General features: G+C 72.4%; 48 protein-coding genes (1 of these 48 running past the window's edge). 25 read left to right on the top strand and 23 right to left on the bottom strand.

Going from position 1 to position 57137, the window contains the following annotated elements; translation table 11 throughout:
* Positions 1-1312 carry the 3' portion of a glycosyltransferase gene (locus ACWGPF_RS06185; RefSeq protein WP_452331987.1) on the top strand. It extends 275 nt beyond the left edge of the window, so 1312 of the gene's 1587 nt are visible here — the last part of the coding sequence; its start codon lies off the left edge, out of view; its stop codon occupies positions 1310-1312.
* A gap of 3 nt (positions 1313-1315) precedes the next feature.
* On the opposite strand, the gene ACWGPF_RS06180 is transcribed toward ACWGPF_RS06185, so the two are convergent.
* Genes ACWGPF_RS06180 through rfbA form a run of 3 tightly spaced genes read right to left on the bottom strand, consistent with a single transcriptional unit; the run spans position 1316 to position 4603 of the window.
* Positions 1316-2710 carry a sugar nucleotide-binding protein gene (locus tag ACWGPF_RS06180; protein WP_452332011.1) on the bottom strand — a complete coding sequence of 465 codons (1395 nt, stop codon included), beginning with the start codon at positions 2708-2710 and terminating at the stop codon, positions 1316-1318.
* Between the two features lie 20 nt (positions 2711-2730).
* On the bottom strand, positions 2731-3729 hold the full coding sequence (gene rfbB, locus ACWGPF_RS06175; protein ID WP_452331986.1) for a dTDP-glucose 4,6-dehydratase: 999 nt from the start codon (positions 3727-3729) through the stop codon (positions 2731-2733).
* A gap of 4 nt (positions 3730-3733) precedes the next feature.
* Complete coding sequence (rfbA, locus tag ACWGPF_RS06170; protein WP_452331985.1) at positions 3734-4603, bottom strand: glucose-1-phosphate thymidylyltransferase RfbA; 870 nt, start codon at positions 4601-4603, stop codon at positions 3734-3736.
* Positions 4604-4759: 156 nt separating this feature from the next.
* On the opposite strand from rfbA, the gene ACWGPF_RS06165 reads away from it, so the two are divergent.
* A complete protein-coding gene (locus ACWGPF_RS06165; RefSeq protein ID WP_452331984.1) occupies positions 4760-6085 on the top strand; it encodes an MFS transporter in 1326 nt (441 codons plus the stop codon).
* Positions 6086-6162: 77 nt separating this feature from the next.
* Complete coding sequence (locus ACWGPF_RS06160) at positions 6163-8343, top strand: hypothetical protein (RefSeq protein ID WP_452331983.1); 2181 nt, start codon at positions 6163-6165, stop codon at positions 8341-8343.
* A gap of 49 nt (positions 8344-8392) precedes the next feature.
* On the opposite strand, the gene ACWGPF_RS06155 is transcribed toward ACWGPF_RS06160, so the two are convergent.
* Genes ACWGPF_RS06155 through ACWGPF_RS06145 form a run of 3 tightly spaced genes read right to left on the bottom strand, consistent with a single transcriptional unit; the run spans position 8393 to position 10676 of the window.
* The gene (locus tag ACWGPF_RS06155; RefSeq protein ID WP_452331982.1) at positions 8393-9361 is read right to left on the bottom strand and encodes a glycosyltransferase family 2 protein; all 969 of its coding nucleotides are present in this window, start codon (positions 9359-9361) and stop codon (positions 8393-8395) included.
* Entirely contained in the window at positions 9358-10191 is an 834-nt protein-coding gene (locus tag ACWGPF_RS06150) for a glycosyltransferase family 2 protein (protein ID WP_452331981.1), read from the bottom strand. Before ACWGPF_RS06150 ends, ACWGPF_RS06155 begins: the two co-directional genes overlap by 4 nt.
* The gene (locus ACWGPF_RS06145; RefSeq protein WP_452331980.1) at positions 10188-10676 is read right to left on the bottom strand and encodes a GtrA family protein; all 489 of its coding nucleotides are present in this window, start codon (positions 10674-10676) and stop codon (positions 10188-10190) included. Before ACWGPF_RS06145 ends, ACWGPF_RS06150 begins: the two co-directional genes overlap by 4 nt.
* A gap of 79 nt (positions 10677-10755) precedes the next feature.
* On the opposite strand from ACWGPF_RS06145, the gene glf reads away from it, so the two are divergent.
* From glf to ACWGPF_RS06120, 5 genes are all read left to right on the top strand, one after another.
* The gene (glf, locus tag ACWGPF_RS06140; RefSeq protein WP_452331979.1) at positions 10756-11895 is read left to right on the top strand and encodes a UDP-galactopyranose mutase; all 1140 of its coding nucleotides are present in this window, start codon (positions 10756-10758) and stop codon (positions 11893-11895) included.
* Between the two features lie 28 nt (positions 11896-11923).
* On the top strand, positions 11924-13939 hold the full coding sequence (locus ACWGPF_RS06135) for a DUF6541 family protein (RefSeq protein WP_452331978.1): 2016 nt from the start codon (positions 11924-11926) through the stop codon (positions 13937-13939).
* Positions 13940-13970: 31 nt separating this feature from the next.
* Entirely contained in the window at positions 13971-14762 is a 792-nt protein-coding gene (locus ACWGPF_RS06130) for an ABC transporter permease (protein WP_452331977.1), read from the top strand.
* A complete protein-coding gene (locus ACWGPF_RS06125; protein WP_452331976.1) occupies positions 14762-15505 on the top strand; it encodes an ABC transporter ATP-binding protein in 744 nt (247 codons plus the stop codon). Before ACWGPF_RS06130 ends, ACWGPF_RS06125 begins: the two co-directional genes overlap by 1 nt.
* 78 nt (positions 15506-15583) lie before the next feature.
* The gene (locus ACWGPF_RS06120) at positions 15584-16729 is read left to right on the top strand and encodes a glycosyltransferase (protein WP_452332010.1); all 1146 of its coding nucleotides are present in this window, start codon (positions 15584-15586) and stop codon (positions 16727-16729) included.
* A 3-nt stretch (positions 16730-16732) separates the two neighbouring features.
* On the opposite strand, the gene ACWGPF_RS06115 is transcribed toward ACWGPF_RS06120, so the two are convergent.
* Genes ACWGPF_RS06115 through ACWGPF_RS06095 form a run of 5 tightly spaced genes read right to left on the bottom strand, consistent with a single transcriptional unit; the run spans position 16733 to position 22883 of the window.
* Positions 16733-17182, bottom strand: a complete 450-nt coding sequence (locus ACWGPF_RS06115) for an acyltransferase (RefSeq protein ID WP_452331975.1) — start codon at positions 17180-17182, stop codon at positions 16733-16735.
* 4 nt (positions 17183-17186) lie between these two features.
* Positions 17187-18191, bottom strand: coding sequence for a glycosyltransferase family 2 protein (locus tag ACWGPF_RS06110; protein WP_452331974.1), 1005 nt, complete (start codon positions 18189-18191; stop codon positions 17187-17189).
* Positions 18188-20098: a glycosyltransferase gene (locus ACWGPF_RS06105; protein WP_452331973.1), complete on the bottom strand. Its 1911-nt coding sequence runs from the start codon at positions 20096-20098 to the stop codon at positions 18188-18190. Before ACWGPF_RS06105 ends, ACWGPF_RS06110 begins: the two co-directional genes overlap by 4 nt.
* Positions 20099-20154: 56 nt before the next feature.
* The gene (locus tag ACWGPF_RS06100) at positions 20155-21471 is read right to left on the bottom strand and encodes an O-antigen ligase family protein (protein WP_452331972.1); all 1317 of its coding nucleotides are present in this window, start codon (positions 21469-21471) and stop codon (positions 20155-20157) included.
* Positions 21468-22883, bottom strand: coding sequence for an O-antigen ligase family protein (locus ACWGPF_RS06095; protein ID WP_452331971.1), 1416 nt, complete (start codon positions 22881-22883; stop codon positions 21468-21470). The genes ACWGPF_RS06100 and ACWGPF_RS06095 overlap by 4 nt, the downstream gene beginning before the upstream one ends.
* A 51-nt stretch (positions 22884-22934) precedes the next feature.
* Between ACWGPF_RS06095 and manA the strand changes: the two genes are divergently transcribed.
* From manA to ACWGPF_RS06075, 4 genes are all read left to right on the top strand, one after another.
* On the top strand, positions 22935-24083 hold the full coding sequence (gene manA / locus ACWGPF_RS06090) for a mannose-6-phosphate isomerase, class I (RefSeq protein ID WP_452331970.1): 1149 nt from the start codon (positions 22935-22937) through the stop codon (positions 24081-24083).
* 149 nt (positions 24084-24232) lie between these two features.
* A complete protein-coding gene (locus tag ACWGPF_RS06085) occupies positions 24233-24553 on the top strand; it encodes a WhiB family transcriptional regulator (protein ID WP_345436810.1) in 321 nt (106 codons plus the stop codon).
* A gap of 65 nt (positions 24554-24618) precedes the next feature.
* Complete coding sequence (locus ACWGPF_RS06080; RefSeq protein WP_452331969.1) at positions 24619-27432, top strand: glycosyltransferase family 2 protein; 2814 nt, start codon at positions 24619-24621, stop codon at positions 27430-27432.
* Complete coding sequence (locus tag ACWGPF_RS06075; RefSeq protein WP_452331968.1) at positions 27429-28805, top strand: DUF5719 family protein; 1377 nt, start codon at positions 27429-27431, stop codon at positions 28803-28805. The genes ACWGPF_RS06080 and ACWGPF_RS06075 overlap by 4 nt, the downstream gene beginning before the upstream one ends.
* Positions 28806-28809: 4 nt before the next feature.
* Here ACWGPF_RS06075 and ACWGPF_RS06070 read toward each other — a convergent pair whose 3' ends face one another.
* A complete protein-coding gene (locus ACWGPF_RS06070; RefSeq protein ID WP_452331967.1) occupies positions 28810-29265 on the bottom strand; it encodes a hypothetical protein in 456 nt (151 codons plus the stop codon).
* Positions 29266-29336: 71 nt separating this feature from the next.
* Here ACWGPF_RS06070 and ACWGPF_RS06065 point away from each other — a divergent pair, with 71 nt between their 5' ends.
* Positions 29337-29543 carry a DUF3499 family protein gene (locus ACWGPF_RS06065; protein WP_345436802.1) on the top strand — a complete coding sequence of 69 codons (207 nt, stop codon included), beginning with the start codon at positions 29337-29339 and terminating at the stop codon, positions 29541-29543.
* A gap of 35 nt (positions 29544-29578) precedes the next feature.
* Here ACWGPF_RS06065 and ACWGPF_RS06060 read toward each other — a convergent pair whose 3' ends face one another.
* Positions 29579-30574, bottom strand: a complete 996-nt coding sequence (locus ACWGPF_RS06060) for a stage II sporulation protein M (protein WP_452332009.1) — start codon at positions 30572-30574, stop codon at positions 29579-29581.
* Positions 30575-30590: 16 nt separating this feature from the next.
* Between ACWGPF_RS06060 and ACWGPF_RS06055 the strand changes: the two genes are divergently transcribed.
* Complete coding sequence (locus tag ACWGPF_RS06055; RefSeq protein WP_452331966.1) at positions 30591-31412, top strand: RDD family protein; 822 nt, start codon at positions 30591-30593, stop codon at positions 31410-31412.
* 24 nt (positions 31413-31436) lie between these two features.
* Here ACWGPF_RS06055 and ACWGPF_RS06050 read toward each other — a convergent pair whose 3' ends face one another.
* A complete protein-coding gene (locus ACWGPF_RS06050) occupies positions 31437-32192 on the bottom strand; it encodes an aquaporin (RefSeq protein WP_452331965.1) in 756 nt (251 codons plus the stop codon).
* A 139-nt stretch (positions 32193-32331) separates the two neighbouring features.
* On the opposite strand from ACWGPF_RS06050, the gene ACWGPF_RS06045 reads away from it, so the two are divergent.
* Together ACWGPF_RS06045 and katG are read left to right on the top strand one after the other, a co-directional pair.
* Positions 32332-32799: a Fur family transcriptional regulator gene (locus ACWGPF_RS06045; protein WP_452331964.1), complete on the top strand. Its 468-nt coding sequence runs from the start codon at positions 32332-32334 to the stop codon at positions 32797-32799.
* A gap of 10 nt (positions 32800-32809) precedes the next feature.
* A complete protein-coding gene (gene katG, locus ACWGPF_RS06040) occupies positions 32810-35065 on the top strand; it encodes a catalase/peroxidase HPI (protein WP_452331963.1) in 2256 nt (751 codons plus the stop codon).
* A gap of 470 nt (positions 35066-35535) precedes the next feature.
* Here the strand turns inward: katG and ACWGPF_RS06035 are convergent, their stop codons facing one another.
* The 5 genes from ACWGPF_RS06035 to ACWGPF_RS06015 are packed head-to-tail and all read right to left on the bottom strand — an operon-like array spanning position 35536 to position 41155.
* Positions 35536-36846 carry a DUF58 domain-containing protein gene (locus tag ACWGPF_RS06035; protein WP_452331962.1) on the bottom strand — a complete coding sequence of 437 codons (1311 nt, stop codon included), beginning with the start codon at positions 36844-36846 and terminating at the stop codon, positions 35536-35538.
* Between the two features lie 10 nt (positions 36847-36856).
* On the bottom strand, positions 36857-37780 hold the full coding sequence (locus ACWGPF_RS06030; RefSeq protein WP_345436942.1) for an AAA family ATPase: 924 nt from the start codon (positions 37778-37780) through the stop codon (positions 36857-36859).
* A 41-nt stretch (positions 37781-37821) separates the two neighbouring features.
* Positions 37822-38979 carry a DUF4350 domain-containing protein gene (locus tag ACWGPF_RS06025; protein WP_452331961.1) on the bottom strand — a complete coding sequence of 386 codons (1158 nt, stop codon included), beginning with the start codon at positions 38977-38979 and terminating at the stop codon, positions 37822-37824.
* Positions 38976-39635 carry a DUF4129 domain-containing protein gene (locus ACWGPF_RS06020; protein ID WP_452331960.1) on the bottom strand — a complete coding sequence of 220 codons (660 nt, stop codon included), beginning with the start codon at positions 39633-39635 and terminating at the stop codon, positions 38976-38978. Before ACWGPF_RS06020 ends, ACWGPF_RS06025 begins: the two co-directional genes overlap by 4 nt.
* Positions 39632-41155 carry a glycerophosphoryl diester phosphodiesterase membrane domain-containing protein gene (locus tag ACWGPF_RS06015; RefSeq protein ID WP_452331959.1) on the bottom strand — a complete coding sequence of 508 codons (1524 nt, stop codon included), beginning with the start codon at positions 41153-41155 and terminating at the stop codon, positions 39632-39634. The genes ACWGPF_RS06020 and ACWGPF_RS06015 overlap by 4 nt, the downstream gene beginning before the upstream one ends.
* A 183-nt stretch (positions 41156-41338) precedes the next feature.
* Between ACWGPF_RS06015 and mtrA the strand changes: the two genes are divergently transcribed.
* From mtrA to hpf, 5 genes are all read left to right on the top strand, one after another.
* A complete protein-coding gene (gene mtrA / locus ACWGPF_RS06010) occupies positions 41339-42019 on the top strand; it encodes an MtrAB system response regulator MtrA (RefSeq protein WP_345436781.1) in 681 nt (226 codons plus the stop codon).
* Positions 42020-42027: 8 nt separating this feature from the next.
* Positions 42028-43701: an MtrAB system histidine kinase MtrB gene (gene mtrB / locus ACWGPF_RS06005; RefSeq protein ID WP_452331958.1), complete on the top strand. Its 1674-nt coding sequence runs from the start codon at positions 42028-42030 to the stop codon at positions 43699-43701.
* Positions 43698-45470 carry a GerMN domain-containing protein gene (locus ACWGPF_RS06000; RefSeq protein ID WP_452331957.1) on the top strand — a complete coding sequence of 591 codons (1773 nt, stop codon included), beginning with the start codon at positions 43698-43700 and terminating at the stop codon, positions 45468-45470. Before mtrB ends, ACWGPF_RS06000 begins: the two co-directional genes overlap by 4 nt.
* An 88-nt stretch (positions 45471-45558) precedes the next feature.
* A complete protein-coding gene (locus tag ACWGPF_RS05995) occupies positions 45559-46251 on the top strand; it encodes a ComF family protein (RefSeq protein ID WP_452331956.1) in 693 nt (230 codons plus the stop codon).
* Between the two features lie 89 nt (positions 46252-46340).
* Positions 46341-47009 (top strand): ribosome hibernation-promoting factor, HPF/YfiA family, encoded by a 669-nt coding sequence (gene hpf / locus ACWGPF_RS05990; RefSeq protein WP_452331955.1) that lies wholly within the window; start codon positions 46341-46343, stop codon positions 47007-47009.
* Between the two features lie 58 nt (positions 47010-47067).
* Here hpf and ACWGPF_RS05985 read toward each other — a convergent pair whose 3' ends face one another.
* Together ACWGPF_RS05985 and ACWGPF_RS05980 are read right to left on the bottom strand one after the other, a co-directional pair.
* A complete protein-coding gene (locus ACWGPF_RS05985; protein ID WP_452331954.1) occupies positions 47068-48411 on the bottom strand; it encodes a hypothetical protein in 1344 nt (447 codons plus the stop codon).
* A 75-nt stretch (positions 48412-48486) separates the two neighbouring features.
* Complete coding sequence (locus ACWGPF_RS05980; RefSeq protein ID WP_452331953.1) at positions 48487-49065, bottom strand: PadR family transcriptional regulator; 579 nt, start codon at positions 49063-49065, stop codon at positions 48487-48489.
* 154 nt (positions 49066-49219) lie between these two features.
* Here ACWGPF_RS05980 and ACWGPF_RS05975 point away from each other — a divergent pair, with 154 nt between their 5' ends.
* Entirely contained in the window at positions 49220-50155 is a 936-nt protein-coding gene (locus ACWGPF_RS05975) for a phosphodiesterase (protein WP_452331952.1), read from the top strand.
* Between the two features lie 2 nt (positions 50156-50157).
* On the opposite strand, the gene ACWGPF_RS05970 is transcribed toward ACWGPF_RS05975, so the two are convergent.
* Both ACWGPF_RS05970 and ACWGPF_RS05965 read right to left on the bottom strand, forming a co-directional pair.
* Entirely contained in the window at positions 50158-51681 is a 1524-nt protein-coding gene (locus ACWGPF_RS05970; RefSeq protein ID WP_452331951.1) for a stealth family protein, read from the bottom strand.
* 164 nt (positions 51682-51845) lie between these two features.
* Positions 51846-52823 carry an epimerase gene (locus tag ACWGPF_RS05965; protein ID WP_452331950.1) on the bottom strand — a complete coding sequence of 326 codons (978 nt, stop codon included), beginning with the start codon at positions 52821-52823 and terminating at the stop codon, positions 51846-51848.
* 136 nt (positions 52824-52959) lie between these two features.
* On the opposite strand from ACWGPF_RS05965, the gene ACWGPF_RS05960 reads away from it, so the two are divergent.
* The 3 genes from ACWGPF_RS05960 to secA all read left to right on the top strand — a co-directional run bounded on the left by ACWGPF_RS05960 (position 52960) and on the right by secA (position 57097).
* Positions 52960-53709 carry a hypothetical protein gene (locus ACWGPF_RS05960; protein WP_452331949.1) on the top strand — a complete coding sequence of 250 codons (750 nt, stop codon included), beginning with the start codon at positions 52960-52962 and terminating at the stop codon, positions 53707-53709.
* A complete protein-coding gene (locus ACWGPF_RS05955; RefSeq protein WP_452331948.1) occupies positions 53709-54221 on the top strand; it encodes a hypothetical protein in 513 nt (170 codons plus the stop codon). The genes ACWGPF_RS05960 and ACWGPF_RS05955 overlap by 1 nt, the downstream gene beginning before the upstream one ends.
* A 101-nt stretch (positions 54222-54322) precedes the next feature.
* Positions 54323-57097 (top strand): preprotein translocase subunit SecA, encoded by a 2775-nt coding sequence (secA, locus tag ACWGPF_RS05950; protein WP_452331947.1) that lies wholly within the window; start codon positions 54323-54325, stop codon positions 57095-57097.
* The last annotated feature ends 40 nt before the right edge of the window (positions 57098-57137 follow it).

Raw genomic sequence — 57137 nt, 5'->3', positions numbered from 1 at the left:
TGCGTATCAGGCTCTCGTCGAGAGCCTGATACGCACGGGTTCGGATGTGGCGCTCTTCGGCGGCGAGACGCGCTCCGGCACCAGCGTCCGCGCTGACCCGACCCTGATCGCCCGGAGAGGGTGCGGGCTGGCCGTCTTCGACACCTCCTTCCTGCGCGCCGCCCCGCGGCCTCCCCGCGAGGAGGATGATCTGCCGGGGACGACGCGCGTGCTGCTCGCAGCCGACCGCATCGACGTCGTCGGCGGGCAGCACCGCTGCCGTGCGCGCCGGCTGGCGCTCGTCGACTACCTGGTCGCGGAGCGCGCATGCGCCACGCTCGTCGGGGATCGCCGTGCGCCCGCGCTCGCGCTGGCCTATGGCGGCTTCGTCCGCGAGCACGAGGCCTTCGCGCGGGTCGCGCACTTCGCTGAGGACGGCGTCGACGACGACGACGTCCGCGCCGCGCTGCGCGCGCTGCTCGACGTGCTCCCTGCGGGGCCGGCGCACGCGGACCCGCTTCGCGCGCTCGTCATCGATCTGGTGGCGCGCGGGAGGACGGCCGCCGCCCGACCCCTCGCGCGCTGGTTGCGCGGGGGTGCCGATGATCCCGCCGCGCAGGTGCGCGACTGGGTGTGGGCGCTCACGTCCATGGCGGACGCGGAGCTGCTCTGGCCCCACGTGCGCGTCGCCCTCGTTCCCGCGGTCGCGGCGGCGCTGCGTGCGGGGGTGCCGGTCGACGATGCGCGGGGCTGGCGCGCGCTCGTCGAGGAGGCCCGCCGCGTGCTCGCCCCCGACGCGCTCGTCCTCGTGCCGGAAGCCTCGACGCACCCCGCCCTCGCTGCGAGGGCACTGGCCGCACGGGCGCTCGTCGCCGGCCGCGTGCGGCGCGTCGTGCGCAACGGGCGCGTGGTGGAGGTGGAGGGCCGCAGCGCCGTCGGCGGGGACCGTGCGATGCCGATCCTGCATGCCGGGGCAGGGGCCGACGACGTGGCCGCCGCTGCGGTCGACTGGGTGCCGGCACCCGACGGCGGCTGGCGGTGGACGGCCCGCTACCCGCTGCGGTCCCTTCCGCTCGAGCGCATGCTCGCCCCCGCGCTCTCGGTCTCGCTGGAGGGTTTCGCGGTCGCCGTCGACGGGGCGGACGGCGAACTGCCTCCCGTCCGCAACCGCGACGCGCTGCTGTGCGATCGTGTCGCCGGTGCCGTCGTGCTGCGCCGTCGCTCGCACTGGCTGCTGCGCGCGGTGCACCGCAGGATCGACGCGGCGAGGACGCGGGCGGCATCGGCCCGCAGGGTGATCACCGATCAGTGGGACCGGCTGCTGGTTCGCTGACCGTCAGCGCGCGAGGTAGTCGCGGAGGCGGGTATCGGCGTCGGCGGGGGTGTAGCCGGCGGCTTCGATCTTGGTGAGGTCGAGGACGCTGTTGCGCGGTCGCGGGGCGATGGGGCCGGCGGATCCTGCGTAGTAGGTCTCGGTGGTGACGGGTGTGACGCGTGCGGGGTCGTGGCCGGTGAGCTCGTAGACGCGGGTGGCGATCTGGGCCCAGGTGCGGGGTTCTCCTGCGCCGGTGAGGTTGTAGGTGCCGAAGGGTGCGCGGGTGGCGAGGAGGTGGCGGATGCCGGCGGCGATGTCGCTCGTGAAGGTGAGGCGTCCGGTCTGGTCGTCGACGACGGTGGGATCGATGCCGCGTTCGGCGAGGGACGCCATGGTGGTGACGAAGTTGCGGCCGTCGCCGATGACCCAGCTGGTGCGGATGATGTAGTGGCGGGGGACGGTGTGCACGATGGCGTCGCCTGCCGCCTTCGTCTGCCCGTAGACGCCGAGGGGGGCGAAGGGGGCGTCCTCGGTGTAGGGGGTGTCGGCGGTGCCGTCGAAGACGTAGTCGCTCGAGACGTGGACGAGGGTGATGCCGTGGGCCGTGGCGATGCGGGCGAGCGCGGCGACGCCGGCGACGTTCGCGGCCCAGGCCTGTGCGCGGCCTTCGGGTGTCTCGGCCTGGTCGACGGCGGTGTGGGCGGCGGCGTTGACGATGGTGTCGTAGTCGCGCCAGCGGCGGGCGGTGTCGAGGTCGGGGGAGGCGAGGTCGAGGTCGGCGCGGGTGGCGTACTCGATGTGGGGTCGGTCGCCGAGGGCGTCGCGGAGGGCACGGCCGAGCTGCCCGTTCGCGCCGAGCACGAGCGTGCGGCGCGGGGGAACGGGGACGACGTCGGCGAGGCGGGGATGGGTGCGGTCCTTCTCGCTGATCTCCACCTCGGCGAGCGGGATGGGCCAGTCGATCGCGACGGTCTCGTCGGCGAGGTTGAGGAAGGAGTACTCCGCGTCGGGCGACCAGTGGTCGTTGACGAGATAGGTGTACGCCGTGTGGGGTTCGAGGGTCTGGTAGCTGTTGCCGACGCCGCGGGGGACGAAGATCGCCTTCGAAGGGCCGAGCTCGGTCGCGTAGACGGTGCCGAACGTGTCGCCCTCGCGCAGGTCGACCCAGGCGCCGAAGATGCGCCCGGTCGCGACGGAGACGAACTTGTCCCACGGCTCGGCGTGGATGCCTCGGGTGGTGCCGGGCTTGTCGTTGAAGGAGATGTTGTTCTGCACGGGGCCGAAGTCCGAAAGCCCCGCGGCGACCATCTTCTCGCGCTGCCAGTTCTCCTTGAACCAGCCACGGGCATCCCCGTACACGGGGAGGTCGACGACGACGAGGCCTGGGATGGGCGTGGGGGTGACGGCGAGGGTCATGCCGAACGTCGTCACCGCGGTCACTGCCCCTTCGACGCGTAGAAGGCCTCGACGCCGTCCTTCGACGGCGCCCACCAGGCCTCGTTCTCCCGGTACCAGTCGATCGTCGCGGCGAGCCCTGCCTCGAAGTCGCGGTACTGCGGCGTCCAGCCGAGCTCGGTGCGGAGCTTCGTGGAGTCGATCGCGTAGCGAAGGTCGTGCCCCGGCCGGTCCGTGACGTGGTCGTAGGCGTCGGCGTCCTGCCCCATCAGGGTGAGGATGAGCTCGACGACGTCCTTGTTGTTCTTCTCGCCGTCCGCGCCGATGAGGTACGTCTGCCCGATCTCGCCGCGCTCGAGGATCGTGAGGACCGCGGAGGAGTGGTCGTCGGCGTGGATCCAGTCCCGCACGTTCTCGCCCGCGCCGTACAGCTTCGGGCGCACGCCGCGCAGCACGTTCGTGATCTGCCGCGGGATGAACTTCTCCACGTGCTGGTAGGGGCCGTAGTTGTTGGAGCAGTTCGAGATCGTCGCCTGGACCCCGAACGACCGCACCCACGCCCGCACGAGCAGGTCGGATCCCGCCTTCGTCGAGGAGTACGGGGAGGACGGGTTGTACGGGGTCGCCTCCGTGAACCGCGCGGGATCATCCAGCTCGAGGTCGCCGTACACCTCGTCGGTCGAGATGTGATGCAGTCGACGGCCGTGCCTGCGTGCAGCCTCGAGGAGCGTGTACGTGCCGATGATGTTCGTGTCGAGGAACGGGCGGGGGTCGTTCAGCGAGTTGTCGTTGTGCGACTCGGCCGCGTAGTGCACGACCGCATCGACCCGGTCGAACAGCTCGTCGACGAGGCCCGCATCCGCGATGTCGCCCACGACGAGCTCGACCCGGTCCTCCGGCAGGCCCGCGAGCGAGGCGCGGTTGCCGGCGTAGGTGAGCTTGTCGAGCACGATCACACGGTGATCGGTGTGCGCCACGACATGGTGCACGAAGTTCGAGCCGATGAACCCGGCGCCGCCGGTGACCAGAAGAGTTCCCACGTGCTTACTTCCCTCGTCCCAGCACCTCGAGGAGGTACGACCCGTACCCCGACTTCACCAGCTTCTCCGCCCGCGCCTGCAGCTCCTCGTCCGACAGGAACCCCTGTCGCCACCCGATCTCCTCCGGCGCGCCGATCTTCAATCCCGTGCGCCGCTCGATCGTGCGGACGTAGTCAGCCGCATCCGTCATCTGGTCGAACGTGCCCGTGTCGAGCCACGCCGTCCCGCGAGGCAGCACCTCGACCTGCAGCTTCCCCCGCTCGAGGTACGCCGCGTTCACGTCCGTGATCTCCAGCTCGCCCCGCGGCGACGGCGTGAGGTTCCGCGCGATCTCGACGACGTCGTTGTCGTAGAAGTACAGCCCGGGGATCGCGTAGTTCGACTTCGGCTGCGCCGGCTTCTCCTCCAGCGACACGGCACGACCCGACCCGTCGAACTCGACCACGCCGTACGCCGAGGGCTCGGCGACCCAGTACGCGAACACGGCGCCGCCGTCGACATCGGCGTACCGCTTGAGCTGCGTGCCCAGCCCCGGCCCGTACAGGAGGTTGTCGCCGAGGACGAGGGCGACCTTGTCGTCTCCGATGAAGTCGGCGCCGATCGTGAACGCCTGCGCCAGGCCGTCGGGGGAGGGCTGCACCGCGAACGAGATCGACACCCCGAACCGCGACCCGTCCCCGAGCAGCCGCTCGAACGAGGCCGCATCGTGCGGTGTCGTGATCACGAGGATGTCGCGGATGCCCGCGAGCATCAGCGTCGACAGCGGGTAGTAGACCATCGGCTTGTCGTACACCGGGACGAGCTGCTTCGACGTGCCCAACGTGATCGGGTGCAGACGCGTCCCCGAACCACCCGCAAGAATGATGCCCTTCACACAGACATCGTGTCACAGAGCATATGAGTGCCGTCCCCTCCGTGCTCGGGGTGGGGTGCCCGGCTTGCCCATATTGAAACGTTTTGATAGCGTGGAAAACGCTTACCCATCCCGACCGCGTCCGTGGTCGAGTCAGCGTGGACAGGAGAGTGACCCGTGAGTGCAGTGAAGCCCGCGACGACCGGGACGGCGCGCGAGCCGCGCAGGGCGGCGCTGAGCGCCTGGATCGGCAGCGCCCTGGAGTACTACGACTTCGCGCTATACTCGCAGGCGGCGGCGCTCGTCTTCCCCGTGGTGTTCTTCCCCACGGGCGACCCGACGACGGCCATCATCTCGTCCCTCGCGACCTACGCCGTCGGCTACGTCGCGAGGCCGATCGGCGCCGTCGTGCTCGGGGCGTGGGGAGACCGCCGCGGACGCAAGAACGTGCTCATCCTCGCCATGCTGCTCATGGGCCTCTCCACGCTGCTCGTCGGCGTGCTGCCCACCTACGACCAGGTCGGCATCCTCGCCCCGATCCTCCTCGTCGTGCTCCGCCTCGTGCAGGGCTTCGCCGTCGCGGGCGAGCTCGGCGGCGCCGGCGCGATGGTCGTCGAGCACTCTCCCGACGCGAGGAGGGGCTTCTTCACGAGCTTCACGCTGCAGGGCACCCAGATCGGCTCGATCCTCGCCACCGGCGTCATGCTGCCGCTCGCCGCGCTCCTCAGCGACGAGGCGTTCCGCGAGTGGGGATGGCGCATCCCGTTCCTCCTCAGCGCGCTCGTCATCCTCGCCGGCTACCTCATCCGGCGCGGAGTGCGCGAGACGCCGGTCTTCGAGACGCAGAGCGCGACGACCGCGCGCCGCCGCTTCCCCCTGGTCGAGCTGCTGCGCACGCATCCCTGGACCGTCGTCCGATGCGTGCTCATGACGTTCACCAACGTCATCGGGATGGCGACGCTCGTCTTCGGCGTGTCCTTCGCGACGCAGGAGGGGTACGGGATCGGCTTCTCGACGAGCGACTTCCTCTGGGTCACGCTCGTCGCCAACATCACGGCCGCGCTCACGATCCCCGTCTTCGGCGGGCTGTCCGACCGCTTCGGCCGCCGCGGCTTCATGATCGCCGGCGGTCTCGGCGGCGGCCTCCTCACGATCGCGTACCTGTGGGCGATCGAGCAGCGCAGCCTCGTGCTGGTCTTCGTGTTCGTCGTCCTCGTCCAGAGCGTCCTCTTCCAGATGTGGAACGCGACGTTCGCGACGTTCTTCCAGGAGCAGTTCCCGGCCCGCGTGCGGGTGACGGGCTTCGCCGTGTCGCAGAACATCGGGCTCATGCTGGCCGCGTTCTTCCCGAGCGTCTTCACGGCGATCGCGCCTCCGGGGAGCGCCGGCGTGCCGCTCACGATCGGTGCGGTCACGTTCGGGATCTGCCTCGTCGCGGCAGCCGCCGCGTTCCTCACGCCGGAGACGCGCGGGCGCTCGCTCGAGGAGCTCGAGGCGCGCTGACACGGGTGTCCGTCCGCGGCGCGATTACGATCGACTCTGGCGCGCCGGCGGTCGGCGGCGCCGCGGACGGAGGACGGATGCGCGTGTCGAGGAGCCGGCGGACGAGGTCCGAGACCCTCGCGCGCATCGGATGGCCGGCGCTCGCCGCCGTGCTGACGCTCGCGTTCGCGGCAGCCCGGCTCGTGCGCAATCCGCGGTTCTACTTCTCCGACGACACCGAGCGCGGCTCGGCAGGGCAGTGGTGGCAGCTGGGCGACCAGCTGCTGCAGGGCCGCATCCCGCTGCTCGACCCGTCGGCCTGGCAGGCGGGAAACTACTGGGCCGAGGGCCAGTGGGGCCTCATCAACCCGCTCACCTGGGTCATCGCGCTCACGGCGCGCCTGAGCGAGAGCCCCGTGCTGCACGCCACGGCCGTGAAGCTCGTCTTCCTCGCCGTGCTCGCCATCGGAGTGCACCTGCTCGCCCGCAGCTTCGGTGCGCACCGCCCGTGGGCGGCCCTCGCGGGCGTGCTCGTGCCCCTGTCGGGCTTCGTCGTGTACATGGACGCCGCATCGTGGTCGACCGACCTCATCAACGTCGCTCTGCTGCCGTGGGTGTGGTGGGCCCTGCGGCGCACCGTCGAGCGGCGCCGCTCGCCGCTCGCCTACCTCGTCCTCAGCTACCTGCTCATCGCCGTCGGGTACGTGTTCGGCGTCATGATGCTCGTCGTCGTGCTCGTCGAGACGCTCGTGCGCCACGCGGTGCGCCGTGACGGCGCGCGCGTCGTGCGGACGCTGCTGGCATCGGCGTGGGGGGCGCTGCTGACGATCGTCGTCTACCTGCCCGCCGTGCTCACGGCATCCGTCACGGAGCGCGGGAACGCATCGTTCGAGAACCTCGGGTTCCTCAACGCCGATCTCACCGACCTCGCCTCGGCGGCGAACCCCTGGGTGTCGGCCACGATCCGCGCGTGGGACGGCGACATCACCGTCGGCCCGCTCGTGTACATCTCCTGGGCGCTCCTCGCGCTGCCGTTCGCCCTGCCCATGGCGCGCTCGGCCGTCCGCCGGTGCCTCCCTCTGCTCGTCCTGGGCGGCATCGTGCTGACGCTCGTCCTCGGGCCGAGCCACATGGGGGCCATCCGCTGGCCGCTCCGGCTCATCCCGTACCTCGCGATCTGCCTCCTCGTGCTCTTCGCCGTCGCGATGTCGCGCCGCTACCCGGGCGGCGCGACGCCGCGGTCGCTCTGGCTCTCCGTCGTCCTCCTCGCCGTCACCTCGCTCCTGACATGGGGGAACGGGCCCTACGCCTGGGCCGCGATCCTCGCGGCGGCTGCGGTGTCGGCGGCGGGGATCGTGCTGCTGCACGTCATCGCGCGCACCCCGCGCGTGCGCCGCCGTACGACGTGGGCCGCGCTCGCCGCGATGGCCGTGACGGCGGTCTTCGTCGCGGGTCAGCTGTACTTCTTCCCTCGCTCGCCGCTGCCGAGCCGCAGCGCGCCGGACAGTGCAGCGGCCCTGCAGCAGGTGCTCCCCGACGCGCACGGCGACGCGATCGTCGTCGGCGATGTGGAGGACGGCTGGCGGGACCCGGAGAGCTGGGACGAGCGGCTGCTCGCGAACCTCTGGTACTACAGCCCCACCGAGGTGTCGAACCTGTACACCGTGCTGCCGTTCGAGACCTTCGTCGACGACCTGTGCATCGACCTGCGCGGCACGACCTGCCGCGGCGCGCTCGACGTGCTCTGGTCGATCGACGAGACGACGGGGGAGCGCGTCTCCGATCTCATGAGCGTGTCGACCGTGCTCGCCATGAAGGACACCTATCCCGTGGCACCGGAGGCGCCGGAGGGATGGGACCTCGTCGGCGAGGGCGACTACACGTGGCTCTTCGAACGCGAGGCCCCGCTCCCGAGCGCGGGAGGGGTCGTCTGGACGTCGGACGGCGTGGCGATCGACGTCACGGCTCAGGACGACGCCGCCGTCACGTTCACCGTGGAGCAGACCTCCGCCGACGGGGCCGTCGTCCTCAGCCGGCTCCCGTACCCCGGGTACGTGATCGACGGCGCGACCGCCGCCGATCCCGTGCGCGGGTGGCTCCTGACCGTCGACGTCTCGGACGTCGCGGCCGGAGAGACCGTCACCGTGACGTTCCGCCCGCCCGCGGCCCCGCTCCTGGTCGGCTCGTTCACCCTCGCGATGCTGATCGGCGCCGCCTGGCTCGTGGCCCGCGCCGTCGGGCCCATCGTCCGCGCCCGCAGCGCCATCCGCCGAGACTAGCCCTCGTCGTCGAGACCCCCGCAGCGAGCACGGGTCTCGACGACGAGGGCTAGTCTCGCGAGGGGGGATGGCGCGGACCGCGCTCGGCGACGGAGAAGGCGTAGAGCGGGCGACCCTGCACCTCGACGTAGATGCGGCCGAGGTAGCTGCCGAGCACGCCGAGCATGAGCATCTGGATGCCGCCCAGGAGGAACATGCCCGCCGCGAGGTACGTCCATCCCTCGATGACGGACTCGGGGTTCACGAGCCGCGCGACGACGAGGTAGATCGTCCACAGCAGCGCGAGCACGGCCATCGTGCCGCCGACGCGGCTGATGAGCTTGAGCGGAGCCGTGGAGAACCCGAAGATGCCGTCGCCTGCGAGCGTGAGCATCTTGCGGAGCGGGTACCCGGTCTCGCCGGCGTGCCGCGCGTCGCGGTCGAACAGCACGGCCTCCTGGCGGAATCCGATCGACGCGACGAGCCCCCGGATGAAGCGGTTGCGCTCGGGGTGGCGGCGAAGCTCCTCGACGACACGGCGGTCCATGAGGCGGAAGTCGCCCGTGTCGCGGGGGATCTCCACGCTCGAGAGCCTGCTGAGCAGCCAGTAGAACCCGTGCGCCGTCGCGCGCTTGAAGAGGCCGTCGTCTCGCGTGCGCCGTTGCGCGTACGCGACGTCGACCCCGTCCTCCCAGCGTGCGACGAGCTCCAGGCTGACCTCGGGAGGATCCTGCAGATCGCTGTCCATGACGATCACGGCGTCGGCATCGGCGACGTCGAGACCCGCCGTGACGGCGACCTGGTGGCCGTAGTTGCGGGCCAACGCGTACACCGACACGCGGTCGTCCTGCGCGCGGAGACCACGGAGGAGGGCGAGCGACCCGTCGCGGCTGCCGTCGTCGACGAACACGAACTCCAGGTCGTACCGGTCGGCGAGCGGCGCGGTCGCGGCGACGAGCCGCTGGTAGAGCAGGGGAATGTTCCCCTCCTCGTTGTAGATGGGGAAGACGTACGCGATGCGACGGCGGCCCTCGGTCATCCCATCCTCCTCTTCAGGACGCGGTACGAGAGCCGCCGCGCGCGGGCCATGAGCCCCGCCCGCAGATCGCCCGCGCGGCGATCGGACTCCGACAGCACGTCCGGATGCTCCGCGCGCAGCCACGCGTGGAACGCGCGGGCCTCCGCCGTCTGCGCGTCGACGAGGGCGACCGACCACTGGCTGCCGCTCATCCGGAACGTCGCGCCCACGTCGGGGTCGGGGCTGAACCCGCCGCCCACGAGCACCCTCGCGTAGCTCGCCAGATCGATGAGATACGAGAAGCGGTCGAACCAGCCGCCCGCCGCGACGAGCGCGTCGCGGCGCATCATGATGGCCGCCGGCTCGCCGAGGAGGTTCCGCCCCGCCCGCACCGTGCGGCGCAGCGCCTCGGCGCCGCTCATGGGCCGCGACAGCCCCTTGAGGCCCCAGCCGGCCATCACGACCCGGCCGTCGGCGTCCACGACGTCGCGCCGGCAGGCCGTGAGCACGGCGCCGGAGCGCTCCAGGATGTCGGCCTGACGGGCGAGAGCGCCCGGCCGGACGACATCGTCGCCCGGGACGAGCTTGAGGAACGTCCCCGTCGCCGCATCCGTCACGCGGTTCCAGTTCCGCGCGGCACCGCCGCCGCCATCCGTGCGCAGCAGCGTCACGCGGGGATCGCCGGAGAACCGCTGCATGACCTCCCATGTGCCGTCGGAGGACGCGTGGTCGGCGACGACGAGCTCGAGCCCGTCGACATCCTGGTCGAGGACCGAGCGGAGCGTCTCATCGAGCGTGCGCGCGTTGTTGAACGCGGGTACGACGACGCTGATGCGGGGAGGCCGCGTCACGGCGCCTCCTCCTTCCTGCGGTGGAACGAGAACCGGCTGTGGCCGAACCAGCTCACCACCGCGATGACGAACGTGAAGAGGAACTGCGCGACGATCTCGTGCCATCCCAGCCAGATCTTGAGCGGGGGGACGACGACGAGGTTGAGCACGAACGTGCCGAGGTACACGAGCTGGAAGCGCGCGAAGTCGAGCCAGACGTGGCCCTTCACGCGGAAGACGAGCTTGCGGTAGAACACGAAGGCACTCAGCGTGCTCGTGATCTGCGCGCACACGATGACGGCGAACACCGTCCAGTCGGCGCCCGGCCACCACTCGCCGAACAGGGACGAGAACAGCACGAACCACGCGAAGCCGATGCCGGTGTTGATCGCGCCCACGACGAGGAACGCGACGCGACGGTCCCTGATGAGTCGGAGGAGCGGCCCGTCGGGGCCGGACATGCCGGCGACGGACTCGTCGGGGGAGGGGGGATCGGAAGCGCTCATGTGCCGCATCAGGATACGCGAGCGGTGTGCACGTAGACTCGTCGGCGGCCCCGTCCCCCAGAGAAAGAGCGTCATCCGGATGGATCTCCTCGTCGTCGGCTCCGGCTTCTTCGGACTCACCATCGCCGAGCGTGCGGCGGAGGCCGGGCGCAGGGTGACGGTCATCGACCGCCGTCACCACATCGGCGGCAACGCCTACTCCGAGAAGGAGCCGGAGACGGGCATCGAGGTGCACCGCTACGGCGCGCACCTCTTCCACACCTCGAACGAGAAGGTGTGGGAGTACGTCAACCGCTTCACGACGTTCACGAACTACGTGCACCGCGTCTACACGAGCCACAGCGGCGTCGTGTATCCGATGCCCGTCAACCTCGGCACGATCAACCAGTTCTTCCAGGCGGCGTACTCGCCCGACGAGGCGCGCGCCCTCGTCAAGGAGCAGGCGGGCGAGTTCGACGTGAAGACGGCCCGCAACTTCGAGGAGAAGGGCATCGCGCTCGTCGGACGGCCGCTGTTCGAGGCCTTCTTCCGCGACTACACCGCGAAGCAGTGGCAGACCGACCCGCAGAAGCTCTCGGGTGACATCATCAGCCGCCTGCCCGTGCGCTACACGTACGACAACCGGTACTTCAACGACACCTACGAGGGCCTCCCCACCGACGGGTACACGGCCTGGCTCGAGCGGATGGCCGATCACCCCAACATCGACGTCAGGCTGAACGTCGACTTCTTCGACGAGAGCCAGCCGCTCAACAAGAAGGCGCTCGTCGGGCAGGTCCCGATCGTCTACACGGGGCCCGTCGACCGCTACTTCGACGACGCGGAGGGCGCGCTCAGCTGGCGCACGCTCGACTTCGAGGAGGAGGTCCTCGACGTCGGCGACTTCCAGGGCACGAGCGTCATGAACTACCCCGACGCCGACGTCCCCTTCACGCGCATCCACGAGTTCAAGCACTTCCACCCCGAGCGCAAGGACGTCTACCCGACCGACAGGACCGTCATCATGCGCGAGTTCTCGCGCTTCGCGGAGCGCGCGGACGAGCCGTACTACCCCGTCAACACCGACGACGACCGCGCCAGGCTGCTCGCCTACCGCGAGCTCGCGAAGGGGGAGAAGGACGTGCACTTCGGCGGACGCCTCGGCACGTACCAGTACCTCGACATGCACATGGCCATCGGCTCCGCGCTGTCGATGTGGCAGAACCAGCTGAACGGCTGACCGCCGTCGCCGTCTCGAGGGGCGCACGATGAGCTGGCTCGCTGCGGTGCCCGCGCTCCTCGCGGCCGCCGCGGCCGTCATCGGGCCGGGCCTCGTCGCGACCGCGCCGCTGCGCGCGGGAGCCGTCGCCCGGGCAGCGCTCGCGGGTCTCGTCGGCATCGTGTGCGCCGGCGTCGCCGGCACGGTGTTCGGCGCCATCGGGGCGCCGTTCCATGCCGCGCAGGTGCTCGCGGTGGCGCTCGCCGCCGGGATCGGCGCGGCGCTGCTGCGGCGACGTCTTCCTGCGCTCGCGGTGAGCGGCGCGCGCATCCCGCCCGTCCCGCTCGCGCTGGTCTGGACGGGGGCGGCCCTCGTCGTGGCGGTCGTCGCGTTCGCCGGCGTCCCCGACCCCGACCGCATCTCGCAGACGTACGACAACGTGTTCCACCTGTCGGCGGTCGCGGCCATCCTCGACGGGTTCTCGGCGTCGCCGCTCACCCTGCGCTCGCTCATCGAGACCGGCGCGAGCGAGATCGCGTACTACCCCGCCGCCTGGCACGAGCTCGTCGCCATGACATCGCAGCTGAGCGGGGCGAGCGTCGCGGTCTCGGCGAACGCGGTGTGGATCGCCGTGCAGGCCCTCGTCTGGCTCCCCGGCGTCGCCTGGCTCGCGCAGGTCGTGCTGCCGGGACGCCCTGCCGCGACGACGGTCCTCGTCGCGCTGCCGCTCGGTGCGGCGTTCGGAGCGTTCCCGTACGCGCTGCTCGCGTGGGGGACCGTCTACCCGACGGGGCTCGCGCACGCGCTGCTGCCGGCGGCGCTCGCCGTCGTCGTCCTCGCCGTGCGCGGGCTCGCGACGGCGCGGCGCGGCGAGCGCGCGGCGCCGGTCGCGCTCCTGATCGCCGCCGTGGGGCTCGCGGTCGTCGCGCTCGCGTTCGCCCACCCGCGCGTGCTCGCCACGTGGGCGCTGCTGATGCTGCCGTTCGCCGCCTGGGTGCTCGGCCGCGGGTTCGCGCGCGCCTGGCGACGCGGCGGTCCGGCACGCCGTCGGGCCGTCGGATGGCTCGGCGCAGGCACGGGCCTCTCTCTCGCGCTCGCGGGAGCCGCCCTCTGGTACGCGATCACCCGGCTGGGCCTCTTCGACGAGCCGCTCGAGGACCGGCTGTCCGGACCTCAGGCGCAGGCGGTGCAGGGCATCGGCGACGGCATCGCCCAGGTCCTCACCCTGCAGGCGATGACGGGGTCGGGGGCGACCACGACGACCGTCGCCCCGTTCCTCGCGGCGGCCGTCCTGGGCGGCGCGGTCGTCGCCGTCCGGCGGCCCCGAACCCGCTGGCTCGTCGTCGCGTTCGCGCTCGCCGCAGTCCTCTTCGTGCTCGCCGCGGGGTCGGACGGCGTGATCGCGAAGCTCGCGACCGGCGTATGGTACAAGGACCGCTTCCGTCTGGCCGCCGCGCTCCCCGTCGTCGCGGTGCCGCTCGCCGCGCTCGGCGTGCTGGCTCTCGCCCGGCTCGTGCGCCCCCGGGGCGCGCCCCGCGTCGCCGTCCCGCTCGCGGGAGCCGTCGCGCTCACGTCGGCCGCGGGTCTCGCCCTCACGGGGACGACGGCGGCATCGGCCGATGTCTTCGCCCTGCCCGACGAGCGCGCCACGTGGCAGATCGTGTCGCAGAAGCAGATCGACTTCATGGACGACCGCGTCGCGGGCATCGTGCCCGCGGGGCAGCGCGTGCTCGGGGACCCGTGGGACGGGTCGGCGCTCACCCAGCTCTTCGGCCGCCGGGAACCGGTGTTCCCGCACGTCAACGGGCAGTGGGACGCGGCCCGCCTGACCCTCGCGTGGGATCTCGCTCGGATCGAGGACGATCCCGCGGTGTGCGAGGCCCTCGACGCGCTGCGCGTGCGGTACGTCCTCTACAACCCGCACGAGTTCGGAGGCGGCGACCCCGCAGGGAACCACTTCCCCGGCCCGCACGCGGCGGTCGAGGCCGGCCTGTTCACGGAGGAGGCGACGGACGGCGAGTCGACGCTCTACCGCATCGACCAGTGCGGCGCGCTGCCGGACTGACCTTCATCAGCCTCAACATAGAATCGAGCCTGTGTCGTCGAGTACCACCGGAGCGCCCGGATCCCCGAGGCGCTACCTGCACTCCCTGTGGCTGCTGTCGGCACGCGACCTCAAGGTCCGCTACGCCACGAGCTGGCTCGGCTACCTGTGGTCTGTCCTCGATCCGCTCGTCATGAGCCTCATCTACTGGTTCGTCTTCACGCAGGTGTTCCACCGGTCGGCGGGAGCCGAGCCGTACATCGTCTTCCTCATCTCGGCGCTGCTGCCATGGGTGTGGTTCAACGCGGCGGTCACCGATTTCACGCGCGCCTTCAATAAGGACGCGAAGCTCGTACGCTCCACGGCCATCCCGCGCTCGATCTGGGTGAACCGCATCGTGCTGAGCAAGGGCATCGAGTTCGTGTGCTCGCTCCCCGTGCTCGCCCTCTTCGCGGTCTTCGGCGGGGCCCAGCTCAGTTGGGAGGTCGTCCTCTTTCCGATCGCGATGCTGATGCAGTGCGCCCTGCTCATCGGGCTCGGACTGATCGTCGCGCCCCTGTGCGTCCTGTACTCCGACCTCGAACGCACCACGCGCCTCGTGCTGCGCGCGCTGTTCTACGCGACGCCGATCATCTACTCGATCGATGATCTGCCGGGCGTCTTCCGTGAGGTCGGAGCGTTCAACCCCCTCGCCGGCATCCTCACCATCTATCGCGCCGGCTTCTTCCCCGGCGAGTGGGACCCGCTCGCCGTCGTCGTGAGCGCCGTGATGTGCGTCCTCTTCCTCGGGCTCGGCATGGTCGTCTTCCGCCGCCTCGAGCGCCCGCTTCTGAAGGAGCTGTGATGAGCGCCCCGTCACCCGCGATCGTCGTCGACAGCCTCGGCGTGCGCTTCCGTCGCAACCGGCGCGGGCGGCGCAGCATCAAATCGCTCTTCGCGAGCGCATCGCGGCGGATGCCCAAGGGCGAGTTCTGGGCGCTGCGCGACGTGTCGTTCACGGTGCAGCCCGGCGAGGCGATCGGCGTCGTCGGGCGCAACGGACAGGGCAAGTCGACGCTCCTCAAGCTGGTCGCCGGCGTGCTCCTCGCCGACGAGGGCGACGTCGAGGTGCGCGCGGGGGTCGCGCCGCTCATCGAGATCACGGGCGGGTTCGTGGGAGATCTCACGGTGCGGGAGAACGTGCGCCTGACGGCCGGCCTGCACGGGATGAGCCGCGCAGAGGTGGCGCGCCGCTATGACGGGATCATCGCGTTCGCCGAGCTCCAGGACTTCCAGGACACCCCCTACAAGCACCTCTCGAACGGCATGAAGGTGCGTCTGGCGTTCGCCGTCGTCTCGCAGCTGGATGAGCCCATCCTGCTCGTGGACGAGGTGCTGGCGGTCGGCGACAAGGCGTTCCGCGCGAAGTGCTACGCGCGCATCGACGAGCTGCTGGCCGATGGGCGCACCCTGTTCTTCGTGAGCCACAGCGAGAAGGACCTGCGCCGCTTCTGCACGCGCGGACTGTACATCCGCGAGCACCGACTCGTGCTCGACGGACCGATCGACGAGGTCATCGACGCCTACAACGACGACAACCCGGTCTGAGGACTGCGGTATCGTGGGCGACGCGCCTCCGACAGCGTAAACGACGAAGAGACGAGAGACCCGCCGGTGAGATCCGACATCGACGTGACGGTCGTCGTTCCCACGTTCAATGAGGCGGGGAACGTCGTCGAGCTGGTCTCCCGCTTGACGGCGGCCGCCGAGGACACGCTGCGGATCGAGATCCTGTTCGTCGACGACTCGACGGATCGTACGCCCGCTGTCGTCCTCGCGACGGCGGCGGCAGCTGCCGTCCCCGTCCGGCTCATCCATCGGGACGCGCCGGTCGGCGGTCTCAGCGGCGCGGTCATCGAAGGCCTGCGTGCCGCATCGGCCGATGTGTGCGTCGTCATGGACGGCGACCTCCAGCACCCGCCGGAGGTCGTACCCGGCCTCGTCGCGCGGTTCCGAGCGGGTGACGCCGATCTGGTGGTCGCGTCCCGCTACGTCCGCGACGGGTCGTCCGCGGGGCTCGCCGATGCGACGCGGAACCTGGTGTCCCGGGTGACGACGGGACTGACGAAGGCCATGTTCCCTGTGCGGCTGCACGGATGCTCCGACCCCATGACGGGCTTCTTCCTGGTCGACCGTCGCCGCGTCGATCTGGTCGGTCTGCGGCCTCGCGGCTTCAAGATCCTGCTCGAGATCCTCGCTCGACAGCAGCTGCGCATCGCCGAGATCCCGTTCGACTTCGCGCCCCGCCACGCGGGCACCTCGAAGGCGTCGATGCGCCAGGGCGTGCGGTTCCTCGCTCAGCTCGCTGCGCTCCGGTTCGGCAAGATGTCGGCGTTCGCGGTCATCGGCGGGATCGGGGCGGTCGCGAACCTCGCGATCATGTGGCTTCTGACGTCGCTCGGCGTGCCGTACCTCTGGGCGGCCGCCATCGCCGCCGAGGCGACGATCATCGGCAACTTCGTGCTGCAGGAGCGTTTCGTGTTCCACGAGATGCTCGGCGACGCGTCGCGGCGCCGGTCGCGCTTCGCGAAGTCGTTCGCGTTCAACAACGTGGAAGCGCTCGTGCGGATCCCCGTTCTCGCGCTGCTGGTCGAGACCTGGCACATCTCCAGCGTGCTCGCCGCCGCGATCACGCTGGCGGTCGCGTTCGTCGCGCGCTACGCGTTCCACGCGCTCGTCGTCTACGCGCCGGCACGCGATCGCCGATCGCCGCGGGCGAACGAGGTGCTGGATCAGATCGACGAGCAGGTCCGCGCTCCGGGCGAACTCTGACGCTCAGTCGAGCCGGCGGAGGATCCTCGCGGGGACGCCGCCGACGAGGACGTCATCCGGCACATCCTCCGTGACGACGGCGCCGGCCGCGATGACGCACCCTGCTCCGACCGTGACGCCGCCGACGATCGTGACGGCGGCGCCGATCCACGTCCCCTCGCCGATGACGATCGGGTCGTGACGGACGCGGCCGGCCCGTCGTTCGTGCGGCCCCAGATCGTGGGTGTCGGTGATGAGTCGCGTGAACGGGCCGACGTTCACCCTGTCGCCGAGGCTGGTGCCCGGGCGGATGTAGGCGTCGCGGTTGACGAAGACGTCCTCGCCGATCACGACCGGCCCGGTGACCTCGCAGCCGCGGTACAGGCGGGAGCGAGCGCCCACCACGATCTCCGTGTCCTTGTGCAGCATCCGCACCGACGAGTCGATGGTCGCGTCCTCGCCGACCGTCAGCACGTGCTCACTCTCCGTTCTGGCCGTCCGCCAGCGGCGGCATGGTGCGCCACGAGCGGTCGCGCGCGATCCGGCGACCGTCGCGCATGCCGCGGAACAGGTTGCTCGTGCCGCGCACGGTGCGCTCCACGGCGATGAGCCGGATGAGCTCCTTCGCGAACGTCAGCGCCGTGCCCAGCGCGAACAGCGCGGGGCGGTAGGCGCCGTGCGCGGCGAAGTAGTGCCGCATGATGCCGCGGTTGCGCATGATGTAGTAGCGGTACGCGTTGCTGGAGGCGTTCAGATGGCGCACACCCATGTCCCACTGCTTGATCTCGCGCGTGCGGCGAAGCACGAACTCGTTGACGATCGCGCTCGTCGTGTGCAGCGACGCGAGCCATCCGTACACCGAGTCGTCCCAGTAGATGAAGAAGCGGGGGTCGGGGAGGCCGACCTTCTGCACGATGTCGCGGTGGATGAACATGCCCTCGAAGCAGCCCGAGTTCATCTCGCGGTAGCCCGTCGCGTCGAAGCCCGCCGGCGCGAAGGGGATGGGGATGCCCAGCGGGATCGACAGCCGGTACTGCCAGTAGAACTCGCTGCCGTCGTAGTCGTAGCGGCGGCCCTGGATGCTCTGGAACCGCGGCGCCCACACGCCCATCCGCGCGAGGCCGTCCGGCAGCACCTCGACGTCGTCGTCCATGAGCCAGATCCACGTCGAGCCCAGCTCGTACGCCGTCTCCATGCCCGCGCTAAATCCGCCGGAGCCTCCCGTGTTCTCGTCGAGACGGCGGTAGACGATCTCGGTGCCGATCGACGAGCGGAACGACTCCACGACCTCCGTGGTGTCGTCCGCCGACGCGTTGTCGACGATCACGACGTGGCCCGGCTTCGGGTCCATGTCGCGGATGGACACGAGCAGCTTCGACAGGAGGTGCGACCGGTTGTACGTGACGACGACGATCGTCGCCGTCGCGGGATCGAACGCGGACGGGTCGTAGGTCTGCTCGACGGGCGATGCGGATGCGCTCATGCCTGGCTCCCGAAGATCGTGCGCCACGACTGCTCGGAGACGAGGTCGGGCAGGGCGTCGCGGTACTGCTTCTGCAGACGCGGCCACTCGCGCCTCAGCCGCGCGTGCAGCCGGACGGAGTCGAGCAGCATGCGGCGGTACAGCAGCCGATCGCGCGTGTAGACGTTCTTGCCCGAGCCGTCCGCCGCGCTGACGATGGCGGAGTCGTGGGAGGGGACCCGCCACCAGTGCGCATCGCTCTTGCTGAACTCGACCTCGGGCTGCGCGACGTTCTCCGGGGCGGGCTCGCGCAGCCAGTGCGCGACGAGCGTCTTCGCCGTGAAGAGCGCGAGACGCCATCCAGTCGGGCTGTCGAACTCGTGCCGGCGCAGGAGCGGGAAGACGCGCCGGCCGTGCCGCGAGCGCACGACGACGTCGGGATCGCGATGGACGACGGTCTCGGGGAACCGCGCCGCGAGCGCCCGCGCCTCCGGCATCGCCGTGGCGATGTTCTCGGCGAGGTGCCGGGGCCCCCGCAGCACGTCGCGGAGGGCGCGGTTGCGCAGCGCCACGGGGTAGTACTGCATCATCATGAGGTGCTTGAGGTCGACGCGGCGCGAGTGCCGGATGAGCATGCCGCCGCGCGGCGCCCCCGAGTGCAGGAGACCCGCCACGATGCGGTTGCGGGCGTGGAAGTACGCCTGCCAGTCGATCGAGTCGTCCTTGCCGATCCACGACACGTGCCAGAGCGCCGCGCCGGGCAGGGAGACCGTCGGATAGCCCGCCTCTCCCGCGCGCAGGCAGAACTCGGCGTCGTCCCACTTGATGAACGCCGGCAGCGACAGGCCGACCTCCCGGATGACCTCGGTCGGGATGAGGCACATCCACCAGCCGTTGTAGTCCGCGTCCATGCGCTTGTGCAGGAGCGGGGTCTGCCGGATGTTCGCCTGCCGGAAGTCGTGCGGCATCTCCTCCTGATAGAGGTTGCGCCACATGAAGGGGGCCTCGTCGACGACCTCGGCCCAGGCGTGCAGCCGCGGCCGGTTGAGGAGGTCGAACATGTGCGCGCCCACGAGCACGGGCTTCGTCGCGTAGCGGCCGAACGTGATGGAGCGCCGGATCGACTCCGGCTCGATGCGCACGTCGTCGTCGAGCAGCTGGACGAAGTCGCTCTCGGGCCGCTGCAGCGTCTCGAGCATGGCGCGGGCGAACCCGCCGGAGCCGCCGAGGTTCGGCTGCTCGACGATCTGCAGCTGCTCGCCGAGCGCGGCGGCCACGGCGTCGAAGCCGCCCTCGTCGCGCACCTTCTGCGTGCCCTGGTCGACGATGAAGACGCGGTCGACGAGCTCGAGCACCTCGGGCGCGTCGGCGAGCGCGGCGAGGGTGGCCACGCAGTAGTCCGGCTTGTTGTAGGTCGTCACCCCGAGCGAGGCCTTGCCGGCGCGGACGGGCTCCTGCTCGGTCGTCCACTCGCCGCCCTCCAGCACGACGTCCTCGGCGCCGGCGACGACGTCGAACCAGATCCACCCGCCGTCGCCGAACTGCGTCAGCGCGATGTCGAACGCCGTCTCGGCCTCGCCGGACGCGTCGCGCGTGTCGATGCGCTGCTGGGCGGCTTCGCCCGTGGAGCGGTAGACGACGATCGTGGCGTCGCCGCTCGTCCGCACGGCGAGGCGGATGGCGCGCACGCTCGTCCAGTGCTGCCAGTACGACGCGGGGAAGGCGTTGAAGTAGGTCGCGAACGACACGCGCGTGCCTGCGGGGATGCGGGCACGGGTGCGGCCGAGCACGTCGGCGAGGTGCGCGACCTCGGAGACGCGGACGGGCTTCTCGTCGATCGTCGACCACACCTCGGGGTCGACGTAGAGGGGGAGCAGGTCGGGGTCGCGGTCGAGGGGGAAGACCACGCTCTGGAGGACGTGTGCCACGGCGGAGCTCCGGATGCGAGACGGATCGGCGCCGGGGTGCCGGGCCGCCGACGAGCCTATCGCGCGGGTCCCAGCGGTTGCTGGGATTCGCCCCCGCTCGCCGCCAGATCGAGCGTCTCTCGCCAGGAGCGGGACTGCCCGGCCCGCACGGCGCACAGCACGAGCAGCACCCAGCCGATGCCCTGCAGCGTGAAGCTCTCGAACATCGAGTCGACGAGGAGCGCGACGAGCACGGCCGGCGTCCAGGCGTACACCGTGGAGCGGCGCTCGCTCGCGACGAGCCACGACCGCACGAACGCGATCGCGCACAGCGACGCGAACAGGACGAGCCCGATCCAGCCGAGCTGCAGCAGCACGTCGAAGAACGCGTTGAGCGCCGAGCGGTGAGACTCGCCGAGGTAGAAGTTGATGACGTTCATGGGGTACGCGCCCGCGTCCCAGTCGCCGCGCCATCCGTATCCCTGGATGGGCCGGTTCGACACCCACGTGAGGATGCTGTTCCAGAGGTCGGCGCGCAGCGAGAACCCGGCCGTCGCATCGAGCCACCGCAGGATCGGGTGGCGCAGCGCGTAGGCGATCGCGAGCCCCGCCACGACCGCGGTCGCGAGGGTCCACTGCACGGCGCGCCGGCGCGCGGGCCGCGTGCGGCGCACGGTGGCGAGGGCGAGGAGTGCGAGGGTGACCGAGAGCGCGAGGACGACGGCCGTGGGCGAGGCGGAGAGCACCGCGAGCACGGCGGCGAGCGAGATGGAGAACACCGCCGTCTGCGTCGGAACCGACTGCGTACGCCACTCGACGAGGAAGGTCACGAGCGCCACCACCGCGACGAAACCGAGCATGTTGCGCGTCCCGAACAGCCCCTGCACGGGGCCGCCGTTCGCGATCTCGCCGGCGATGCCGAGGAACGGGAACGGCATGTCGAGGAGGATGCCGGAGAGGATCTCGACGGCGAGCGACGCGGCGAGCAGCCCCCTCAGCACGTCGCCGAGCGCACGCACGGTCTGCAGGGTGTCGCGCACGTGCGCGATGACGACCGCGACGAACCCGTAGCCGAGCATCGACAGCCATCCGCTCGGCGTGGCGTCGTCGTCGCCCGACCAGATCGTCGAGACGAGGGCCCACAGCACGAAGGCGACGAGTCCCGTCGGCGCGATCGAGAGCACCCTCAGCTCGCGTCGGCGGGCGAACAGGATGGCCGCGCCCAGTGCGACGAGGAGGGTCATGATCGTGCCGAGGGCGACGGCGCCTGCCGTGCGCTCCACGACGTGCGCGCCGAAGACGGCCAGCAGCGCCGCGATCGTGTAGGCGCGCGCCATGTCGGCCGTGCGGAGCATCCGCAACGCGAGGCGGACGGGCGAGTAGGGGTTGGTCATCCGCGACGGGTCCGCCGCTCGGGCGCCGACGAGGCGTCGGCCTGCACGTCGACGAGCGGCGCCGTCTTGATGCGGGACGACAGCGTCACCACGAGCAGCCAGCCCCAGAGCATGATCGGCCCCGATTCGGTGATCCCCTGCACGAGCAGCATCGCCGTGACGAGGATCGGCAGAAGCGACACCGCCTGGTAGGGGCGGTCTGCCCGCAGGTCCCAGCGGGGGCGGTCGACCGCGAAGAACCAGGCCCGCCATGCGAGGGCCGCGAACACTCCGGCGACGACGACCACGCCCACGACGCCGAGCTGGAGGAGGACGTCGAGCCACATGTCGTGCGCGTGGAAGACGGTGATCCCGTGGTCGGTGATCCAGCCGGCGAAGGCGGTGTCCCACGGCAGCCACGGCGACGCGAAGCCGTTGCCGGCCACGGGACGGGTGGCGGCGCGCTCGAGCACGGCCTGCCAGATCTCCGCGCGGCCCGTGAGGTCGCCGCCGCGGCCGACGAGGTCGAGCAGGCGGTCGCGCAGCAGCACCGTCACCGCGATGCCCCCCGCCCCGACGAGCGCGAACAGCGCGTAGAGGCGCGTGCGCGCCCCCGGCCCCTCGGCGCGCCGCATGAGCAGCGCCGCGGCGAGCACGGCGGCGACGACGGCGCCCGCCGCGAAGGTGGTCGCCGACCCCGCGCGCAGCAGCAGCCAGACGGCGGCGGCCGTCCACACCCCCCGCATGACGAGCCCGGGCGCACGCTCGGCGAGGCGCAGGCCGAAGACGATCACGGCGAGCAGGCAGAGGATGCCGAGCAGGTTCGAGTTGCCCACGACGCCCTGCAGCCGCCCGCCGTGGAGCAGACCGTCGAAGAGGTTGCCGCGGATCCAGTACCAGTGCGGGTCGGGGTCGGCCGGCGCGTCGGAGAAGTTCGGGAGCAGCGGCGATCCGCGCCAGGCGACCCACAGCTCCATCGCGAGCGACAGCGCGACGACCCACCGCAGGGCGAGCTCGAGACAGCGCAGCAGCTCGCGCCAGGTCAGCACGTCGGCGAGGAAGAGCGCCTGCAGCGTCGTGCCGACGAGGAGCGCCCAGGTGATCGCCGTGGTGACCGGCCACTGCGACCACAGCAGCGACGCGAGGGCGAGGGCCGCGTACACGAGTGCGAGCCAGGGGAGGCGGCGCCACGGGTAGGCGCTCTTCCGCCGCGACGGACGCAGCCGCGGGACCCAGACGGCGGCCGTGCACAGCGTCAGCGTCGCGAGCACGCCCGCCGCCCCGGCAGGGCCGAGCAGGTTGTACCAGGACGAGTGCGCGAGCGCCGAGAAGACCACGAGCGTCGCGTAGGCGCGCAGCAGCAGGTGGCCTGTCGTCTCGCGCTCCGGCGCGGTGGGCGGGTCCGCGATCGGATGGCGGCTGAGCTGCGTCATCGCGGACCAGGCTACCGTCACGCCGTGCCGCCACGCCCTAGGGTGGGAGCCGTGATCGTACGCCTGCGAAACGCGCCGCGCGACTATGCGTGGGGCTCCCGGACACTGCTCGCCGCGCTCGAGGGACGGGACCCCGCCGAGGGGCCGGAAGCAGAGGTGTGGTTCGGTGACCATCCCTCCGACCCCGCGGAGACGCCGGACGGCCGCACGCTCGGCGCATGGCTCGCCGACCAGGGCGTCTCGCTGCCGGGCGGACGCCTCCCGTACCTGCTGAAGCTGCTCGCGGCAGGCTCCCCGCTGTCGATCCAGGTCCATCCGACCCGTCAGCAGGCGCGCGAGGGCTTCGCACGGGAGAGCGGACTCGCCGACGGCACCGCGCGCAACTACGTCGACGACAACCACAAGCCCGAGATCATCGTCGCCCTCAGCGAGCACTTCGAGGCCCTCTGCGGTCTGCGCGAGCTCGACGCGACGCACCGCCTGCTCGACGCGATCGGCCCGGCCACGGCGCCCCTGCGCGAGCGCCTCGTCGACGCCGAGGGAGTGCGCGGGGCGCTCGGCTGGCTGCTGGGCGGAGACGGCTCCGACACGGTCGCCGCGATCATCGCCGCGCTCGAGTCGGCGCAGTCGACCGAGTTCGCTGCGGAGCTCGCGAACGCCCGACGCGTCGCGGCCATCTACCCGGGCGATGCGGGCGTCGTCGTGGCGCTCCTCATGAACTACGTGCCGCTCCGTCGCGGCGAGGGGCTCTTCCTCGGGGCGGGCCAGCTGCACGCCTACGTGTCGGGGCTCGGGGTGGAGCTCATGGCCGCGAGCGACAACGTGCTCCGCGGAGGACTCACTCCCAAGCGCATCGACGTGCCCGAGCTGCTCTCGATCGTCGATCCGACACCGGGTCCCGTCCCCGTCGTGCTCCCCGTCGCGATCGACCACGGCAGCCGGGGGATCGAGTCCTTCCCCGTTCCGGTCGACGACTTCCGGCTGCTGCGCGCACGGGTCGGCGAGGGCGACGAGTCGATCCTCCGGCCGACGGGCGCGACCGTCGTGGTCGCGACCGCGGGAGCCGTGACGGTCTCGACCGGGAGCGAGAGCGTCGTGCTCGAGCCCGGTCAGGCGCTGTTCGCCACGCCCGGCACGGAGGAGCTGCGGTTCACAGGAGACGGGGAGGTCTTCGCGGCGGAGCCCGGGGGAGCTGCCTGAGGCGGCACCCGACACGCCGACACGCCCGGTGAACCTTCGATCACTCCTTCAGGGTTTACGATCCGCGACTTGACCTCAGCGAATCACACGGTTGTAATTAGGTGCACGAGTTGCCCGCAGGGGGATCGACGAGGGGTGGGAGAGCGACGATGGCGGCATCGCAGTACCGATCCGGAGTTCCCGACGACTGGTTCGTCGACCCGGTAGACCTCGGAGTCCCCGGGGTCAGGACGACGGAGGACGTCGACGAGGGCACCCTCGGATGGCAGAGCGACGCCCTGTGCGCGCAGACCGACCCCGAGGCGTTCTTCCCCGAGAAGGGCGGGTCGACGCGCGACGCCAAGCGCATCTGCTCCTCGTGCGACGTCCGCGCCCAGTGCCTCGACTACGCGCTGCAGAACGACGAGCGCTTCGGCATCTGGGGCGGGCTCAGCGAGCGCGAGCGCCGCAAGCTCAAGCGCCGCGCCTGAGAATCCGCCGCCGCGCCGTGCGCGTCGTCGGGCCCGGAGGGACGGCGGCTTAGGCTGTGCGGGTCATGCCTGCCGCAGTCCACGCCGTCCTCGTCGCGCGCACCTCGCCGGAAGCCGCTCCCGTCCTCGAGCGAACCCTCGCGTCCGTCCGGGCGCAGACGCGCCCCGCCGACGCGCTCACGATCGTCGTGTGCGGCCCGACGGCCCCCGTGCGTGCGCTCCTGGACTCCTCGGGAGCCGAGGGCGTCATCGAGGCGTCCGCGACGACGACGTTCGCCGCCGCTGTCGACTACGCCGTGCGCCGCGTGTCGCCGGGCGCCGCCGTGTGGCTCCTCTCCCACGACGCGGCGCCGCATCCCGGGGCGCTCGCCGCCCTCTCCGCGGAGCTGGAGCGCGGCCCGTCGATCGCGATCGCCGCCCCCAAGCTCGTCGACGAGGACGACGCCGACCGGATCGTCTCGCTCGGCCAGACCATGACCCGCCTGGGACGAGCGGTCGAGCTCGCGGACGGCGAGTTCGACCAGGGGCAGTTCGACAGCCGCGACGACGTGCTCGGTGCCGACGTGCGCGGCATGCTCGTGCGCGGCGAGGTCTTCTCGGCCCTCGCTCCCGACCGGTCGCTCCTCGGCGTCGACGAGGGTCTCGACATGGGCGTCCGCGCGCACCTCGCCGGGCATCGTGTCGCCCTCGTGCCCGCCGCGCGCCTCGCCGTCCGCGCGCCGTCTCGGCGCCGGCCGTCGGCCGCGGCGTACCTGACGCGTCAGGCGCAGCTGCATCGGCGCCTCTCGTACGCACCCGCGTGGGCCGTCGCGCTCCACTGGCTCTCGCTCCTTCCTCTCGCGCTGTGGCGCACGGTCGTGCACCTCGTCGCGAAGAACCCGGGTCACGTGCCGGCGGAGTGGGCGGCCGCCGTCGTCGCGATGGCGCGCGTGCGGGGCGTCGCGCGGTCGCGGCGCCGCATCCGACGCAGCCGCCGCGCGTCATGGGCCAGCGTCGAGCCGCTCCGTATCGGCAGGGAGCAGCTGCGCGAACGGCACGAGCCGCATGCGTCCCCCGTGGTCCGCCGGGAGCTGCGCTTCTTCAGCGGCGGGGGAGCGTGGGTCGTGCTCGGCGCCCTCGTCGTGTCGATCGCGGCGTTCCTCGCCCTGCTCTCGTGGGACGGCGTCGCAGGGGGCGCTCTCCTGCCGCTCCACGACTCCGTCGCTGGCCTGTGGGGTGCGGCCGCCTACGGGCTGCGCGAGATCGGGCTCCACACCGTCTCGCCGGCCGACCCGTTCGCCGCCGTCGTCGCCGTCGTCGGATCCCTCGCACCCGCATCCCCGTCGTTCGCGCTCCTCGCCCTGTGGCTGCTCGCCCTCCCGCTCGCCGCGCTGGGCGCCTGGTTCGCGGCCACGCGCGTGACGACGCGGTCGGGTCTGCGGGCCTGCGCCGCGATCCTCTGGGCGCTGTCGCCGACGCTCCTGTCGGCCCTCGTCGACCCGCGCCCCTCCGCCGTCCTCCTGCACCTCCTGCTGCCCTGGCTGCTCTTCGCCGCCGCGGCGGCACACCGGTCCTGGGGAGCCGCGGGGAGCGCGTCCCTCCTCCTCGCGGCCGTCGTCGCGTGCGCGCCCTCGCTCATCCCCGCGCTCGCGCTCGTGTGGCTGATGGCGCTCCTCCTGACCGCCGCTCTGCGCCCGCGCGGGATCGCCCGCGTCGTGTGGACGGCCGTGCCCGCCGTCGCGCTGTTCCTCCCGCTCGCCCTCGCGCAGCTCGACCGCGGCACGCCGTGGGCGCTCGCGGCCGATCCCGGCTCGCCCTGGGCGGGGCCGTCGCTCGACATCGCAGAGCGGTGGCGCGCCGCCCTCGGGTTCCCGACGGACGACCCGGGCGGATGGGGCTCGCTCCTCGAGCAGCTCGGGCTCGGCCCGTCGACATGGTGGGTTCCGATCCTCCTCGCGCCCCTCGCCCTCGCCGCCCTCGCCGCGCCGCTGACACGGCGCTGGCGGGTCGGCACGGGCCTCGTCGTCGTCGCGGTCCTCGGCCTCGCCACCGCCTACGCCGCCGTGGGCGTGCAGGTGTCGCTGGACCAGTCGCAGCCGGTGGCCGTGTGGCCGGGCAGCGGCATCGCGCTCGCCTGGCTCGCCCTCATCGGCGCGGCCGCCGCCGCCCTCGACACGGGCGCGGCGCCGCGCCCGCTCAAGGCCACGTGGGCCGTCGCCGCCACCGTCTGCGTGGCCGTCGTCGCCCTCCCGGCGCTCACCGCGGTGCACCGAGGCGATGCCGCGCTCCACGACGGCGGCGGATCGACCCTCCCGGCGTACGTCGCTGCGCTCGCGGCGGGCGACGACGCGTCGGCGACCCTCGTGCTGACGCCGCAGCCCGACGGCGGGCTCTCGGCCGAGGTCGTCTGGGGAGCGAGCGAGACCCTCGGCGGCCAGTCGACCCTCCAGACCACGCAGCGGGCGCTCGGCGAGCACGACGAGGAGGTCGCCGAGCTCGCGGCGGACCTGGTCTCGGGTGCGTCGACGGATGTCCCGGCGCTCCTCGCGGCCGACGGCATCCGGTTCGTCCTCCTCGCGGCGCCGTCCGAGGAGAGCGACGCGGCGCGCGTGCTGCGGCTCACGTCCGCCACGGAGCTCGATCAGCGGGCGGGCTTCGTCCGCGCGGGGGAGACGAGCCGCGGGGTGCTGTGGGTGATCGAAGACGCCGTACGGGAGGAATCGGGCGCCGAACGGGCGGCCATGACCGCCGAGCAGGAGTCGACCGCGCGCACGGTCGTCCTGGTCCAGCTCGTCGCCCTCGCGGTCGCCCTGCTCCTCGCCGTCCCCACCTCGGCGTCGCACCGGGCGGTGCGCGGGAAGACGCGCGTGCTGGGCGCGGGATACGAGGAGGCGTCATGACCCGCACGACCACGGCCATCCGGATCGGGATCGGCGCCCTCGTGTCGGCGGCCTCCGTCGCGGCCGTCGCGCTGGGGGCCGGCGCCGTGCCGTGGCCCTCCGTCTCGACCTCGGCCGCGACCGTGTCGGTCGAGCCCGCGCCCGCCGAGGTGCTGCTCGCCTGCGACGGTCCTCTCCTGGCCGTGGGGCGCACGGCCGAGGACGCCTCGGCCGTGAGCGTCGCGGCGGATGCCTCCGTCGTGTCCGGTGCGGAGGGCGGCGGCACCCCCGCGGAGTCGACCCTCGCCATCCCCGGCGTGGCGGACGCGACGGCGCCGCTGCTCTCGCAGCTGCCGGACGGCCGCGACGCGGTGGCCATCGCGGCGGCCTCGTCGGTGTCGGCGTCGTACGGCGATCTCGCGGGGTACGCGGCCTCGGAGTGCCGCGCGCCGCAGATGGAGTCGTGGATCGTCGGCGGCGACGTCGCGACGGGGTCGACCGGGCTCCTCCTCATCGCCAATCCCACGGAGGTGAACGCGGTCGTCTCCCTCGACGTGTACGGCGTGGACGGCGTCACCACGCCGGCGGGCGCCGACGCGATCGCGGTTCCCGCCGGCACCCAGACCGTGCTGCCCCTCGCGTCCGTCGCGGGCGGCGAGGCGTCGCCCGTCGTGCGGATCGAGGCGACGGGCGCGCCCGTCCGCGTCACCCTGCAATCGAGCATCGTCCGCACGCTCGTCCCGGGAGGCATCGACCTGCAGCCGTCGACGACGCCCGCGCTCGAGCAGGTCATGCCGGGCGTCGCGGTCACCGACGAGGCGGCGTCGGGGGAGAACCCCGCCGGGCTCGTCCGGCTCCTGTCGACGAGCGACGCGACCGCGACCCTCAGGGTCGTCGGCGAGGACGGGACGGACGCCCGTGAGCCGGAGGACGTGGTCCTCACCGCCGACCAGCCGCTCTCCGTCGATCTGGGCGGCCTCCCCGCCGGCCGCTACACCGTGCGGGTGGATTCCGATGTGCCGCTCGTCGCGGCGGCCTGGCAGACGACGGGGTTCGGCGAGGGGTCCGACTTCGCCTGGTACGCGGCGGCGCCCGAGATCACGGGGGAGACGCTCGTCGCCGTGCCCGACGGGCCCTCGCCGCGGCTCGAGATCGCCAACACGCGGGACGTCGACACGACCGTCGTCGTCACGGGCGAGGGCGGCGAGCAGGTCGTCGACGTCGCGGCGGGCTCGTCCGTGTCGGTCGGGTTGGAAGGCGCGGCCGTCTACACGTTCGACGCCGGCGAGACGGGGGTGCACGCGTCCGTCGGCTTCGCCGACGCGTCGTCGCTCGCCTCGCTCCCCGTCGACCAGGACCCCGCGTCGCCGCCGCCCGTCGTCGTCTACCCGTGACGGGTCAGTACCAGCGGTAGCGGTCGGGCGCCAGATCCCACGGATCGCGGTCGAGGTAGTCGGCGGCCGCGCGGAAGACGGCCCCCTCGATGATGAGCCGACGGTGGAAGTCGTCTGCCCGGGGGAACTCGTCGCCGTGGATGCGGCTGAGCCGCTCGACGGGGATGCGGAAGAGGACGATGCGTCGCGCCTCGCGATCGATGCGCCACCGCGGGACGCCGTCCTCGTCGGGTGCCGACGGCACACCGGCGATCTCGAAGCTCACGTCGCGCAGTTCCGGCCAGGCCCCCCGCAGGTACTCCGCGGCCGATCCGACGGCGACGTCGAAGCGCTCGTAGCGCGTGTCGACGGGCGGGAGGGGCGGACGGACGATGGAGCTGCGACCCGTGCGGCCGTGGCGTCCGTGGCGGGCCGTCGCCCGCGCGGGGACGGGCTTCGGAGGACGGTTCCACCACTTCATGCGATCCAGCTTACGGCCCGCCCTGCGCGCCGCGGCGGGGCGCACCCTCCGCACTGACTAGGGTGGGGGCGATGCGCGAGAGACAGTGTTCGAAGGTGGGCTGCACCCGCGAGGCCGTCGCGACCATGACGTACGACTACACGGACAAGATGGCGGCCGTGGGCCCGCTGGGTGCGCAGTCCGATCCGCACGCGCACGACCTGTGCGCGTCGCACACCGATCGCCTCTCCGTTCCGCAGGGATGGGTCGTCGTACGGCACGAGACCCTGCGCGCCTAGACGGTTCCGCTCCGCTTCTGCCAAGGGCCGCGGCGCTAGCCTGCGACCAGTCGCGGGGTGCCGGCCTCGTACTCCGTGAGCCCGCCCGTCTCACCCGATCGCGACGCACGTCGGCCGACGACGAGCATGTAGGCCAGGAACACGCCGAGCGCGATCGCCCCGAGCCCGATCTTGAGCCACCAGGGCCACGGCTGCCCCGTCACGAACCCCTCCACGACGCCGGAGAGCGCGAGGGCGAAGACGAGCCCGATCGCGACGGTGGCGAGCGAGAGGCCCGCATCCGCGAGCGCCGCGAGCCGCGTGCGCGGCCCCGGAGCGACGATCGCCCAGAAGATGTGCAGGCCGGCCGCTCCCGCGACGAAGATGCTCGTCATCTCGAGCAGACCGTGCGGGAGGATGTACAGCACGAACACGTCTCCGCGGTCGAAGGCGAACATGACGGCCGCCGACGTGCCGAGCCCGATGGCGTTCTGCATGAGCACGTACACGGGGAAGATCCCCGTCACGCCGAACAGCACGCACTGCGCCGCGATCCAGGCGTTGTTCGTCCACACCATGCCCGCGAACACGGCGGCGGGGTTCTCCGTGTAGTACTGCGCGAACTGCTCGTCGGCGTACTGCTGGAGCTGCGCCTCGGGCCCCAGCGCGGCCATGAGCGCCGGATCGGCCGATGCCCACGTCGCGACGAGGACGACGGTCGCGATGAACACCACGGCGACGACGAGCGTCGTCCAGCGCAGCCGGTACAGCGCCGCGGGCAGCTGAAGGGCGAAGAAGCGGGGGAGCAGCCGCAGCACGTTCTCGGGGGCGCCCGTGAGTCGCAGCCGTGCTCGGCCGAGCATGGTCGAGACATGGTCGCCGTGGGGCGTGCGGCCCGCGCTGGTCTTGATGTCGGCGAGATCCGCCGACGCGGCCTGGTAGCGCGCGACGAGCTCGTCGACCTCGGGACCCGCGAGATCGCGCCGCTTCGACAAGCCGTCGAGGCGCGCCCACTCGGGGGCACGTGCGGCCGTGAGCGCGTCGAGGTCCACCTGGTTAACTGTACGCATGTCGACGCCTCCCGCACCGGTGCGCGCCGCCCGTGCGGCCATCCGAGACGACGAGGTGCTCACGGGAGAGGCCGTCGCGCTCGACGTGCAGCCGGTCGGAGTGCTGCTGAGAGCGGTGGGCGCGGTCATCGACATCGTCGTATCGGCCGTGCTGTACCTGCTGTTCGCCTTCGCCGTGATGAGCATGCTCGAGGCCGGCGTGCTCGACGAGGCGACGCTGCAGATCGCCCTCGTCGTGATGCTCGTGCTGCTCTTCGTCGCCCTGCCGACGGCCGTCGAGACCGTGACGAAGGGACGCAGCCTCGGGAAGCTCGCCGTGGGTGGCCGCGTCGTGCGCTCGGACGGCGGGGCCATCGGCTTCCGCCATGCCCTCATCCGCGCCCTCGTGGGCGTCTTCGAGGTCTACATGACCGCGGGCGGGGTCGCACTCCTCGTCGGCATCTTCACGCCGCGTTCGCAGCGCCTCGGCGATCTCGTCGCCGGGACGTACGGCGAGCGGACGCGGACGCCGGCGCTCCCTTCCCCCGACTTCTCGATCCCGCAGGGGATGGCCGAGTGGGCGCGCATCGCCGATGTCGCGCGGCTGCCCGACCGCTCCGCGCGGCGGCTCTCGCAGTTCGTCGCGGGAGCCGAGCGGATGTTCCCCGCGGCACGCGAGCGCATCGCCCGCGAGCTCGCGGCGGAGGTGGTGCCGTTCGTGTCGCCGCTTCCGCCCGTCCACCCCGAGGTGCTCGTCCGCGCCGTCGTCGCGGTCCGGCGCGAGCGCGAGCTGCGCGCGCTGCGCCTGCGCGACGAGCGCGTGGCCCGGCTCGCGCGCTGACGGCGCGGGCCGGGCCACGCGCCGTCAGGGGCGGTCGGCGAAGACCGCCCGGTAGGCGTAGCCCGCGATGAGCGCTCCCACGACGGGGAACACGAGGAACACCCAGAGCTGGGCCAGCGCCGTTCCGCCGCCGTAGAGCGCCGACGCGATCGACCGCGCGGGGTTCACGGACGTGCCGTCGACGGGGATGCTGACGAGGTGGATGAGCGCGAGCGTCAGCCCGATCGCGACGGGGGCGAGCGTCGTCCCTCGCTCGGGGTGCGTGGAGCCGAGGATGACGAAGAGGAAGACCGCGGTGAGGAGCACCTCGGTGATGATGACGGCGGGGAGCTGGAACCCGCCGGGTGAGAGCGGACCCCACCCGTTACTGCCGAAGCCGGCGTTCTGCGCCTCCTCGAGCCATCCGGACGGACCGAACAGGCCGATCAGCACGAGGAACGTCGTCGCGACGGCCCCGCCGATCACCTGCACGACGATGTACTTCCACGTGTCCGCCCAGGCGAAGCGGCCGGCGGCGGCGAGGCCGAGGGTGACGGCGGGGTTGAAGTGGGCACCCGATACCCCGGCGAACGCGGCGGCTCCCACGACGACCGTCAGCCCGAAGGCGGAGGCGGTCGCGAGGTAGCCGACACCGGGCGCGAAGACGGCGGCCTCGTTCGCGAAGTGCGACGCGAACAGGGCGGTGCCGACACCTCCGAACACGAGGAGGAACGTCCCGATCGCCTCGGCGGTGAGCCGGGAGGCGGTGGACGGCGGCGATGCGACAGTTCTCTCGGTCATACGGGTCCCTTCTCGACGGATGATCCCCTTTCTGCATCGTGGCACGGCGCGTCTCGCGGCGGGAGAGGCACGCGTGCCGCGACGTCACGCGGCGACACGCCTCGTTTTGATTCATTCAAAAGAACGATAGGGTGGGGACATGACCGCGCACGATGCCCCGCTCCTCGCCGAGGAGGCCATCCGGGGCGCGGGTCTGCGCATCACGGCGCCGCGTCGGGCCGCCTACGACGCGCTCGCAGGCCTTCCCCATGCGCGCGCGGATGAGATCTTCGAGCGGGTGCGTGCGACCATCCCCGGCACGAGCCTGCAGGCGGTCTACAACGTGCTCGGCGACTTCGTCGACGCGGGTCTCGCCCGGCGGATCGAGCCGAGCGGCCAGCCGGGCCTCTTCGAGCTGCGCGTGGGCGACAACCACCACCATGTCGTCTGCACCTCGTGCGGGCGCGTGGACGACATCGACTGCATCGTCGGCGACGCGCCCTGCCTCCACCCCGCGCACGACACGGGCTTCCGCATCCAGGTCGCCGAGGTCACGTTCTGGGGTCTCTGCCCCGACTGCGCGGCGGCCGTCGACTCCCGACCACCTTCCGACCCTGACCGACCCTGAAAGGACGATCATGAGCAGCGACCCCATGGACGGATGCCCCGTCATCCACGACGGCACGCCGGCCGACGACACCACGCGCCTCCCCGGCGACGACGTCCCCGCCGAGCCCGCCGGCCGTCTCGCGCACCCCACGCAGGGCGACGCGAACCGCCAGTGGTGGCCTGAGCGCCTCAACCTCAAGCTCCTCGCGAAGAACCCCGCCGTCTCCGACCCGTTCGGCGACGAGGGCTTCGACTACGCGGAGGCGTTCTCGGCGCTCGACCTCGCCGCGGTCAAGGCGGACATCGCCGAGACGCTCACGACCTCGCAGCCGTGGTGGCCGGCCGACTTCGGGCACTACGGCCCGCTCATCATCCGCATGGCGTGGCACAGCGCGGGCACCTACCGCGCGACCGATGGCCGCGGCGGCGCCGGAGCCGGCCAGCAGCGGTTCGCTCCGCTCAACAGCTGGCCCGACAACGGCAACCTCGACAAGGCGCGCCGCGTGCTGTGGCCGGTCAAGAAGAAGTACGGCAAGAGCCTGTCGTGGGCCGACCTCATGATCCTCGCCGGCAACGTCGCGCTCGAGACGATGGGCCTCAAGACCTTCGGCTTCGCGGGCGGCCGCGCCGACGTCTGGGAGCCCGAGGACGACGTCTACTGGGGCGGCGAGAAGATCTGGCTCGGCAGCGACAAGCGCTTCTCGGGCGACCGCGAGCTCGAGAAGCCGCTCGCCGCGACCCACATGGGCCTCATCTACGTCAACCCGGAGGGGCCGGAGGGCGTGCCCGACCCGCTCGCCGCGGCCGACGACATCCGCACCACCTTCCGCCGCATGGGCATGGAGGACGACGAGACGGTCGCCCTCATCGCGGGCGGCCACACCTTCGGCAAGACGCACGGCGCCGCGCCAGACTCGCACGTCGGCGCCGACCCCGAGGGCGCGTCGATCGAGGAGCAGGGCTTCGGCTGGAAGAACGCGCACGGCACGGGCAAGGGCGACGACACCATCACGTCGGGCCTCGAGGTGACGTGGACGTACCACCCCACCCGCTGGGACAACGAGTTCTTCCACATCCTCTACGGCTACGAGTGGGAGCTCATGGAGAGCCCCGCCGGCGCCAAGCAGTGGCGCCCGAAGGACGGCGGCGGCAGCGACATGGTGCCGCTGGCGCACTCCGACGGCAAGCGCGAGCCGCGCATGCTCACGACCGACCTCGCCCTGCGCATGGACCCGTCTTTCGACGAGATCTCGCGCCGCTTCCGCGACGACCAGGACGCGTTCAGCGACGCCTTCGCACGTGCCTGGTTCAAGCTCACGCACCGCGACATGGGCCCCAAGGCGCGCTACCTCGGCCCCGAGGTGCCCGCGGAGGACCTCATCTGGCAGGACCCGCTTCCGGCGGTGGACCACGAGCTCATCGACGCGGCGGACGCGAAGGCGCTCAAGGAGCGCATCCTCGCGACCGGCCTCACGGTGTCGCAGCTCGTCTCGACGACGTGGGCGGCGGCATCCACCTTCCGCGGGGGAGACAAGCGCGGAGGCGTCAACGGCGCGCGCATCCGGCTCGCCCCGCAGAAGGACTGGGCGGTCAACAACCCGCCGCAGCTGCAGACGGCGATCGCCGCGCTCGAGATCGTGAAGGCGGAGTTCGAGCAGGGCGGCAAGCGGGTCTCGCTCGCCGACCTCATCGTGCTCGCCGGAAACGCGGCCGTCGAGAAGGCCGCAGCGGACGCGGGGGTCGAGGTCGAGGTGCCGTTCCGTCCCGGTCGCGTCGACGCGACGCAGGAGCAGACCGACGTCGACTCCTTCGCGTTCCTCGAGCCCATCGCCGACGGCTTCCGCAACTACGCGGGTCCCGACGCGACGCTCCCCGCCGAGTACCTGCTCGTCGACAAGGCGAACCTGCTCACGCTGAGCGCGCCGGAGACGACCGTGCTCGTCGGCGGGCTGCGGGTGCTCGGTGCGAACTGGGATGGCTCCGCCTACGGCGTCTTCACCGACCGCCCCGGCGTGCTCACGAACGACTTCTTCGTGAACCTGCTCGACCTCGGCAAGACGTGGCGGCCGCTCGACCCGGGCAAGCACGCGTTCGAGGCGACGGTCGACGAGACCGGCGAGGTGTTCGGCCGCGGCACGCGCGTCGACCTCGTCTTCGGCTCGAACTCGGAGCTGCGCGCGCTCGCCGAGGTCTACGCCTCCGACGACGCCGCAGGCAAGTTCGTCGCCGACTTCGTCAAGGCGTGGACGAAGGTCACGGAGCTCGACCGCTTCGACCTGAAGTAGGCGCGGCATCAGCGGCAGGCCGGCCTCGGGACCTCCCGAGGCCGGCCCGCTGCGTCTGACGCGATGCGCATCGCGTCGGTGCTGTACCGCTGGGCACAGCGGTGCCGGGCGCGGGTGCCGGGCGTCCGTGCCGATGCCCGGTTCGCCTCGTGGTGCCGCTGCCGGGTTCGCCTGGCGGTGCCGCTGCTGCATGACGGTGCGTGTGCGCTCGGCATCGTCGTGCACAGCGTGCACCGTGGTGCGGGCCGAGCATCGTCGTGCGAGCGTGCCGGGCGCGAGGCGGGCGTCGGCGGGACCGCCGCCGCAAGCCGTCGCGGCTGCGCGTTGAGGATGCCGCGCGTGCGCATTGGTGCCCGTTCTGCATGGCGGTGCCCGTCTTGCATGACGGTGCGTGTGCGCTCGGCATCGTCATGCGCAGCGTGCACCGCGGTGCACGGGCGGCATCGTCAAGAGGGCGAGGGCGCCGCCGGCTACAGCCGTCCTGCGCGTTTGAGGGCGAGGTACCGGTCGGCGATGCGGGGCGGGAGCTCGTCGGGCGTGTCCGAGACGGCGACAGCGCCCGCGCGCTCCACCGCACGGCGCACGCGCGCGGTGGCGGCGAGAGCGGCCTCGGCGCCCGCGGCACGGTAGAAGGCGTCGCGTGACCCCCGGGACGCCGCGGCGTCGGCCAGCGTCGAATCCGTCGCGGTGCCGACGAGCACGACGGTCCCTGCCCGCACCACCGAGGGCAGGGCGCCCAGGAACCCGCGCGACGCGTCCTCCGACTCCTGCGCCGTCAGCAGCACGAGCAGGGACGGCCGGGGATGGAGTCGGCGCGCCTGGGCGAGCGCGGCATCCCAGTCGGTGTCGATGAGCTGCGCGTCGACGGACGCGAGCGCGTCGACGAGCTCGGGCAGGAGCGCCGGGCCGTCGACGCCCGTCACCCTGGCGCGCACGAGCCGGTCGAACGCGATGACGTGCACGTGATCGCCCGCCCGCTGCGCGAGCGCGGCGAGCAGCAGCGCGGCCTCGAACGCGGCATCGAGGCGGGTGCCGTCGCCGACGCGGGCCGCGGCCGTCCGCCCCGAGTCGATGACGATGACGACGTGACGGTCGCGTTCGGGACGCCACGTGCGCAGCATCGTCGTCGCGGCGCGCGCGGTCGCCCGCCAGTCGATCGAGCGCACGTCGTCGCCGCGCACGTACTCGCGCAGCGAGTCGAACTCCGTGCCCTGCCCGCGCACCTGCACGCTCGTGCTGCCGTCGAGCTCGCGCAACCGCGCCACGCGGCTCGCCAGATGCCGTCGGCTCGTGAACGGCGGCAGCACGCGGATGGCCCCTGCAGCGGGCAGCACGCGCTGCCGCCCCGCGAGGCCCAGCGGTCCGGCCGACCGGACGACCGCGAACTCGGTGCGCAGCTCTCCGCGGCGCCGGGGGAGGAGCGGAACGCGGTAGGCGCGCGACTCGCCGGCCGGCACGTCGATCGGGATGCGGTCGGATGGCGCGCCTGCGGTCGGCTGCCATCCGTCGCGTGCACGCCCGTGCAGCCGGCGTGCTCCGGTGTTGACCAGACGCAGCACGGCCGTCGTCTGCTCGCCGAGGCGGACGCGCGCGGGCAGATCGCGCACCACCCGGAGCGCGCGCGGGTCGGCCGCCGCCGCGGCATCCGCCGCGACGGCCGCGGCGCACAGCGCCAGCCACGCCAGCAGCACGTGCCACGCGCTCACCCCCGCTGCGTCGAGGACGACCACGGGCACGGCGCCGAGGGCGACGGCGATCGCGAGCCGGCCGGTGACGTACATGCGGTGCCTCTCAGAGCGGGACGGGCGTCTGCTGCAGCACCGACGACAGCACGGCCTCGGGGGAGACGCCCTCGATCTCGGCGTCGGCCCGCAGCACGATGCGGTGCCGCCACACCGGCACGATCATCGCCTGCACGTGGTCGGGGGTGATGGCGGGGTATCCGCCGAGCCACGCCCATGCCTTGGCGGCGGCGAGCAGGGCCGTCGCGGCGCGCGGGCTCGCACCCACCTGGACGGATGGGCTCTGCCGGGTCGCCCGCGCGAGATCGACGATGTAGGCGAGCACGTCGTCGGTCGCGGCCACCTGCGACGCCGCGCGCTGCGCCGCGCGGATCTCGTCGGCGCCCACGACGGGCCGCACGTCGTCGAGCGAGCGCGGCGAGAACCCGTCGGCGTGCCGGCGGAGCACGGCCACCTCGGCGTCGCGCGCGGGCACGTCGACGATGAGCTTGAGCAGGAAGCGGTCGAGCTGCGCCTCGGGCAGCGTGTACGTGCCCTCGTGCTCGATGGGGTTCTGGGTCGCGCACACGAGGAACGGATCGGGCAGGGGGCGGGTCACGCCGTCCGACGACACCTGCCGCTCCTCCATGGCCTCGAGGAGCGCGGCCTGGGTCTTCGGCGGCGTGCGGTTGATCTCGTCGGCGAGGAGCACGTGCGTGAAGACGGGGCCCTCGCGGAAGTCGAACTCGCCCGATCGGGCGTCGTAGACGAGCGAGCCCGACACATCGCCCGGCATGAGGTCGGGCGTGAACTGCACGCGCTTCGTGTCGAGGCCGAGCGTGCGGCTGAACGCGCGCACGAGCAGCGTCTTCGCGACGCCCGGAACGCCCTCCAGCAGCACGTGGCCGCGAGCGAGGAGGGCGATGAGGAGACCGCTCACGGCGCCGTCCTGGCCGACGACGGCCTTGCCGACCTCGTGGCGGACGCGGGTCATGGCCTCCCGCAGGGCGTCGCCGGAGGCGGATGTCGTCTCGGTCACGGTCGTTTCCTTTCAGTGCGGACGGCGGCGTCGACGGCCGCCTCGAGGTCTCGGAGCCGCTCGCCCGAGGCGACGAGGTCGGCATCGGAGGCGGGGTCGGCGAGCAGGATGGCGCGCACGGTCTCGCGGGGCGCGCCCAGGCGGGTGGCCGCTGCGTCGGCCACGTCGCGCGGACCCGCGTGACGTGCCAGCCCGAGGCGCACGGCCATCCGCTCGCTCGCGCCCGCCCGGAGGAGGGCGGCGGCGTGATGCGCGTCGGCGGCGCGCGCGTAGAGGCGCGCCCGGCCCTCGAGCGTCTCGTTCGCCCGCACCGTCACGGGAAGGTCCTCGGCGACGAGCGGACCGAAGCGGCGGCCGCGCCACAGCCCTGCGGCGACGGCGGTGAGCGCTGCGAGCACGAGCACGGGCGTCACCCAGCCGGGCGTCAGGTCGCCCAGGTCGGGTGCGGACGTCACGGTCGCGTCGTCGAGCCCGGGCAGGAACCACACCACCTCGTCGTGCGCGCCGAGGAGCCCGAGCCCGAGCGCCGCGGCGCCGTCTTCGGCGAGGCGCTCGTTGACGAGCAGCGCGGCGGCGTCGAGCGCCGTGATCGACCCTCCGTCCGTCTGCACGCGCAGCAGGCCGTAGCCTTCGCCGACGGGGTAGCAGGCGTCGGCGGCATCGCCGCGCGTGTAGGTCTCGCCGGGGGCGACGTCGCCCGCCGGGACGGCCGCGTCGACGTCGCAAGAAGGCGCGACCGCCGCGCCCGTTCCGTAGGCCGCGTACGAGGACCCGAACAGCAGGCGCAGGTCGCGCGAGGTGGGAGCGAGGAGCACGACGTCGGCGCCGGATGCCGCGAGGGCCTCGACGTCGTCGTCGGCGAGCGGCGCCGTCGACCCCAGGACGAGGGTGGTGCCGTCGCCTGCCGCGAGCGCGGCGTCGAGGCCCTCGGCCACGACGACGCGAATGCCCCCGCGCTCGGCGAGCAGGGTGGCGAGAGCCAGGCTGCCGTCGGGCCCTGGCCCCTCGGGGTCGAAGGCGTCGCGAGGCGTCCACTCCCGCGACGCGAGCGCGACGAGCACCAGCCCGAACACGACGAACCCGGCGACGATCGCGAGCCATCCCGCGGCCGTCCGCCGTCGCCGGTGTGCGGGTGCCGATGCGGACGTCGTCATATCCGCACCTCGGCGCGGAGCACCGCAGGCCGCGTGGCGGCGAGCGCGGCGTCGAGGGCCGCGATGCGGTCGAACGTGTCGCGCGCGCCCGGCCGGCGCAGGTACCGCACGTCGTCGAACGCGGCAGCGGCATCGTGCAGCGCCGCGGCGTGGCCGGGGAACGGCTCGACGGCCAGGTCGGCGAAGCGCTGCGCCGTCATGCCGGGTGCGGGATCGACCAGATCGCGCTCCTCCAGACCGCGCGCGAGCGCGCGGAACGCGTCGGCGATCGCGGCGTCCCACGCGCCGGCGGCGGCATGGCGCGCCGCGTCGGCGCGCAGCTCGGCGGCGCTGCGGTGCGCGTCGTCGCCGAAGAGCAGCGCAGAGGCGGAGACTGCTCGGCCAGCGGATCGCGGTCGCCCCCAGATGAGGAAGGCGGCGACGGCGAGCAGCGCGACCACGGCGATCACGACCGTCGCGAGCAGGGGGCTCCATCCTCCGTCGATCTGCGGGTTGAGGATGTCCGAGACGACGTCGGCGATCGCCTGGGCGATGCGGTCGACGAGGTTCGGCTGCGCGGCGTCGTACACGGGGTCGGACAGCTCGTCCTCCGCCCAGTCGCGGGCATCGTCGCCGTCGGGGAGGAACGCGAGCGCGACGCCGATGGCGACCCTCACGGGACGGCGCTGCCGTCGGATGCGCTGCCGTCGGACGTTCCCGATCCGTCCGGCCGTCCGGGGTCGTCGGCTGGCCGGGGCGGGGCCGGCGGCGCGGCGAGGGGATCGGACGCCGGGGGAGCCGCCGGGGTGTCGGACGACGGCGCGTACTGCCCGTACCGCGGCTCCGGCCTCGCGGACGGTGCCTGTCCGTTCGGCGCATGTCCGTATGGCGCCGGCTGTCCGTACGGTGCCTGTCCGTACGGTGCTGCCTGTCCGTACGGCGCCTGGCCGTATGGCGCCTGGCCGTATGGCGCCTGTCCGTATGGCGCCGGCTGGCCGTATGGCGCCGGCTGGCCGTATGGCGCCGGCTGGCCGTATGGCGCCGGCTGGCCGTATGGCGCCGGCTGTCCGTACGCAGCCTGGCCGTAGGGCGCCTGCCCGTACGGTGCTGCCTGGCCGGAGGAGGGGGCGCCCGGTCCCCACGCGGGTCGGACGGGAGGCACGGCCGCAGGGTCGAAGGCATACGGATCGTCGAGCGCGGTCGAGCCGGCGTCCCGCTGCTCGAGGTGACGCTGCAGCCGCAGATCGAGCCCCTCGCGTCGCATGCGCGCGTCGATGTAGACGAGCGCGGCGGATGTCGCCTGGACCACGACGGCGATGGAGCTCACGACGAGCGTCGCGATCTGGCTCGCGGCGACGGTGAGCGCGAACGCGATGACCTCGCTCACCGACGACTCGCCGGTCGGCGCGAAGACGGCCGTCGCGGCCCCTCCGAGGAACGAGAACGGGACGCCCACGACGTACGACGCCGCGCTCATGATGAGGTTGACGAGCACGATGATCCCGAACGTCGGCCAGAAGCGGCCGTGCGTCAGCTGCCACGACCGGCGGATGCCGCCGGCGACCGTGGCTCGTTCGAGGAGGATCGCGCTGGACACCAGGAAGAGCTTCGTGCCGAGCCACGCGTAGAGGACGATGCCGCCCAGCACGGCGAGCACGCCGAAGAGCACAGCCGACCACGGCTCGCCGAACGCGAGGGCCACGGTGATGCCGACGAGCAGCGCGATCACGACGGCGACGGCGACGGTCACGAGGGCGTAGTAGCCGAGCAGCCGCCAGAACACGGGCCGCACTCGCTGCCAGATGCCGCCCAGGGTCATCCGCTCGCCGAGAACGGCGTGTGCGACCTCTCCGACGACGACCGCCTGCACCGCGATGCCGAGGACGCCCATGAGGAGGCTGACGCCGAGGGTCGCGAGGCCGACCGTCAGCGCGGAGCCGTCCAGGATGGCGTCGTACTCGTCGGTGTTCGGCGGCACCGTGTCGAGACGGGAGAACGCGGCCCACGCGACGGCGCCGATGACGCCGATCGCAATGAGGGACGACACGAGCTGCACGACCATCGCGAATCCGAGGAGCACGCGGGGGTTGCCCCGGAGCGCCGAGAACGACGAGCCGAGGATCGTGCCGAACCCGAGCGGATGCAGGGGGATGAGCCCGCCCCGCGGTGCCGGCGTCCACGTCTGGTCAGCGCTCACGTCGATCCTCCCTCGACCCGCGGTGTCACCGGGCGCCGGAGCGCCCGCGTCCCCTCATCGTGTCACACGTCGCGCCCCGCGCCCCGTGTCGCCGCGGCCCCGCCGACCACGTCGTCTAGGCTCGTGTGAGCCGTACGCCCGCGCGCGTCGCGCGCGGCACTGTCAGCAAAGGACCGGTACCTCATGAGCGCCCGCATCCTCGTCGTCGACGACGACACGGCCCTCGCCGAGATGATCGGCATCGTCCTGCGGACGGAGGGCTTCGACACCGCCTTCTGCGCGGACGGGGCGCTCGCCGTCGACGCCTGGCGGGAGGAGCGGCCCGACCTCGTGCTGCTCGACCTCATGCTGCCCGGCAAGGACGGCATCGAGATCTGCGCAGAGATCCGCGCGGAGTCGGGCGTCCCGGTCATCATGCTGACGGCGCGGTCCGACACGTCCGACGTCGTCGCGGGGCTCGAGGCGGGTGCCGACGACTACATCGTGAAGCCGTTCAACCCCAAGGAGCTCGTGGCCCGCATCCGCACCCGCCTGCGGCCCGCGCCGGAGTCGTCCGCCGACGTGCTGCGCGCGGGCGATCTGACGATCGACGTCGCCGCCCACGAGGTGCGCCGGGGGCAGACGCCGATCGCGCTCACGCCGCTCGAGTTCGAGCTGCTCGTCGCGCTCGCCGCGAAGCCGCAGCAGGTGTTCTCGCGCGAGGCGCTGCTCGAGCAGGTGTGGGGCTACCACTACAAGGCCGACACGCGCCTCGTGAACGTCCACGTGCAGCGTCTGCGGGCGAAGATCGAGATCGATCCCGACAATCCGCGCATCGTCATGACCGTCCGCGGGGTCGGGTACCGCGCCGGCGCCGCGCTGTAGGCGAGCGGATGGCCCCCGCCGCCGGCCCGCCGCGGATCTCGGTGCGGCGGCCGTCCTCCTGGCTCCCCGCGGTCCGTGCGCAGTGGACGAGCTCCCTGCGCTTCCGCACGACGTTCATCACCGTCGCCGCCACGGCCCTCGCGATCGCGGTGGCGTGCGTGTGGACGGCCCTCGCCATCCACAACGAGCTGTTCTCCGCGCGCAAGGACCAGGTGCTCGACCAGGCGCAGCTGGCGGTCTCGGCCGCGCAGGACGTGCTCGACACGGCGGAGGTCGCCTCCAACGCCGCGACGCTGCAGCAGGTTCTCGTGGAGGCCAGGGAGCAGGGGCTCGACCAGCAGAGCGGGACGAGCTACATCGCCTACTTCCGCATCGACGACGCCCCCTCCGCGATCGCGCCGCCCGACTCGACGTTCCAGCTGGAGAACCGGGACACCGTGCTGAGCGAGGGGCTGCGCGACCGCGTGCGCGGCTCGGCCGACAACCAGTACCAGTGGTGGCAGTCCGTGCCGCTCGTCTTCGACGGCGCCGACCGCGCCGTGCCGGGGATCGTCGTGGGCCAGCTCCTCGACGTGCAGAACGCCGGCGCATACGAGGTGTACCTCGCCTACAGCTTCGAGGAGGCGGACCAGACCCTCCGGTTCGTGCAGGGCACGCTGTGGGTCACGGGCATCGTGCTCGTGGTCATCGTCGCGGCCATCTCGTGGGTCGTGCTGCGCACGGTGGCGCAGCCCCTCATCGAGGCGAGCCAGACGAGCGCGCGGTTCGCCGCGGGCGATCTCGACGCGCGCCTCCCCGTGCGCGGCAAGGACGAGCTGGCCACGCTCGGGCGGTCGTTCAACGCGATGGCCGACAGCATCGAGTCGCAGATCACGGAGCTCGCCGAGCTCTCGCAGGTGCAGCAGCGCTTCGTCTCGGACGTCTCGCACGAGCTGCGCACGCCGCTCACGACCATCCGCCTCGCGTCGGAGATGCTGAACGATCGGCGCGACGACTTCGACGAGTCGACGGCGAGGGCCGCCGAGCTCCTGCACACGCAGGTCGCGCGCTTCGAGCAGCTGCTGACGGACCTGCTCGAGATCAGCCGCTACGACGCCGGATCGGTGCAGCTCGAGCTCGAGCCCACGAACCTCGCCCAGCTCGCCGAGGACGTCGCCGACTCCATGCGCCAGGTCGCCGCGCAGCACGGCAGCGAGCTGCGCGTCGTCGCCCCCGGCGGCTATTCCCCCGTCGACGTGGACCCTCGTCGTGTGCGCCGGGTGCTCCGCAACCTCGTCGGGAACGCGATCGAGCACGGCGAGGCCCGCCCCATCGTCCTCACAGTCGACAGCGACGCCCGTGCCGTCGCCATCGGCGTGCGCGACTACGGGCTGGGGATGACGCGCGAGCAGACGGAGCGGGTGTTCGACCGGTTCTGGCGCGCCGACCCGTCTCGCAAGCGGACCCTCGGGGGCACCGGGCTCGGTCTCGCGATCGCACTCGGAGACGCGAAACTCCACGGGGGCACGCTCGCGGTGTGGTCGGAGCCGGGGGCGGGCTCGCATTTCGTCCTCACCGTGCCGCGCGCGCCGGGAGCCGTCGTCGAGCGCTCGCCCATCCCCGTGGAGCCCCACGAGCCGGCCACCGAGGCGTTCGGCCTCACCCAGCCCATCCGCACCGACGACGAGAGGGAGGGAGCATGACCGCCACCCGCGCCCGACACCGGGTCGCCGCGTCCGCGCTCGCCGTGGTTCTCGCCCTCGCCGGCTGCTCCGGGCTGCCCACGACGGGGCCGGTGTCCGTCGGCAACGCTCCCGGCGACGCCGTCGACGACACGACGACGGTGCGCTACGCGGCCGACGAGCCGAGGCCCGGATGGTCGCCCGCCGAGATCGTGGACGGCTTCCTGAAGGCGTCCATCTCACCCGAGCAGAACTGGGCGACGGCGCGCGAGTTCCTCGAGGGCGACCTCGCCGAGACGTGGGACCCCGCCGCGGGCATCACGATCGACGCCACCGACGATCGCGACATCCCCGGACTCGAGCAGGATCCGGCGGGGGAGGGCGAGGGGGAGCCGGAGGAGACCCCTGACGACGAGGCGGAAGGGGGTACGGAGACCGCGACCCTCACCGCCCAGGTGCACACGCGGGCGACGGTCGACGCGGACGGGCGGTACCGATCGGCCGACGAGGGCTCGTCGACGGCGCTCTCGTTCGAGCTCGCCCGCGACGAGGCGGGGGAGTGGCGCATCACCTCCGCGCCGGACGGCATCGTGCTCGACAGCGCGTACTTCCTCGAGCTCTACTCCCCGCACGACCTCTACTACTTCGACGCGACGTGGACGGCGCTCGTCCCCGACTCCCGGTGGTTCCCGAATCTGCAGAACGCGGCGACGCGCATCGTGCAGGAGCTCGTCGAGGGCGCCCCCAGCGAGTGGCTGGCCCCCGCCGTCGAGACGGCCTTCGGCGCCGACATGCAGCTGTCGCGCGGCACGGTGCCCGTCGACGCCGACCGCGTCGCGGCCGTCGAGATCACGGGCGCGGCGGGTGCGGACGACGAGACCCTGGGCCGCATGCGGGCGCAGCTCGAGCAGAGCCTCGCCGCGACCGAGGTGCGGTCGGTGCAGCTGACCATCGACGGGCAGGCGGCCGACGTGGATGCGGCCCCGACCGTGTCGACGCGCATCAACTCGACTCCGCTCGTGCTGACGGACGACGGCTTCGGCCATCTCGCCGGAGGCGAGCTGTCGCCGATCGAGGGGCTCAGCGGGATCCTCGTCGACTTCCCCGAGGAGATCCGCTCGATCTCGTTGTCCCCCCAGGAGGACGTGGCCGTGCTGGGGCTCGAGGACGGCAGCGTGTGGCGCGTCACGGAGGAGAGCCCCGACGAGGTGCAGGTGGGGGCGCGCTCCGTCGCGCCGGCGCTCGATCGCTTCGGGTTCACGTGGACGGTGCGCCCGGGCGACCCCGCGTCGCTCACGGCATGGGACGCCGATCTCACCCCCATCGCGCTCTCGGGCGGATGGGCGGACGTGTCGGCCGTGAAGTCCGTCGACATCTCGCGCGACGGCTCCCGCATCGCGGCGCTCGTGACGATCGGGGGCCAGGAGTGGGCCGTCGTGTCGGCGATCGAGCGCGACTTCGACGGCAGGCCGCTGTCGGTGGGCGCGCCCGTGCGCCTCGCGCAGCTGCGGCTCTCCGGCATCGACCTGGCGTGGATCGACGACGGCACCATCGGGATCGCGGCGGGAGGCAGCGCGAGCGCGCAGCTCATCTCGCAGCCCATCGGCGCGCCGCAGACGACGGCGACTGCGCCGCTCGGCGTCGTCGCGATCGCGGCAGGCAACCAGGACACCACGGTGCGCATGCTCACGAACGGCGGTGACCTCGTCGTCCTCCGCGGCGGGACGAATCCGACGACCTCGGCGAGCGGCGTGAAGGTGCTCGCGACGCAGATCGGCCTCCCCGACTGAGCGTGCACAGGGCCCCGCTCGCGGCGTGTCGGAGACCGCACGGTGGAGCGCGCGCCGCGCGCGGACGGGACCCGGCCATCCTGTCGGGATGACGACCCTGCCGGCGGGCTTCCGCACCGCCCTCCTCGACGCCGCGGCGCTCATCCTGCCGGTGGACTGCGCCGGCTGCGGCGCACCGGGACGCGTCCTCTGCGCGTCGTGCCGCGGACGCCTCGTGCCCGCGCCCGTGTCCCGCCCGCTCGACGACGACCTCGCCGTGCGCGCGGGACTGGAGTTCTCGGGCGCCGTGCCGCGTGTCGTTCGGGCTTACAAGGAGCACGCGCGCACGGGTCTCGCACGCGAGCTTGCTCCCGCCCTGCGCGTCGTGCTCGCGGCGACGGCGGTCGACGCGGGACGGTTCGTCGAGGCGGTCCCCGTCCCGCCGACCGCGGCATCGGCGAGGCGGCGCGGCTACCGCCCGGTCGAGCTGCTGCTGCACCACGCCGGCGTCGCCCCCACGCGGGCGCTCGGGTGGCGGCGCACGACCGCCGATCAGCGCGGTCTCGACATCGCCGCCCGCGAGGCGAACCTCGCCGGTGCGCTGCGGGCGAGGCGGCCGCCTCGCGGACGTGCGGTCGTCGTCGTCGACGATGTCGTGACGACGGGGGCGACGCTCAGGGAGGCGTGCCGCGCGCTGCGCGACGCGGGCTGCGAGGTCGTCGGTGCCGTCGCGCTCGCGGCCACACCGCGTGTTCTCCCCTCGCGAACGCGCCACGGTGAATCGCCGGCAAATAGTTCGTGACACTCTGCCGGAGCAGGGCTACGGTGGGGACACCGAAGGCGACCGATGGTCCGCCGCTCACACCGGTCGGACCGGATAGGGAGGCAGAAATGGACACGAACATCGTCGGCGTGGGGGTCAGCATCTCGGACCGCTTCCGCTCCGTGGTGGAAGAGAAGAGCGAGCGCATCGCGACGCTCGCGCCGCGTGCCCAGCGTCTCGAGGTGAAGGTGACGCACCACGCCCACAGGGCCGGACGACTCGAGGAGGAGTCGGTCGAGCTGACGATCTTCTGGAAGGGGCCCGTCATCCGGGCGGAGGCGCACGACGGCGACAAGTTCGTCGCGTTCGACCTCGCGTTCGAGAAGCTCACGGAGCAGATCCGCCGGGCGAAGGACAAGAAGGTGAGCGGCCGCGTGCACCCCCGCACGGCGCGCTTCGCGAAGGAGACGGGGGAGCTGGAGGGGCTCGACGTGCAGCCCGCCGCCGTCGAGACGCTGCAGGCGGTCGCCACGGGGGCGGTCCCCGTGCTGACGGAGGCGGAGGAGGACGAGGCGTACACGCCCGTCGTCATCCGCACCAAGTCGTTCGAGCCGGAGTGGATGACGGTCGAGGAGGCCGTCGACCGCATGGAGCTCGTTGGCCACGACTTCTTCCTATTCATCAACGCGCGCACCGACCACCCGAGCGTCGTGTACCGCCGCAGGGGATGGGACTACGGTGTGATCGCGCTGTCGACGCAGGCCGCGCCGCTCGCGGAGGACGCGCTGGTGTCGTGACCGGCTGACGGCGACGCCCCCGGAACCCGTGAGGGTCCGGGGGCGTCGCCGCGTCCGCTCAGTCGAAGATGTCGCCGATCAGGCCGCCCAGGAGCACGCCGCCCAGCACGGGGCCGAGGAGGCCGCCGCCGCCCATCCCGCCCCCCATGCCCCCACCGGGGCCGCGGCGCTGACCGCCGCCCCAGGATCCCCAGTCGTCGTCGTCGGGGCGCGAGGAGTCGATGTCGCGCTGCGCCAGCTGCAGCGCCTCGTGTGCGAGCTGCGCCGTGCGTCGGGCGAGCTGCTGGGCGCGCTCGCGCGTGTCCTCGGAGGCGACCAGGGGGTCGATGTCGAGGCGCAGGCGCTGAGCCTCGGCGAACCGTGTGCGCGCGTCGGCGCCGATCCATCCGCGGTGGCCGTTGATGAGTCCGCTCGCGACGCCGATGGCGCGATCGGCGGCGTCGATGTCGTGACGCACGTGCTCGACGGACGGGACCGGGTTCGCCGCGCGCTCGCGCGCCTTGGCGACGGCGGCGTCGAGGGCGGCGTTCGCCTCGGACAGCTCGGCGAGCGCCGTGAAGGGGTCGGACGGCGTGCCCGGCGCGGGCAGCGCGACGAGCGCCGACTCGAGCGCCGCCGCGGCCGCTGTCACAGCGGGCGTCTGCGGAGCCGATCGCGCGACGACGAGATCGCCGCGCGAATCGGCGACGACGTCGGCGAGGGTCGACTGCGCGCGCATCGCCTCGATCTCGAAGTCGTCGATCCCGTCGAGGATGGTCGTCGCCCGCCGCACGGCCTCGGTCGCCGTCTCGAGTGCGAGGTTCGCCTCCTCCGTGCGCCGCGCCTCCCGGCGCCGCTCGGACACGTCGGCGGAGTGCAGGGCGAAGTCGAGCAGCTGATCCGTCTCGTCGGCGTTCACGCGCACGCGCTGGAGCGCCTCGGCGCTGTAGTGGCGGGAGAGGCGCGCGACGGTCTCCCGCGCCTGCGGCAGCCGCCCGCGCAGGCGCTCGACGTCCGCCCGCACGCCCGCGAGGATCTCCGGGGCCTGCCGCACGAGCGCGATGCGCTCCTTCAGGGCCGCGGTGCGCTCGTCGAGCACGTCCTCCGCCCAGTCGCACAGCTGCACGATGCGGGCGTTGCGCGTGCGCAGCTCCTCCGGGGTGTCCGGGATGTCGTCGTGGTTCAGCTGGTGGAGGTGGAAGGCCTCGGCCATGTGCTGCTTGACGGCCGCGAGCCCCTCGCGCAGGTCGGTCGTCGGGCCGTCTCCGAGCTCGGCGGCGGCGAAGACGAGCTCGTCTCCCGTCGCGCGGATGCGTTCGTCGGCCGTGACGAGGGCCGTCCGCGCGCGGCGGGCGAGGTCGTCGTCGGCCGCCTCCTGACGTTCCCGCTCTTCCCGGCTGCGTCGACCCCAGAAACCTGCCATGGTGACGATCCTATGACGCGCCGGCGGCGCCATTGCCGGGTCGCGGTGCGCTCACAGCGAGCGCCGGACGCACGCTCAGGCGGCGGCGTCCGCGCGTGGCGGCCGGCCGCGACGCGGACGCTCGTCCGAGAGGGGAACGGCGCGGAGGTGCGGGGGCACGGCGCCGAGCAGTCGCGCGGTCTCGTCGAGCCAGCGCGCATCGGCCTCGGCGCCGGCCAGCAGGCCGCCCGCCACCGTCGCCAGGGCCGCGTCCGCCGGCTCCGCCTCGAGATCGGCGCGGAGCCCTGCGATGCGCGCCGCGACGGCGGTGCGCTCGGCATCGACGATCTCGTCGAGGTCCACCCCGGGGAGCGAGGCGGCGAGCGCGATCTTCACGGGCAGCGCCGAGCGGTCGGCCGGGTCGGACGGCGCGAGGAGGCCGGCGCGCGCGGCGTCTGCGCCCCGGTCGGTGAGCGCCCAGAAGACATGTCCGAGCTCGTCGGGGTCGTCGCGGTCGACGAGGCCGTCTCGCTCGAGCCGCTCGAGCGTGTGGTACACCTGTCCGACGTTGAGCAGGCGCGTCCCTCCCGTGCGCCGGGCGTACTCGGTGCGCAGCTGGTACCCGTAGCACGGGCCCTGCGCGAGGATGGCCAGCAGCGCCTCCCTGACCCGCATCCGCACCTCCTCCGCGCGGCGAAATGCTTGCCGCGTATGCATATCGAGCGTAGGGGGCCGTCGGCGCGCACCCCGCGATCGGGGCCGCAGGGCGTGTCGCGACGCTCCGGGAGCGTGTCGCCATCCGTTCACCCGCGGTGGCTACCATCGCGGCATGGCCGTCCCGTCAGCTGCGCCGCGGATCTCCGAGTACGCACGACCCAGCCATCTGCTCGTCCACCTGAGCGACACCCACGTGCGCTCGGAAGGAGGGGTCTTCGCCGTCGACGCGGTGCGCAACGTCCGGCGCATCCTCGACGAGATCGAGGCGTCGGGAGCCAGACCCGACGCACTCGTCTTCACGGGCGATCTGGCGGACCTCGGCGAGGACGCGGCCTATGCCGCGCTGCGCGACGTGGTCGATCCGGCGGCCGCGCGACTGGGTGCGCGCGTCGTGTGGGTGATGGGAAACCACGACCGCCGCGACGCGTTCCGTCGCGGGCTCCTGGGGGCGGAGGGCGCGGGTCCGGTCGACGCCGTGCACGACATCGACGGGCTCCGGCTCATCGTGCTCGACACCTCGGTCCCGGGTGCGCACCACGGCGAGTTGAGCGCGGGGCAGCTGTCCTGGCTCGCGCGCGAGCTGGCCGTCCCGGCCCGGCACGGGACCATCCTCGCGATGCACCATCCGCCCATCCCGTGCGTGCTCGAGCTCGCGACGGTCGTCGAGCTGCGCGACCAGCAGGCTCTCGCCGACGTGATCCGGGGGAGCGACGTGCGCGCCGTCCTGGCCGGGCACATCCACTTCTCCTCGACGGCGCTCTTCGCCGGCGTGCCCGTGTCGGTGGCGTCGTCGTCCTGCTACACGCAGGATCTCGGCGTGGCCGACGGCGGGATGCGCCCGCGCGACGGCGGGCAGTCGTACAACCTCGTGCACGTCTACGACGAGACCGTCGTGCACTCGGTGGTGCCGTTCGTCGACGCGCCGGCGGCGGAGACGATCTCCGCCGCCGAGACGGCGCGCCGCCTGCAGGAGGCGGGCGTGGTCATCCCCCCGTCGTCGCGGTCGCTGAGCGCCGAGGCGTTCGCCGTGGAGCGCGTCGCGGGCTGATCTCAGCCGCGCTCCCACGGTGCGCGGACGGGGAAGTACGCATCGAGGGTCTCGCGCACGAGCCGCTCGCGCACGTCCTCCGGCAGCTCCGGGACGCTGCCGTCGTTGAGGCAGAACATGTCGGCGTCGCGTCGCGCGAGCAGCCGCCCCATCCGGGCCGGCGCGTCGCGCAGCGTCGTCTGGATGTAGCGCGTGCGGGGCTTCGTCGTCGCGAGCGCCCGGCCCGTGAAGGCCGCGTAGTAGTGGTACAGCGAGTTCGTCACCGAGATGTCGGTCGCGCTGCGGAACCGCGCGGCCGTCGTGCGCGCGAATTCCTCGGGGAACTCGCGCTCCAGCTCGAACATGACGTCGCGGCGGTGCGGTGTCGCGCAGTGCTGCAGGTCGCGGGTGATGACGCGGCCGAAGCGCTCCTCCAGGAGCGCGCGGTTGACGCGCGCGGCGTTGTCGTGGCCGCTGCGCTCCGGCCGGGTCGGTCCCACGCCGATCCGCACGCCGGATTCGACGAACGTCGTGACACCCGCCGGCGTGAAGAACAGCTCGGGGCGCACGGGACGGCCGAAGAACATGTCGTCGTTGGAATAGAGGAAGTGCTCGGCGATGCCGGGGATGCGGTGCAGCTGCGCCTCGACCGCGTGCGAGTTGTGGGTCGGCAGCACCGACGTGTCGGCGAAGAACTCCTCGCTGCGCACGATCGTCACCCGCGGATGGTCGGCGAGCCAGTGCGGCGCGGGGCTGTCGGTGGCGATGAAGATGCGCCGCACCCACGGGGCGAACAGGTGGACGCTGCGCAGCGCGTACCGCAGCTCGTCGACCTGGCGGTAGCGGGCGGCGTGCTCGTCGCCGTCGCCGACGACGTACGCGTTCATGCGCTTGGCGCGTTCGCGCTGGAACGCGTTGGACGACCCGTCCACCCAGGAGAACACGATGTCGACGTCGAAGGTCACCTCGTGCGGTCCGGGCGTGAACATCCCGTCGAGGGTGCGCCATGCGCGGCCGTAGCGCGAGACCGTGACGAACACGAGGTCGTCTGCGGCGATGACGCGCCGGGTGAGGGCATTGCGGCGCGGCGCGTGGACCACGTCGCCGTCGCGGCGCCAGAACTCCAGGCGCACGCCGGCGTCGGCGCCGTAGGCGAGCGACCCGGAGGGGACGACGCGCGGGCGGAAGACGATCGCCGCGCCGTCGTCGAACGGGATGTCGGCGGCCGTCGCGATCGGCAGCGCGGGGGAGGCGGCGGTGCGCGCCGCCGCCCACGGTCCGCCGGCGGCGGCGAGGGCGGTGAGGGCGGTCTCCCTGTCCTCGGCGAAGAGCGCCAGAGCGGGGAGCCCGCTCGTGCGCCGGAGCAGCAGCGGACGGAGGCCCGCGTGCTCCAGCACGTCGGCCAGGGCGAGCAGATCGGCCTCCCGGGCCTCCTCCGGAGCGATCTCCTCGACGAGATGCGGGATGCCGTCCCTCAATCGGGTCTCGTCGGCGAGCGGTGCCGCGTCGTGCGCGGACGGGAGCGGAGGGGTGCCCAGAAGGGTCATCGATCACCTCGGATCTACTCACGGCCATCGGGGCCGTCGGGACGGTTGCGGGAGCATGCGCGCCGGGAACCCGGTGGGGATGCGCGTGAACGGCTCCTGTCCGAATGATAAGCACTCGCGGAAGGTCCGCCCGACACCCTTGACAGGCAGGGCGGCGGGTGCAGTCAGCGGCCGAGCGCGTCGCGCAGCGCGGGCTCGAGGTCGGGTCGGGCGAATCGGAAGCCCGCAGCGGCGAGGCGCTCGGGGACCGCCCACCGGCTCTTCAGGACGAGCTCGGGCTCCGTGCGGAGCATCCACATCGCGGGCTCGAGGAGGAAGCGCGGCGCCGGCAGGCCGGCCGGCATGCGCACGATCCGACGGAGCGTCGCCATGACGGCCCCGTTGTCGCTCGGATTCGGAGAGGCGAGGTTCACGGCGCCCTCGATGTCGTCGTGCTCGATGAGGAAGCGGATCGCCCCGATCACGTCGTCGATGTGGATCCAGCTGAAACGCTGCCGTCCGCCCGTGCGGTGGCGGGGCGGCCGGCCGTCGCCCGAGGGGGTCGGTCCGATGCCTCGGTACCTGCGGTGCGCGAACCACCATCCGTCGAGCTGCGGTCCGCCGAGTCCCGTGCGCGCGAGGGTCGCGAGCATGCGCGTCGCGGGTCCGTCGCCCAGGACGATCGCCATCCGCAACGCGACGCGGCGCGTGCCGGGCAGCCGGCCGTCGAACAGGGCGGACTCCCAGTCCCGTGCGACGTCGACGGAGAAGCCGGTGCCGAGCTCGCCGTGCGCCTCGGTCTGCGGCCGGTCGACGGCGTGCCGGTAGATCGTCGCCGTGCTCGCGTTCATCCAGATCCGCGGCGGCCGCTCGGCGGCAGCGACGGCGGCGTGGAGTGCCCGCGTCGTCTCGATGCGCGAGCGGTACACCTCGTCGCGGTTCGCATCGGTGTAGCGGCAGTCGACCGACTTCCCCGCGAGGTTCACGAGCAGCTCTGCCCCGTCGACGGCGGACGCGACGGTCGCCGGGTCGTCCCAGCGGGCCGGCCCCGTGCGGCCGATCGTGCGCACCGTCCACCCGTCCGCGCGGAGCGCCTCGACGAGAGCCGTGCCGACGAAGCCGCTCGCTCCCGCCACCGCCGCGATCCGCGTGCCATCGGTCATCCGCCCGCCCCTTCCGCTCCCGCCATCCTCGCAGGGCGGCGCGGACGGTCTCTCGAGGTCGAGGGAACGGGGCGCGCTCCGTGAGAGCCTCGTGGCGCGAGCGGAGTCCGGCGCCGAGCAGCCGTAGGGTCGGGGCATGGGGGACGACGAGGAGCTCGCGGCGCTCCGCCGGCGGATCTACGGGCGCGACGCCGGCCTCGCAGCCGATGAGGCAGCGCTCGTGAGACTCGCGGAACTGGAAGGGCGTCGCATGTCCGCTCCGGTGGTGGATGCGGAGCCGGCCACAGGAGAGAAGGGCGGACCTGATCGCGCGCCGGCCGAGAGCATCGAGCGGGTGTCCACGGACGACGCGCTTTCAGAGCCCGCGGCGCCCGCTCGGCGCGGGCTGCCCCTCGGGTGGGGCGCTGTCGCGCTCGGCATGCTCGGCGTTCTCGCGTTCGCCGCAGGATTGTCGGCCTCCCACGCCGCGAGACCACGACCGCTCGCCGAGCTCTCCGCGGACCGCGCCGTCGACGGAATCGAACTTCCGATGCGCACGTCCGAAGAGGGCGCGGCCGTCGTCGAGGCCTACCCCGCCTTCGCCTCGCTCGAGCTCGCCGTCGGAACGGACGCCGGCGCACCGGCGGAGTCGGCGGTGAGCTGTCTCCTCGCCGGCGAGGACAGCGGCGGCTCCTTCGAGCCGGAGCACGGGGTATGCCGAGCCGGCGGAGGCGGCTTCCCCCTCGAGATCGTCGGAGTGGTCCGTCCCGTCGGCGCGAGGGATGGGGACGTCGCTCTGGACGGGCCCGAAGTCGACGACCTCCCGGATGGCACGCGCGTGCGGTTCCTCCTCGTGGGCGACCGCATCGAGGTATGGCTCGACGGCGCGGAGGGACGCACCTCGTGATGACGACGGCTCGCAGGAGGTTGCGGAACACGGGCGTCGCGCTCGCCGTGATCGTCGGCTGCTTCTCGGCAGGACTCGTCGTCGCCGAGAACGGTGCGCCCCGCCCGCTCCTCGCCGCCGAAGCCGTCGTCGGACCGGATCGGCCGGAGTGGGCACCGCAGGAGGCGCGTGACCTCCGCCTGTTCGAACTCGGCGACCTCGACGTGTGGGTCGTCGAGGCCAACGGCGAGCAGTGCCTTTCGCTCGTCGATCGCGGTGTCCGCACGCTCGCCCGCTGCGCAGACGGCCACGGTGAGCTGCACTCCGGCGACCACGTGTTCGACGACGGGGTGCTGCGCGGGCTCGCGGGGGAGATCCGCGCGGACCTCGCCGACGGGGTGGAGGAGGGTGCGATCATCCGACTCGTCGTCAGTGGCGACCGCCTGGAGATGTGGGAGGCGGCGCCACCGGACAATCCGGGGCCGCTGTCCGCGGTGTCCTTCCATTCCTCCGATCGGCCGGGTGTCGGCTGATCCATTGTCACGGGCGGATAACATGGGCAGGTATGCCCGTCGCCCACCGGGGCGACCGAGCCCATCCGTCCGGGATGCGGCACCCGATCGAGGAGTGATACGTGGCCAATCCGTTCGAGAAGCTGCTCCGTGCCGGCGAGGGACGCGTGCGCCGTCAGCTGCAGCGGGTCGTCACCGCCGTGAACGCCCTCGAAGAGGACTACGCGAACCTCACGGACGAGGAGCTCCGCGGCGAGACCGCGGAGCTGCGCGCCCGCCACGAGGGCGGCGAGACGCTCGACCAGCTCATGCCGGAGGCGTTCGCCGCGGTGCGCGAAGCGGCCAAGCGCACCCTCGGCATGCGCGCATACGACGTCCAGCTCATGGGCGGCGCCGCCCTCCATCTCGGGAACATCGCCGAGATGAAGACGGGTGAGGGCAAGACCCTCGTCGCGACCTTCCCGACCTACCTCAACGCGATCGCGGGCAAGGGCGTCCACGTCGTCACGGTCAACGACTTCCTCGCGTCGTACCAGGCCGAGCTCATGGGCCGCGTGTACCGCGCTCTCGGCATGACGACGGGCATCATCGTCTCCGGGCAGACGCCCGCGGTGCGGCGCGAGCAGTACGCGGCGGACATCACCTACGGCACGAACAACGAGTTCGGCTTCGACTACCTGCGCGACAACATGGCCTGGCGCAAGGAGGACCTCGTCCAGCGCGGCCACTTCTTCGCCGTCGTCGACGAGGTCGACTCCATCCTCATCGACGAGGCGCGCACCCCGCTCATCATCTCCGGCCCGTCGTCGGGCGAGGCCAACCGCTGGTTCGCCGAGTTCGCGAAGATCGCCCGCACCCTCGAAGAAGGCGTCGACTACGAGGTCGACATCAAGAAGCGCACGGTCGGCGTTCTCGAGGCGGGCATCGAGAAGGTCGAGGACTACCTCGGCATCGACAACCTGTACGAGTCGGCGAACACGCCGCTCATCTCGTTCCTCAACAACTCCATCAAGGCCAACGCGCTCTTCAAGCGCGACACCGACTACGTCGTCATGAACGACGAGGTCATGATCGTCGACGAGCACACCGGCCGCATCCTCGTCGGCCGCCGCTACAACGAGGGCATGCACCAGGCCATCGAGGCCAAGGAGGGCGTGCCCGTCAAGGCCGAGAACCAGACGCTCGCGACCGTCACGCTGCAGAACTACTTCCGCCTCTACGACAAGCTCTCCGGCATGACGGGAACCGCCGAGACCGAGGCCGCCGAGTTCATGTCGACCTACCAGCTCGGGGTCATCCCCATCCCGACGAACCGCCCCATGATCCGCAAGGACCAGACCGACCTCGTCTACAAGAACGAGCAGGGCAAGTTCGCGCAGGTCGTGGAGGACATCGCCGAGCGCCATGAGAACGGCCAGCCCGTCCTCGTCGGCACCGTCAGCGTCGAGAAGAGCGAGTACCTCTCGCGCCTGCTGTCGAAGAAGGGCATCAAGCACGAGGTGCTCAACGCGAAGAACCACGCGCGCGAGGCCGAGGTCGTCGCGCGTGCCGGCCAGCTCGGCGCCGTCACGGTCGCGACCAACATGGCCGGCCGCGGCACCGACATCATGCTCGGCGGCAACGCCGAGTTCCTCGCGGTGCAGGAGATGAAGGCGAAGGGCCTCTCCACGGACGACACCCCCGACGAGTACGAGGCCGAGTGGCCGGCCGTTTTCGAGGCCGTCAAGGCGCGCGTCGAGGAGGAGGCGGCGACCGTGCGCGAGGCCGGTGGCCTCTACGTGCTCGGCACGGAGCGGCACGAGTCGCGCCGCATCGACAACCAGCTGCGCGGACGCTCGGGCCGTCAGGGCGATCCCGGCGAGAGCCGCTTCTACTTGAGCCTCACGGACGACCTCATGCGCCGCTTCCAGTCGGGCCCCGCCGACGCGCTGCTCTCGCGCACCGACTTCCCCGACGACGTCGCGATCGAGTCGAAGCTCGTCTCGCGCCTCATCAAGAACGCGCAGGCCGCCGTCGAGGGTCGCAACGCCGAGGCGCGCAAGAACGTCCTCAAGTACGACGACGTCCTCAACCGCCAGCGCGAGGCGATCTACGCCGACCGGCGCACCATCCTGCACGGCGACGACATCAAGGACCGCGTCGAGCACTTCATCGAGGACGCCATCAGCGCCATCGTCGACGATCACACGTCGGGCGGTCACAACGAGAGCTGGGACTTCGACGCGCTCTGGACCGAGCTGAAGACGCTGTACCCCGTGGGGGTGACGATCGACGAGGTCGTCGCGGAGGCAGGCGAGCGCCGTGGCGGCATCACCGCGGACGGCCTGCGCCGCGAGCTGCTCAGCGACGCGACGATCGCCTACGCCCGCCGCGAGGAGCAGCTGGGCGAGAAGGCCGTCCGCGAGCTCGAGCGCCGCGTCGTGCTGCAGGTGCTCGACCGCCGCTGGCGCGACCACCTCTACGAGATGGACTACCTCAAGGACGGCATCGGCCTGCGCGCCATGGCGCAGCGAGACCCGCTCATCGAGTACCAGCGCGAGGGCTACTCGATGTTCCAGGCGATGATGGGCCAGATCAAGGAGGAGGCCGTCGGCTACCTCTTCAACCTCGAGGTCGAGGTCCGCAAGGCCGGCGACGGCGACCAGACGGAGCCGCAGGTCGAGGCGAAGGGCCTCGTCGAGGCTCCCGCCGAGCAGAAGCTCGAGTACTCCGCCCCCAGCGAGGACGGCGACGTCGAGGTGCGCAACGACCGCGGCCAGGTGCAGAAGACGCAGACCGATCGCGCACGCCAGCAGGGCGGCGCCCGCGGCGCCTTCGGCCAGGCAGCCGATGAGGCCGCCCCGCAGGCCCCCGCGCCGCAGAACCGAGAGCAGCGCAGGGCGGCGAAGAAGAAGTAGAGCTCCCGGACGCGGGCGGTCCACGGGTGATCCCGTGGCC

The organism is Microbacterium sp. NPDC055683, from assembly GCF_053617895.1.
Note: the sequence above shows the minus strand (reverse complement) of the source record. Positions and strands in the feature narration are given on the sequence as shown.

Excerpts from the sequence above, each read along its gene's own strand:
- ACWGPF_RS05960 (WP_452331949.1), top strand. The coding sequence starts at position 52,960 with ATGGGGGACGACGAGGAGCTCGCGGCGCTCCGCCGGCGGATCTACGGG.
- ACWGPF_RS06065 (WP_345436802.1), top strand. The coding sequence starts at position 29,337 with ATGCGCGAGAGACAGTGTTCGAAGGTGGGCTGCACCCGCGAGGCCGTC.
- ACWGPF_RS05995 (WP_452331956.1), top strand. The coding sequence starts at position 45,559 with ATGACGACCCTGCCGGCGGGCTTCCGCACCGCCCTCCTCGACGCCGCG.
- glf (WP_452331979.1), top strand. The coding sequence starts at position 10,756 with ATGGATCTCCTCGTCGTCGGCTCCGGCTTCTTCGGACTCACCATCGCC.
- ACWGPF_RS06045 (WP_452331964.1), top strand. The coding sequence starts at position 32,332 with ATGACCGCGCACGATGCCCCGCTCCTCGCCGAGGAGGCCATCCGGGGC.
- ACWGPF_RS06155 (WP_452331982.1), bottom strand. The coding sequence starts at position 9,361 with ATGACCGAGGGCCGCCGTCGCATCGCGTACGTCTTCCCCATCTACAAC.
- ACWGPF_RS05975 (WP_452331952.1), top strand. The coding sequence starts at position 49,220 with ATGGCCGTCCCGTCAGCTGCGCCGCGGATCTCCGAGTACGCACGACCC.
- ACWGPF_RS06070 (WP_452331967.1), bottom strand. The coding sequence starts at position 29,265 with ATGAAGTGGTGGAACCGTCCTCCGAAGCCCGTCCCCGCGCGGGCGACG.
- ACWGPF_RS06110 (WP_452331974.1), bottom strand. The coding sequence starts at position 18,191 with ATGAGCGCATCCGCATCGCCCGTCGAGCAGACCTACGACCCGTCCGCG.
- ACWGPF_RS05980 (WP_452331953.1), bottom strand. The coding sequence starts at position 49,065 with ATGCGGGTCAGGGAGGCGCTGCTGGCCATCCTCGCGCAGGGCCCGTGC.
- ACWGPF_RS06135 (WP_452331978.1), top strand. The coding sequence starts at position 11,924 with ATGAGCTGGCTCGCTGCGGTGCCCGCGCTCCTCGCGGCCGCCGCGGCC.
- ACWGPF_RS05970 (WP_452331951.1), bottom strand. The coding sequence starts at position 51,681 with ATGACCCTTCTGGGCACCCCTCCGCTCCCGTCCGCGCACGACGCGGCA.
- ACWGPF_RS05985 (WP_452331954.1), bottom strand. The coding sequence starts at position 48,411 with ATGGCAGGTTTCTGGGGTCGACGCAGCCGGGAAGAGCGGGAACGTCAG.
- ACWGPF_RS06075 (WP_452331968.1), top strand. The coding sequence starts at position 27,429 with ATGACCCGCACGACCACGGCCATCCGGATCGGGATCGGCGCCCTCGTG.
- ACWGPF_RS06100 (WP_452331972.1), bottom strand. The coding sequence starts at position 21,471 with ATGACCAACCCCTACTCGCCCGTCCGCCTCGCGTTGCGGATGCTCCGC.
- ACWGPF_RS06055 (WP_452331966.1), top strand. The coding sequence starts at position 30,591 with ATGTCGACGCCTCCCGCACCGGTGCGCGCCGCCCGTGCGGCCATCCGA.
- ACWGPF_RS06025 (WP_452331961.1), bottom strand. The coding sequence starts at position 38,979 with ATGACGACGTCCGCATCGGCACCCGCACACCGGCGACGGCGGACGGCC.
- ACWGPF_RS06000 (WP_452331957.1), top strand. The coding sequence starts at position 43,698 with ATGACCGCCACCCGCGCCCGACACCGGGTCGCCGCGTCCGCGCTCGCC.
- ACWGPF_RS06035 (WP_452331962.1), bottom strand. The coding sequence starts at position 36,846 with ATGTACGTCACCGGCCGGCTCGCGATCGCCGTCGCCCTCGGCGCCGTG.
- ACWGPF_RS06125 (WP_452331976.1), top strand. The coding sequence starts at position 14,762 with ATGAGCGCCCCGTCACCCGCGATCGTCGTCGACAGCCTCGGCGTGCGC.
- ACWGPF_RS06030 (WP_345436942.1), bottom strand. The coding sequence starts at position 37,780 with ATGACCCGCGTCCGCCACGAGGTCGGCAAGGCCGTCGTCGGCCAGGAC.
- hpf (WP_452331955.1), top strand. The coding sequence starts at position 46,341 with ATGGACACGAACATCGTCGGCGTGGGGGTCAGCATCTCGGACCGCTTC.
- katG (WP_452331963.1), top strand. The coding sequence starts at position 32,810 with ATGAGCAGCGACCCCATGGACGGATGCCCCGTCATCCACGACGGCACG.
- ACWGPF_RS06145 (WP_452331980.1), bottom strand. The coding sequence starts at position 10,676 with ATGAGCGCTTCCGATCCCCCCTCCCCCGACGAGTCCGTCGCCGGCATG.
- mtrA (WP_345436781.1), top strand. The coding sequence starts at position 41,339 with ATGAGCGCCCGCATCCTCGTCGTCGACGACGACACGGCCCTCGCCGAG.
- ACWGPF_RS06095 (WP_452331971.1), bottom strand. The coding sequence starts at position 22,883 with ATGACGCAGCTCAGCCGCCATCCGATCGCGGACCCGCCCACCGCGCCG.
- ACWGPF_RS05955 (WP_452331948.1), top strand. The coding sequence starts at position 53,709 with ATGACGACGGCTCGCAGGAGGTTGCGGAACACGGGCGTCGCGCTCGCC.
- ACWGPF_RS06080 (WP_452331969.1), top strand. The coding sequence starts at position 24,619 with ATGCCTGCCGCAGTCCACGCCGTCCTCGTCGCGCGCACCTCGCCGGAA.
- ACWGPF_RS06180 (WP_452332011.1), bottom strand. The coding sequence starts at position 2,710 with ATGACCCTCGCCGTCACCCCCACGCCCATCCCAGGCCTCGTCGTCGTC.
- mtrB (WP_452331958.1), top strand. The coding sequence starts at position 42,028 with ATGGCCCCCGCCGCCGGCCCGCCGCGGATCTCGGTGCGGCGGCCGTCC.
- ACWGPF_RS06160 (WP_452331983.1), top strand. The coding sequence starts at position 6,163 with ATGCGCGTGTCGAGGAGCCGGCGGACGAGGTCCGAGACCCTCGCGCGC.
- ACWGPF_RS06050 (WP_452331965.1), bottom strand. The coding sequence starts at position 32,192 with ATGACCGAGAGAACTGTCGCATCGCCGCCGTCCACCGCCTCCCGGCTC.
- ACWGPF_RS06085 (WP_345436810.1), top strand. The coding sequence starts at position 24,233 with ATGGCGGCATCGCAGTACCGATCCGGAGTTCCCGACGACTGGTTCGTC.
- ACWGPF_RS05965 (WP_452331950.1), bottom strand. The coding sequence starts at position 52,823 with ATGACCGATGGCACGCGGATCGCGGCGGTGGCGGGAGCGAGCGGCTTC.